Source organism: Candidatus Neomarinimicrobiota bacterium, assembly GCA_021734025.1.
In the GTDB taxonomy this organism is placed as follows: Bacteria; Fidelibacterota; JAANXI01; order JAANXI01; family JAANXI01; genus JAANXI01.
The window spans coordinates 57,672-115,342 of the sequence record JAIPJS010000011.1; the positions used below are offsets into that span (position 1 = coordinate 57,672).

Below are 57,671 nucleotides of genomic sequence, written 5' to 3' on the forward strand. Positions count from 1 at the left end.
CCTTCGGGATAATCTTACTCTTACTCGGTTGTTGCCTAGAAAGGAGAAAGCAGGAGGGAGACGGGGAAAAACACGAAATACTGGTATAACAAAAACAACAGACAACCCACAGCGAACAAGCACCCGCTCAAGTGAGAACTACCAACACATTCGGTGTATTCTTTGCACACTTCACTATTGGCCATTCGCTGATGTGACCCGTATCTCACCAGATACGCTGTCCACCTTTCTCCTTTTTCCTTGCTCCTTTCATCGTTTTTCCGGTGCATTCCTGAAGAAATTCGTGTATGTTTCACTCTTCATTCAAGATGGCCTGATTGACTCCAGCATTCAAGATAGCCTGATTGACTCCAGCAATCGAAATTGAGGATTTTTATTATGGCAAATAAAAAGCAGATAAACAGTTGGTGCATGTACGACTGGGCGAACTCGGCCTTCGCCACCACGGTTATGGCCGGTTTTTTTCCTGTTTTTTTCAAAGAATATTGGAGCGCCGGTGCCAGCGTAAACGAAAGCACGGCGATGCTGGGATTGGCCAACTCCATGGCGTCGTTAATCGTGGCAGTACTGGCACCGATTCTCGGGGCTATCGCGGATCAGGGCTCCTGGAAAAAGCGGTTTCTGATCACCTTCGCCTATCTCGGTGTATTGATGACGGCCGGATTATTCTTTGTCCATAAAGGGGACTGGGTGCTCGCATCGATTCTCTATGCTATAGGTATCCTGGGGTTTTCCGGAGCGAATATCTTTTACGATTCACTCCTGACCGATGTCTCCAATGATGACAACGTTGATTACGTCTCGGCAAAAGGTTTTTCGCTGGGATATCTTGGCGGTGGAGTGTTGTTCCTGGTAAATGTGTTAATGTATCTGAATCCCGGCTGGTTCGGGATCCCGGACGGAGCCACGGCCGTCCGACTTTCGTTTTTGACCGTAGCCGTCTGGTGGGGCCTGTTCACCATCCCACTGATTAAATGGGTACCCGAAGTCAAACGCGAGCTTCCCGGCGATATCAATTTCGTTGTGGCCGGATTTCGGCAGTTCGGGAATACCTTCGCTAAAATTCGCCATATGAAGGTGCTCTTTACCTTTCTGATTGCCTACTGGCTCTACATTGACGGTGTGGATACCGTCATCCGCATGGCCGTGGACTACGGAATGTCCATTGGATTCGAGGCGTCGTCGCTCATTGTGGCGTTGCTCATTACCCAATTCGTCGGTTTCCCGGCGGCGCTGGCATTCGGGCATCTCGGGAAGCGCTGGGACGTGAAGAAATCTATCTACATTGCTATCGGGGTTTACCTGGCCGTAACTCTGTATGCCACAATGATGAACCGCACTATTGAGTTTTACATTTTGGCAGTAGTGATTGGATTAGTGCAGGGCGGCATCCAGGCGCTGAGCCGTTCCTATTACTCCCGGCTGATACCAAAAAACCAGAGTGGCGAATTTTACGGCTTTTATAACATGCTCGGCAAATTTGCGGCCATTGTGGGCCCGGTACTCATTGGCGGGGTTGGACTGCTGGCCAGAAATCTCCTGGGATTCTCGGAAAACCTGGCCTCCCGGGTCGGTATCGGTTCAATCGTGATCCTGTTTATCGCCGGCTGGATTTTACTCTCCATTGTTGATGAAGAAGAGGGCCGCAGAGAAGCCCGCATTCTCACCGAGGCCGGAATTATCACGGATGACGATTAATTGATGACTTCCGATGAATTTATCCTCATACAGTTCCCAGCTTGACGACGGGGATTTTCAGGCTGTATACTTATAGCGTTGTGGAGATATCATTGGAAATATGGCAGGAGACGCCGTGAGCAAATTGAAGAGACTTTCACTCCACGTGTTCACATTATCTTTGGTGCTAGGGGGATTACTAACGCTCGCTGGATGTGATGGCACGGCAAGTACCAATTCGCTGGAGCCGCTTCCGTATCCCAACCAGCGACCAGATTATGCAGTACAAACTTTTTTTCTGGACAGTGACAGCATGGCTTCATTGCAGCCGGAACTGGTGCTCCAGTTTCGGGGGAGTGATACTCAGGGACGCTACATCATGGAAATGGAGATCCATATTGATATCGAGAACCAAACATCCACCGATTATACCTTTGCTCCGGGCAGGGCGACGATTTACAGTTTTTATTCCGATCCCAGCATTGCTACGGTCGGATTGTCTCCAATTGGAACGACGACGTTGGAGCATACTGTGGACGGAAATTCCTTTGCCACGCTGAAGTATACCAACGATCCCATCGATGGTGACATCATCTACAATTATCAGGATGCCGAATTCTTTGCTGTTTTTTCCATCGAAATCAACGGGAACGAGGAAATCTTTACCACACAAGTAACGCAGCCAAGTGGATAACCATTACCTGGTTACGGAAATATCCCCTCGCTAAAGGTGGTGGGACGAGCGAAATCCCCGGAGAAGGAAAACGCCATACCGAAGTGCGGTTCGTTCTGACCGTATTGGTTCTGAATCAGCCAGAAGCCGCCCTGAATCCGTTCAAAGAGAGTAAAACCCAGCATTCCCCCCAGTAAAATACCGTCATCAAACATCGGATTAAGCACCTGTGATGTACTAAAAAAATGAGTGTATCCAGTCCGGATCACCCCTCTGATCGTAAGCGGAATCCGGGAAAGTCCGTAGCGGAGTTCCGTCTCAATGCCTCCCCGAAGATTACTCGGATTGCCCCCGGTCCGCAGGCCACCTTCCCCAAATGCATTGAAATGGTAAAATCGGGCACTCTTTAGTCTGTAATCATATTTTCCATAGGCTGTAAGCCCCACTATCTCGTTGCCGAGGTATGGAAGGTCGACCGCCCCGTACCCAAACAGGTTATGGTAGCCGTTCTGTATACTTGCCCCGCCGAATTTGCCTCTGTACATCATGCCGGCGCCATATTGCAAGGTACTTTTTTCGAATCGCTCTTCCGTGGAAAGTCTGATTGTGAGCAAATCCGTCCGGTAATTCCGATCAATGTTGGTTAGAATATTGAGGTAGCTGTCCAGCAGCCACCACCGTCCCTTGTATTTCACAGCCGCCTGACCCCAGAAACTGGCGGTCACATAATCATCATCACCGTCTTCGAGATAAAACTGGCGTAGCACATCAACCGATAAAAAATTATCGTTCCAATACCCGGCCGAAAACTGAAACGCGGACGATGGCTCACCATCCTGCAAGTCTACTGCGGATAAGGAGTCCGAACCACATATACCCTGAATGGGCATCCAGAGCAAAATAACAGCCAGCACCATTCGGGAGAGGGGAAAACGGTTTTTTACCTGCAATTTCACCGAAATGTTATTCAAGGTGAGTAAGTTTCCCGATACTGAGATAAATAATTACTTTGGGTGATAAGTTCATGGTCACGAGTATTATAGCAATATTTTTAACCCAATTGCGCCGGTTTTATTCTCATTGTCCGGGGAGAAGGTGTCCCTGATTACGTAAGTATAATAAATCCCAGCGAACTTGTCTTTCCCACGCCGGAACAGGTTAACCGTCAACGTCCACCGCTGCTCATAGGTATCGTCGGTTTTGCGCCAGAGATGTTGCCCAAGGTTCACGAATGCCGCCCAGTCGTTAAACATTCCGATATGGTATCGGAGATTACTGAATAGTTCGGAGTGAAAATTGTGGCTACGGCCCGTATTTGCCGTGCCCGCCGGTGGGACGTATTTTCCAACGTTGACCTGGCCATCCCAGGCGTTTATGAACCGGTTCCCCGGCTCAAGATATTTTTTCCGGAGATGGATATGGGAGGAGCCCTTACTCCCGATGCCAATTTGATAACTGTTCCACCAGATGGAGCCGCGGGTAAAGCCCGGATATTCAATTTCCGGACGATCAATAGTATGAAGGCATTCGTGTTGATACCGGCCACGAATCTGCCAGTTTCCGAACTCGTACCGAAAGCCCGGAGAAAGCATATACCGTATCCGGTCCAGGCGAATGCGTTCGGTTGAAGATGTCCCGAGAATCGTGGAATTTCCCAGGAGATAATTAAACCGGAATCCGCGCCATTCCAGGATATCCACAAACGCCATATAGTCTGAGCGATAGGTCGGCGTAATCCCCTGTGAAGCAACCGTACCATGAAGATACGGCGCAATACTCATATAACCGTGGGTCTGCACCAGAACCTCGCTGTGTGCATGCGAGGCAATACCCTGCAGTGCAAGCCACCAGAGAAGAGCAATCACTGGAATCTGTCGTTTTAATGTTTCCGATATCATTGGACTATATAATGCAATTTATCCATTTCCGGAGAATGTCTGGCGACAGGTCAAAAGACAATCCTGATACCCAGCGCGCCGAATTTATCTTCATTATCCGGTACGAAGGTATCAGATATGACGTAGGTATAGAACAGCCCGGCGCCGCTGGCTGCACCCCGGTACAGACAGTTCATGGTGACGGTGACCTTGTGCTCACCACTGACGGTCCCGGTAAACCACCGGTGTCCGTAGAGTGTGGCGTAGAACGCCCAATTCCTGATAATGCCAACGTGATACCGGAGGTTTCCATAGATTTCATAGCGGTATGGATGCCGGCGCGCCGACCAAATTGTTCCGGGCGCATCAATAAATTTGCCGGCATTTATCTGTCCATCCCAGAGATTCAGAATCCCGGAGTCCATCCGGAAATATCGCTCCCGCAGATGTAACTGTGTCGATCCCCGAGATCCAAATCCAATCATGGCACTGTTCCACCAGTAGATCTTTTTCGGATCCACGCCACTAACCTTGTTGATGCTCTCCCGCTTCACCGAGGTTTTCACAAACCATCGTTCGCCCTGATACCGGAGTTCCGGTGCAAGATAGTACCGGAGTCGATCCAGGCTGAGTTGGGAGAACGAGTCGGGTGGCCGGTGCATCAGTGTCTCATTGCCTGTCGTTCCTGACAGATAGATCCTGTCCCAGCGATAGAAATTCACTTGGGCTTTGAAGTCCGCCCTATATCCGGGTAAGAGATCCGTTGCCGGAAACTGCCCGTGTATATACGGGGCGACCGTCACGTAGCCCCGTGTTGACATTAAAAATTCGGCACGTATGCCTGAAGGCAATAATAACACAAACAGAGCCGCACAGAGATATGGTTTAAAGGATCGCATGGGCAATATTTTTCCAGGTCCCCGGAAGAAAAATAAAGGTAGACGTAACGAAATCGACGCGCAACTCTTTACTGATGGAGTGCAGGAAAAATTGTGTATGGCTCTGTCTCAGGAGGTGCTATTTGATTGTTGTGACAGTCCGGAGCGGTTCTTCGAATTGCTCCGGCGGAGACTGGAGAAGTCTGAACAATTACTATCCAACCGTCCCTTGGGGATCCCGTTGAGACAGTAAGTCCAATATCCAATGTCGAAGTGCCCAACCTCCCTGCCCGAATTGAAGAATGCAAAATGAAGAAGGAAGAAATATAAAACCGGACTCCGGAAAAGAAGAAACGGGTGTAGGGGTATTGTGGTATAAGGGTATAAGGAAAAAGGAGAAGGGAGAAAGGGTGGGTGACGATAGCCCAGGGTATCCCGGAGGGATCGGGTTGGGGAAGGAATTCCAATTTGTCGCAGCGAACCAATATCGAAGTATGCAAACTGCGAAGGACAGGAGAGGATAGACTCCGGACACTAGACACCTATAACACGATTTTAACCCGAACACTTGAACACACGAACACTTTAACACTGGAGAGGTGATGAAAGGAGGGGAAAAAGTGCCGAGGGCGGGATTCGAACCCGCACGTCCTTGCGAACACTAGACCCTGAACCTAGCGCGTCTGCCAGTTCCGCCACCTCGGCAAATAAATTGTGACTGCCCGTCGACTATCAAAAGTAATGTCGTAGTCGCCAGTAGCTCAAGACTTGTAACAGTCCCGACTGGTCGGGGCGCCACCTCGGCTGATCTCTCAAAGAGCGATGAAAATATACAATGCCCACCGGGGAAGTCCAATATTAAATATTGAATTTAGCAGGGCCGCCCGATAAATTCTTATTCTTTGTAAACAAGGGGAATGTATGGCTGAAGACAACATAAAGATTATTTCGAGAAATCGGAAAGCCCGGCACGATTACACTATCCACGAGACGTACGAGGCCGGCATCGCACTCCGCGGAAGCGAGGTGAAATCGCTGCGGGATGGGAAAGCGAGTCTGTCCGAAGCGTACGCCCGGGTGATTGATGGTGAAGTGTTCCTGATCGGCTCCTATATCAAGCCGTATAAGCATACCGGAGAGCACGATCGCCCGGATCCCCGGCGGGACCGGAAACTGTTGCTCCACAAGCGGGAAATCCGGCAGCTGAAAAAGCAGACCGATATCCGTGGCAATACTATTGTCCCGCTCTCCATGTACTTTCGGGACGGATATGCCAAGGTGGAAATAGGCATCGGTACCGGAAAGCGGAAATTTGACAAGCGACAGGATATGAAGGAACGGGATGCCCGGCGCGAGATGGATCGGGCCATGAAGAAATACAACTAAGGAGATGGAAATTTTGACTGCAGACAGGCAATTTCCCAGCGTGGAAGAACAGATGGAACTGTACCGGCGGGGCGCCGTCAGTATCATCCCGGAAGAGGAACTGGAAGAAAAAATAAAGGACTCCATAAAGACAAATACGCCGCTGAAGGTGAAACTCGGCCTGGATCCAAGCCGCCCGGACATTCATCTGGGACATACGGTTGTTTTGCGGAAATTACGCCAGTTTCAGGACTGCGGACACCAGGTTATTCTCGTTGTCGGTGATTTTACGGCCACTATCGGGGATCCCAGCGGACGTAATAAAACGCGTCCGCCGATGACGTTGGAGGAGACCCGCGTTAATGGTCGGACGTATTTTGAACAGGCCTCCAGAATCATTGACCCGGACAAAACCAGAATTGTGTATAATTCCGAGTGGCTGGAGGAGATGTCCTTCCGGGACGTCATCGAGCTGGCCAGTAATTACACGGTTGCACGGATGCTGGAGCGGGACGATTTCGAAAAACGATACAAGGCCGGCGAGCCGATCAGTGTACATGAATTTCTTTACCCGCTCGCACAGGCGATGGACTCGGTGGAACTGGACGCGGATATTGAACTCGGTGGTACGGATCAAACCTTCAACCTTCTGGTAGGGCGCACTATCCAAATAGCATACGGTCAGGAAGCCCAGGCTATCCTGACGACGCCGCTCCTGGAGGGGACTGATGGCGTGGAAAAAATGAGCAAGTCGCTGGACAACTATATCGCCCTTGAAGATCCACCTGAAGAGATCTTTGGAAAGACCATGTCTATCCCGGACAATCTAATCTACAAATATTTTGAACTGTTGACGGATATTCCCGGGGACGAATTGGAATCTATTAAAGAACAACTGGACACCGGCTCTGTCAATCCGATGAACCTGAAGCGCCGGCTTGGGCGGGAACTGGTTGCATTGTATTACGATAGAGAAAAGGGTGTGGAAGCCGAGAAGCAGTTCGACCTGGTACACAAAAAGAAGGAAGTCCCGGATGATATTCCGGAGTTTACGCCGGAGACGGACGAGGACGGCAAAGCGTGGATCGTCCATCTCATCACTGGGGCGGACCTTGCGGATTCCAACTCCCAGGCGCGGCGGCTCATCAAACAGGGCGGTGTGCGCATCGATGGAGAACAGGTGGAAGACTTCGGCCTGAATATTGAGATCACGGATGAATTTGTCCTCCAGGTCGGCAAACGGCGATTTGTAAAAATCGTACCTCCGGAGGAATAATAATGACTTTATATTTTCGGAAAGCGGGGGTTGTATGTGCGGTGTTTCTGATTGCAGCCTCGGTGATAGTCGGAGCCGACAAGCCCAAATCGGTCATCCTGGTAATTAGTGATGGGACAGGTGTCTCGCAGATTACTTCGTTGCGATATGCCGAGGAGGATTTTCAGTTTTCACGGTTTTCGGTGGTTGGACTGTTTACAACGCACGCTAACGATAAATTGATTACAGACTCGGCTGCCGGCGGGACAGCCTTTGCTACAGGACAGAAAACCAACAACGGAATGGTGGCGATGCTCCCGGATGGCACCCGGATTCAGACTGTGCTCGAACTCGTAGAGAAGCAGGGCAAAGCCACGGGATTGGTTGCTACCAGCCAGATTACGCATGCGACGCCCGCCACGTTCAGCGCCCATGTGGAAGATCGTGACAATGAAATGGAGATTGCCCGGCAACAGGCAGTCGCCGGAATCGAAGTGATGCTTGGTGGCGGCCAGCAGTTTTTTGCAGAAAATGATTCCGGGGACCTCACCAAACAAATGCAAGAGGACGGTTACCGGTACATCAGTACGAAGCAGACGCTAGAATCGGTCAATACACAGTCCACCGAAAAACTCATTGGGCTTTTCGCAAAGAAGGGAATGCCGACTGCCTCAAAGCGTGATATCTCATTAGCACAGATGACACAAACCGCCACAGAAATTCTCGACAATGACGAGGACGGTTTTTTTCTTATGGTGGAGGCCTCTCAGGTAGACTGGGCTGGACACGACAATGACGGTCCGGAAGTCGTCGCCGAAATGCAGGATATGAACAGCGCGCTGAAATGGATGCTGGATTACCGTGAATCCCATCCGGACGTGCTTGTGCTTTGGGTATCGGATCACGAGACTGGCGGTATGGCGATAGGCTATGGCGTTTCAGGGCATGAAAGAGAAGGTGTTAATGTCGACTACGGTCCGACGGCTCAGAAGGGACGCATGGAATTTGGCTGGACATCTGATGGTCATACCGGTCAGATGATCCCGGCATTTGCGATTGGTCCGGGCGCTGAACATTTCAGCGGCGTGTATGACAATACCGATATCGGAAAGCGGCTATTTAAACTGTTAAGATCCGACTGAGAACACAGCGAAAGTATCCACTGGCTAATTTTGCTCCTGCCGATATACCGCTAAAAATACCCCAATAAGTACGAGTACTCCGCCGTAGAAAGTATTTACATGCACCTGTTCACCGAGGATAAACCACGCCAGTGTCGAGGACATAATCGGCTCGCCAAGGATGGCCAGAGCCACGATGACTGCAGGGACATAGCGAAGCGCATAGTTGAATGAGGTGTGACCGATAATCTGCGGGACGATGGCCAGCAGGAGGAACATACTCCATGTGGTGAGCGAATACCCTGTCCACGGCAATCCGGCAGTCAGAGACATTCCCACAAGTACGATTGCTGCAATCCCGTAGGCGATATATGAGTAAGTGGTGGCCGAGATTGTCTGACGTACATTTCGCCCTGTCAACAGATAGATGGCAGCGAAAAAGGCGCCTGAGAGTGCCAGGGCATCGCCGGTAAAGCTTGCCTGTACGCCGGTGAGTTCTCCCAGGCTCATAATCACGATGCCTGCGAAGCTGACGATTATTCCGATGACCACCAGCGGCTTGACCTTTTCTTTCAGAAAAACCCAACCCAGTACGGAAACGAATAATGGATTAGTCGATACCAGGATAACGCTGCGCGCTACCGAGGTAAATTTCAGTGAGGCGATCCATGTCGCAAAATGCAATGCAAGAAAAACGCCGGATAAGATATTCCATTTCAGAGAGGATCGGGTGAATCGGCCAGCTTGCTTTTTAAGGCGGGACGCGGCATATGGTGTCATTATTAATGTAGCGAGGGCCAGCCGGTAGGCCGCAATGATCAGCGCCGGGGCGTCGTCTGCGATTTTAATGAAAATGGCTGCGAACGACGCGGCGATAATTCCGATGCCGATAATGAGGTAGTACATGCTTTTGTCTGCTTAGTGGTGGATAAATTTGTAATCGGAATATACAATAATTCAGGAGAGTTGAGATATGGATTTCCTTGCGGGGGCTCACATTTCCGAATTAACGATTTGGAATCAGGGCCGCGCTTTCTAAATTCATACTATGTCAAATTAACACCACCCGGTTATAACCATTAAAAAATCAGATTGAACGAAAGGATGAATCCCGTATGAGTATTCGTGTCGGATTAAATGGATTCGGACGAGTGGGCCGTTCCATTTTGCGTGCCGCTAAACAGACTAACGCTGAATTGAATTTCGTTGGTATCAATGACCTCTGTAATACGCAAAGTCTGGCTACCGTCTTGAAATACGATTCGGTTCATGGTGTATATCCCGGGGAAATTTCGGTGGAGGACGATATCCTGACCGTAGATAACGATCATATAAAAATCCTTTCAGAAGAAGATCCTTCCAAACTTCCCTGGGGAGATCTTGATGTGGATGTGGTCATTGAAGCGACGGGCGTGTTTCGCCAGCGGAAGCAATTGGAGCAGCATCTTGACGCCGGTGCATCGCAAGTTGTACTGACGGTTCCTGCCAAAGATGAAATTGACGCCACTGTTGTGATGGGAGTCAACGATAACAAACTCACCGGCGAAGAAAAAATTATCTCCAATGCCTCCTGCACTACGAACTGCGCCGCAATTCTCGCAAAGGTAGTGAACGATGCATTTGGGATCAGTCACGGATATTTAATTACGGTACATGCCTATACCATGGATCAAAGGCTGCTCGACTATCCGCATCGCGATATGCGCAGGGCGCGGTCTGCCGCACTGTCGATTATTCCAACCTCAACCGGTGCCGCGAAATCCGTGGGTAAGGTTATTCCGGAGCTGGACGGAAAACTCGATGGCATGGCATATCGCGTACCAATCCCCGATGGTTCTATCGTAGATCTTTCTCTGGAGTTGGAGCAGGGGGTGACCAAGGAAGAAGTGGACAAAGCATTTCTGGAAGCCTCGGCAACTAAACTCAAGGGGTATCTCCAGTACAACGAAGAACCGCTAGTTTCAGTGGATATTATCGGAAATCGCTTCTCAGCGATTTATGACGCACCGCTCACAAGTGTCCTTCGGGATGACTTTATAAAGATTTCGGGATGGTACGACAACGAATCCGGCTATGCGATGCGGGTGGTGGATTTAACACAGAAAGTGGTTCAGCTCCGGAAGAATCGCTGACAGCGCAGAACTCACACTGCCTTAAGTCTTGACGACGGGCGTCCTACTGGGCGTCCGTTTTTTTGTTTGAATGGGACATTGGTCTCCCAACAACCAAAACACAGTAACACTAAAACACTGAAGCCCGGTTTTAAACCTGAACACCTGCCCCGAAGGGATCCCTTTGGGAAACACTTTAACACTCGAACACTTTCATTCGGCCGTTCATGACTCGACCGCATCTGACAGTTTCATAATCAGATCCACGTAATACCAGGAGTGATTGTACCTCCACACCGCTTTGCGTTTTTTGTTCTCCGTAATTCGTCCACGCCAGCCGTTTCTATACAGATAATGCGCGACCGAGTTAATCGCATCCGCCGGTTGAGTAATATCGATCTGTCCGTCTCCATCGCCGTCAACGGCATATGCTCTGAAAGAGGACGGTAAAAATTGCGGCATCCCGAATGCCCCGGCCCAGGAACCCCGGAGATCCAAAATGTCAACGTTATGGGACCGGTTTATATCCAGCAACGATTTCAATTCGTCGTATGCCCAGGATGATTTCGACTCAGCCCGTCTGCGAAGGTAGGCTATTTTCTCTCCTCTTTCGTTTTCAGACAGGTGCGCCAGTTCCGATTCCATTTCATCAACTAATGCATTGATGTTCCAGTCTTCACCGGCCAGCGCCATAGAACTGAAGACATACACCACCGGATGGGTTCCGGCGGATTGCCCAAACCGGGATTCCACATATAAAATGGCGGAAATGACTCCCGGATCAACGGCATATTGTTCGTCAACTGATTCAAAGATTTCCTGATGTTGCGCTCTGAACTCCCGGATCGACCGAATGGCGCGATCATTATACATTTTTTCATAAGGATCTGAGCGCTCGCGATGTTTTAGATGTACTTTAGTGACCCGCTCATAAAAGACGTCATTCCCGGGAGAATACAGTTGTCTGAGTGTCGAATCGTCATATCCATCTTTGGAGAGCCGTTCTACCAACGATGCATAAACGCCGGCATCCGGGAGCTGCATGTTGGAGGGCATGGTGGGGGCAGTTGTACGTCCCGGTCTGTACAGAACGATCGCAAACAGTATAATGACACCTAGAGTTATGTATAAGACTGGACGAAATTTTCTGTCCATATGAAGTTCCCCTGATTTGGAGCAATTTATCCGAAATAAACCCAGCAGGATATGATCCGGATTACAACTTTGAAATGTTTTAATATGTGTTGTTGATTAGTTGGTAAAATACTATCATGTTTAGAGGCGAATTACAAGAGAATAATCACAATAATGCCATATATCGAATTGCCACATTATCGGTTGCATTACCAGCAATATGGGAGCGGGCCCGCTCTTGTATTCCTCCACGGCCTGACTTTTGACAGTCGGATGTGGCAGGCTCAGTACGATGTATTTCGTGATGAAAATTTGGTGCTCGGACTGGATTTTCGGGGACACGGATATTCCGACGCACCCGAGGAGCCGTATACCTTGGATACCTACATTGGTGACGTTTCCGCACTGTTGAACGCCCTGCACCTTCCCAATGCTATCCTGGTGGGACTGTCGTTGGGTGGAGCGGTGGCGCTGGAATTTGCAGCCAGGTATCCGCAACGGGTCAGCGGTTTAGCACTGGCATCACCGGCCCTGGCTGGCTACGAATGGTCCCGAGCATGGAAGGAAACAATGAATCGGATTCAGCAGGCGGGAAATTTACGGACGCTCCGGCAAAACCTGCGACAATACTGGCTGAATGATCCCATGTTCGCCAAAGTCCGGACCATGAGGGAACATGCCGCACTTCTCAGAAAGATGGCGACTTCCTTCTCTGGAATGCCGTTGCTGCATGGTAATATGCAGATTAAATCCAGAGATAACGTCAGCGACCGGCTCCGAAAAATCAGGTGCCCGGTCAGCGTAGTGACGGGACAGGGGGACCGCAGTGATTTTCGAAGTATCGCCAAAACCCTTGCATCAAAATTAGAACGTGTAGAGTGGCACCAGTTGGATGATGCAGGGCATATGGTTAACATGGAAAAATCGCAGCATTTTAATTCGTTGCTGCGCCAATTCCTCTACCGGGTGGATGCCGGCGGATTTTGAGTGCTTACGCCTGAGCTGTGTGTTTGAGTATTTGTGATTCTGGTAAGTCGGATACATTTCTTCTCAGTAGTCAAAGGCAAGGGATGGTTTAATAGGGATCAATACCATGGAAACTACCCATTTCGAAATCCAGTTTTATGGCGGAAAGATCACTGCACATCACTGGTTGTATGTTCCCAAAGCACTCCTATCGATTGACGAACCGCTCTCCGTCGATAATTTACATATGACGGCACGTCTATATTTTGCCTATGTGGATCACGTTTTCTCCGGCCTCGTACGAAGTATTTATAATCCGCCGGATGCTGTGCTGAAGAGTACGATAGGCGGGAAAAATTTGCTTTGGTTCTCTGGAATCTGGAGCTCTGCGAACGGCAATGAGTCCCATATTACCATGCAAATTCAAAACGGCGGGCTGGTACATCCCAATCATTACAATCAGGGAAGACTTCAGTTTAAATATCTTATGGAAACCAGGGGTGGCACCGGTTACCTGGGCTTCCATTTTATTCTGACCGATTACGTCAGCAGAATACGGGGAGAGGGCCATCATCCCTCAATCATCAGACAAACACTATTTCGGATGACTGAAAATGCCATCTACAGGTATATTGCCGTCAGTTTTACCCGCCGCCTTACGAAATTATTGCAGGGCGAAGAGACCACGATGAAAAAGATGTTTGGTATTTCAGACAAGGATCTCAGTCTTTGGGTGGCGACCGATCAGATTCCTGAGCAACAAACCCTCGTCCCGCTCTCTGACTAGAATTTTTCTCTTTCTCATATCGTTCCATTTCCAATACCGAAAATTCCAGTTGGGCAATCGTTCAGCTATTATTACATTCGCCGCACTAAGAACAAATCTGAGTTAAAAAAAGGGGAAATATGGCACATTTGGAATCAATAACGAGTAGTACACCGGAGATCACGACCGGGGAATGGTCGCTATTATGCCTCGGAATTTTTGATGATAAAGAATTGTCAGATTATCAACTGCAGTATAACGAGGCATTTGGTGACCAGATTCAGATGCTGCTTGAGCAGGAGGATTTTCAGGGAGAGTTCGGTCAGACCGAAATGCTGCATTTCGATGGGCAAAGTCCGGTCAGCCGTGTATTACTACTGGGATTAGGTACCAGAGAGGCCTACACCCTGGACAAGGTGCGGCAGGCCGGCGGGCATGCGGTGCGGGAAGCGCAGAAGCGCCGGATCAAGGATTTTGCCGTCGAATTGTTCGGCTTGCAAAAATTAGAGGTATCCGAATCGGAGGTAGCGCAGGCATTAACCGAGGGCCTCATACTCGGCTCCTATCAATTTACGGAATATAAAACCCGGGACACGGATAAGATATTCATTGCAAAGAAAGCAACAATTCTGGCAGATGGCGACGTTGACGATGCGATTACCACCGGGAGTGCTGTCGCCCGGGCCACGGCTTTCGTGCGTGATATCGCACTGCATCCAAGCAATGTTATGACGCCTTCGCGTCTGTCGGAAGAGGCCGAACAAATCGCAAAGATCGGCGGATTTAAGTATCGGGTGTATGACCGGAACGAATTCGAGCAGATGGGGATGGGCGCATTTGCCGGCGTGGCCAAAGGTGCAGATGAACCACCGAAACTGATTGTACTGGAATACTATGGTGGAGAAAATGGAGAACCACCTGTTGCATTTGTGGGAAAAGGTATCACATTTGATACCGGAGGAATTTCAATCAAGCCGTCCAAGTCTATGTACAATATGAAGTTCGACATGTGTGGTGGCGCAGCTGTCCTGGGAATTATGTATGCGATTGCTGAGCTCAAACCGGCAACAAATGTCATCGGAATTGTGGCTGCGACGGAAAATATGCCCGATGGACGTGCCTACAAACCGGGGGATATCCTGAAGGCTTATAACGGTAAAACGATTGAAGTCCTGAATACGGACGCAGAAGGTCGATTGGCACTTGCCGATGCACTGGCGTATGCGGAAAAGGAGTTCGAACCAAAATATATGGTCAACTTTGCAACGCTGACTGGCGCTGCTGTTGTGGCATTGGGACATCACGCCTCCGCATTGATGGGCAATAACGATGAGCTTATCAACGGAATTATCGATGCTGGGGAATATACCGGGGAACGGTGCTGGCAGCTGCCATTGTGGGAAGAGTATTCCCAACACATGAAAAGTGACGTAGCTGATGTGAAAAATCTCGGGAGCCAGGGCGCAGGCTCTATCACTGCTGGTGCATTTCTGAAGGAATTTGTCGGCGAAACCCCGTGGGCTCACCTGGATATCGCCGGTACGGCATGGTGGAAAGAGGACCGTCCGTACATACCCAAAGGGGCATCCGGGGTCGGTGTCCGACTGATGGTACGGTGGTTGACGGAGACATTGAAGAGCTAGAGGATTCATTTGGCAGAGAATGCGTTTGCAATAAAATTGAGAAGGATGTCAAACTGACTCAGCCTATTGCTGATGAGGAACCGGTTTGGTCGGAGGGCGCTTTTGTATTCCTTGTTGTATGGGCTCTAACCCACTTTCCGAAAAAACATGTGGATGAATGGTTGTCTGGGCGGGATTTTGCCTAATGACAAAGTCAAAGCAGGAACCTCAGATGTAAAGCCGGGGAGCTCAATTTAACGGTATGAGGTGTCGGTTTTGTTTCTGAGCACCAGGATGTCAGTTCACTGCACCAGACCGACCCATCAATCGTCTTCCTCCATTACCTCATCCACAGTGCGGTTCTGGTTGTCAATTCCGGTATTGGAGACCAGAGTAAACGCGTATAAAAAGATGATGAACAGACCGGCACCCATCCAGGTTAACGATTCGCCGCTGCCCAGCACCATCAGAGTACACGCGAGCAAGCCAATGAGGATAGTTAGCAGCAGAAGTGGCTGGTTAACTGAACTGGACAGATCCAGTTCGTCCCAGTGCTCTTCCGGGAGGAAAATATTGTGTTCTTCCAGATCTTCGTAGGACATGGTCTACTCTCCTTGTGACGCATTTTCTGAGGAATCTTCCGGGTGTCCCATCTCTTCCAGCTCCCGGAAGAATTGGAAGAAATCCTGCATCTCGAATTTGAAATCCGGCTGTTTCGGCCGGACGAAGACTACCGGACATCGGGATCGTTCCGCCAGCCGGGTCGGAGTGCGTCCGAACACTTTCCGCCGGAACAGTTCGTCCTGGCTGGTGCCGAGCACAATCCGATCGTACTGTTCAGAGTGTTGGATAATTGTTTGCTCCGGTTCCGAATTATCAATGAACTGAAATGAGAAGCGGGAGGAATCTGCGATAAGCGCCTCCTGGCTGCCCTCTTTCTCCCGGGCAAACCGGAACACCTGTTTCCGGAATTCTTGTCGTTCCTCTTCGTTCAGACTTTCTCTGGAAACGTGCAACACATCGATGACGGTATCAGCCTTTTCCTCCACCAGCAGGGAGGCGACCGCAAGTCCCAGGGGCGCCGTTTTCGGATTCGCCACCGGAACCAGAACCCTTTTTATCTCTTCATCACCGTCATGCTGCATCACAATGGCATGGGTATTGGATTCCTTCATCACCATGTCAATGTTGGATCCGATGACGGTTTTCTCCCTGTGGACTGTTCCTTTCCAGCCCATGATCAGATAGTCGGTGTTTTTATCCTGAGCCGTAAAAATGATAGCCGCTGCCGGTTTATGTCCCACCCGGATTTGGGTGCTGACGGGCAGGTCATATTGTTCGGCGTACTTTCGGGCGCTGTCCAGGATTGGGCGGGCATCTTCAACAAATCTGTTTGCGGCTCTGGGTGGGAGCTGTGATGGTACGGTAACCACATGCAGGAGAAGGATTTGACTATCTGAGTGACGGGCGATCCGGGCTCCGAGGTCGATATGGGTTTTGGCTGTTTCGGGATCCGCCACAGGAATGAGGACAGTTTTCTGCTTGGTTTCAATCGGTTTTTCTTCCGCCAGGACCGGCGTGGCTGCCTTTTCCCGCTCCCTGCCTTTGGCATACATCCTGTACAGACCAAAACCGACCGCCAGCCAGATCAACACGTAGAACCACGCTTCCGGATAGTGATCAAACATAAACAGGGCGAGGGCGAATTTGGTTACGATGCCGATAATGGGGACTATAGGATAAAACGGCATCAGGTAGCCGTACGCCAGCTTGTCGCCGTATTTTTTCCGGATGGTGATCACCGCGATGTTCACCTGGAGGAAGAGCAGCAGAAACATGATATCAGCCGCAGCCGCTACCGTCGTAATCGGAACGAACAATACCATAAAGATGATCAACGCTGCGGTAAATAACAGCGCGTAGTGGGGCGTCCGGCGATCCGGATGAATCGCGGCAAACAGATCCGGCAGGTTTTTGTCCCGTCCCATGGCGAATGAAACCCGCGTGGAGGAGAAGGTGGTGGCATTCAGGGCTGACATGGTCGACAATACGCCTCCCGCCAATATCAACACAGCGCCGTAGGGCACGAACTGGGCGGCAGCCCGGGCAAGCCCGAGTTCCCCCACGTGCCGGAGGATCTTCCAGTTGGCAACCTGGGCGGAAATATCTCCGGGAATATGCGCATCTATGGCTTCCAATGCCTGGATAAGGAGCTCTGACTGCGAAGCCCCCACCAATACAAAGGCGACCACCATATAGATTGGCACCACGATAGCCAGGGACCAGAATACCGCCTTGGGGATGTTTTTCCTCGGCTCGACCACCTCTTCGCCAGCCTGAACGATGATTTCGTAGCCTTCGAACGCGATGAATGTGAGTCCCATGGCGGAGAGGATCCCCATCCAGCCGGTCTCATCCGGAATGAACGGCTGCAGCTGGGAGGTGCCCATACCGCCGCCTGTTCCAAAGGAGAACCACCAATCCGGGAAAAACATAAACTTCAGTCCGAAAAAGCAGAAAATTGCGATGACCAAAACCTTGGACACCGTCACAATATTGCCCGCCATCCCGGTTTCGCTGGCGCCCCGGAAATTGATATAGGCAAAGATGGCTGCGATGCCTGTACCGAACAGTTTCTTGCCCATGGTCAGGTCAATCCCGTACTGGAGCAGCGGGGCATCCAGGATGCGCAATAATTCGAAGATGAACGCCCCGAATCCCAGCGCATACAGTGCCCCGGCGACCGCGTGGGCAAACCAGCTCATCCAGCCGGCAAGGAAGGCGTTGGCGCCGGGCAGTCCTTCCTTTATCCAGAGATATCCACCGCCGGCTTCCGGAATAGCTGACCCGAGTTCAGCGTAGACCATAGCCGTAAATATGGTGACGATCCCGTTCAGGGCGAAGCTCAGGATCAGCGCCGGACCGGCGACTCCGGCGGCTTCTCCGGTTAACACAAAAATCCCGGCGCCAATCATGGCACCGACGCCGATCATGGTGATGTCAAAAAGACTCAAGTCACGATTTAACTGAACCGCTTCCGACTGTGAAGACTGTTGATTCATCTAGCTACCACCTCTTACCATTCGAATTCACCAAAAAATTATAAATGAATATTGAGCGAATATCTATAATAAATCGTTGAAAGTTTGTATTCCTGTTTGTGCTGTATTTTGTCAAATCATTCATGCCATAGTTGATAGTTTTGATGAAATCATACATAGATTCCTTGTCCTGCAAAGTCAGGGGAATATCGTATACGGGAGTGTATTCGGGCAGAGTCAGTTTACTATGCTGAAATCGATAAAGCAGGTCGTCTTCCTCGAGAATCGTCAGTTCGATTTCCATTATCGTTTCCCGCTTCATTCTGGTGTGTCCACATCGCGGGATGATTTGACTAAGGACGGGACATCCCGGGATAGTTTCACAATACCGATCAGGATGACCAAAAATTCCAATCTCCCCAGAAACATCCCGACCATCTCGGTATAGAGAACGCCGGGTGGGGCTTGTGGCCCGGTAATACCGACCGAAAGCCCGACGGTTCCCTGGGCTGAGGCGTACTCGAATAGGGACTCCATGAACCCGTACCCGTGTGCCATCAACACCGTCGCCCCGACTCCGATCGCAACCAGATAGAGAAAAGCATATCCTCCGACACGGACCTGGAGGTTCTTTGACACCTGGATTTCATTATCTCCTTCCCAGACAGAATTGAATTCCACGGCTGAGCGCGGCAGCAACTCGCGACGTATTGCCCAATAGATAGACTTGAACAAAAGATATATCCGAAATTGTTTGATTCCGCCGGCAGTGGAGCCGGTTCCACCCCCGATGAACATGAGTACAATAGTGAGAAACATCCCAACTGCATTCCATCCCTGATAACTAGTGGATGTAAATCCGGTGGTAGTCAATGCAGTAACAGTTTCGAACACCGCGACCCGAATCTCTTTCCCGAGGCTGGGATATATTCCCTGCACAGTGAGAAAAAAGAGCAAAGGTATGACGAGCAGAAGCAGGCACGTGAAGAAGCGGAGTTCTCCATTCTTTGAGACTGCCCGAATTTTGCCACGCAGGATCAGCCAGGCAACCAGAAAATTCAGATTTCCGAGAATCATCAAGGGGAGAGAGACGGCTTCGACCGCGATGGAATTCCAATGGCCAATGCTGGCGCCTTTCGTTGAAAATCCTCCCGTCGATACAGCCGCAAGAGAGTGATTTACGGCGTCGAAGAATCCAAGTCCCGCCAGAGAATATCCGAGAATGCCAATGACGATATATCCGACATACAGAATCAAAACCACCTTTGCTGAGGCTTTGACATTTGGTACAAGCTGTTGTCGTCCTTCAGCCCGCCCAAGAGAAGGACCGATAGGACCGGTGACGGATGCCAGCATCAGGATTGCCAGCCCTGCTCCTCCTCCCACTTGCATAATGCTTCGCCAGAGGAGGAAAATATGGAGCGTGCTTTGTTCATCCACCACAGTCAGTCCGGTAGTCGTCCATCCGCTTACCGCCTCAAACAGGGCAAGTGTCCATGACATATCCGCCCCGAGGTAGAATGGCCATGCAGAGAAGATAAATAAGGCTATCCAGCTGAGCAGGACGGACACCCGCGCTTCTTCCAGCGTCAGATCGGTACCGGGAGGCGGCTTGAAAAAGAACCACAGGAGCAGCCCGATACCAAGGAGGCTGCCAGCCGGAACCAGGAATGCAAAAGCCAACTCTTTCTCTGCCGGCCATGCGAATAACACACTCAGTGGTAGAAGTAAAAATAGACTGCTTATCATCATGATAAGCCCGATATACCCCAGGATTACTCCATACCGGCTCCTGAGATACGAATCTCCTGTCACGGATTTTCCCGGATTACGATGCATCGCCGGTCAGCACTTTCAAGGCTTCGCTCTGGGAATCTGGCAGAGCAATAACGATCAATCGATCCCCGCTCCGGAGCACGGTTTGTCCGCGCGGTATCAGTTGCTCCTCCTCCCGCAGGATAAATCCGATGATGACATTTTCAGGTAACGAAAGTTCATGTAAGGTTTTTCCAACTGCCGGGGCAGTCGCCGGAAGGATCACTTCCGAGATATTCACTTTGCCGCCTCCAACCGGGATAATACTTGTCATCTCCTCAAGGACGGTTCGCTGTTCGATCAGTTTGGTCACCACTTTCGTTACGGCGAAAGCATCAATGCCCAGCTGTTGAAATATCTCTTCATTATCCGGATCCTGCACAACCGCCAGTGTTCGGGGGACGTGAAACCGCAATGCTGCAAGCTGGCAGGTAATTAAATTTTCATAATCATACGGGGACACTGCAAGAACGGCATCCGCCTGACGTATTCCCGCCTCTTCCAGGATTGACGGAGTGGTAAAATCCCCATGGAGGGTCAGTACTTTCATTTGTTGCGCAATCTTATCGCACTCCTCTTTCCTGTCGTTTATGACGGTAACCGAATGGCCTTTATTAATGAAGGTACGAGTGAGGAAATACAACGTGCTGCCATTCCCACTGAGAATGATCTTCATAACGCCTTTTCCTACTTTCTGGTATTTGCTTCCTGGATTGCCGACAGAAACTCTTCACCTGCCAGGATCGTCGGGGAAATGGTTTCAATTTCCTGAGTATGGTAAATTTCTTCCCGTTCCGGATCGAAGACCCGGGCTACCACCTTGGGAACGGAGAAAATGCGGCTGGCAATTTGGGCCACCGTGAGATTAATCGTATCATCCCGTGTGGTGACAAACACAACGTCGGCCTGGTCAAGTTTCGCTTTTTTCAGTACCGCCAGCTCTGTTGTATTCCCTTCAATCCGGAATCCGCTAAAGCCGGTCGCCAGTTTTTCAAACGCACGTTTCTCAGTATCCACCACGACCACACTGTGTCCGGCTTTGCTCGTCCGGTTGGCTAATAAAGAGCCCAACCGGCCACAACCGATTACCACAATATATTTTTCCCCATTTTCAGCCGGTTTCTTTAACCATTCCGATGGTTTGGTTCGGAGTTTTGCCATACTCAGACTCCCATGTTCAGTTGCCCGGATGACACGTTACTACTGAGTCGATCCAGGTTTTTAGATGCCGGTGTAAATGACTGGTCAACTCCCAACGCTGCCCGATATAATTTTTTTGCCTCCTCGTTCAGATGCCGGTATTCCAGCAGCACGCCCAGAACATTATAAGCATTTGGTTTGTCCGGAAGAGCGATAAGAGCCTGCTTTATTAAACGCTCCGCCTTGTCCAGCTGGTGGGATTTTAGCAAAGAAGCCGCTTCCCGAAGATTATCCATGTATTGCTCCTTCGTCCAGGGTTCCGACTCTTTGCCCCGTAATGCCTGCTGGACCGCTTCCCGGATTTCCGTTGGACTGAAGGGTTTTTGAAGAAAGTCCACAGCGCCCAGATTTAATGCCTCCACCGCAGTATCAATAGAACCGAAGGCAGAGATCATAACCACTGGTATGTCCAATTGCTCTTGGCGAAGTCGGCGCAAGACTTCCAGTCCATCCGGCTTCGGAATTTTGAGATCCAGCAAGACCGCCTGGAAATCCCCGGCTTCGACTTTTTTTAGGGCTTCTTCCCCGGATGCTGCGGTGTCAGTTTCCACACCGAGTGATTCCAGAGCCCGGGTAACTGTCAAACGGATATTGGGCTCGTCATCTACAATTAATAATTTTTGTTTAGCCATTATATTTACTCCTTATGCTCATTAATCAGAAGCGGGCGGGGAGTCGGGGGCAGCAGGTATCCCACTGACTTTCCTGTGTTATATCCCGGTTGAATCTGGATTCCAGTAAACGGATGGATATCAAAGCCCAGGCTGTTGGGGGACAGAATGCGATTGGAATTGCGATCATAATGTCTTGAACAGGTTTTTATTGAAAGTCGTCAATGTTCGATGAGTCCACAATATCCGGAGAGAACCGTTTCTCGCAATTACGGCAGTAATGGACGTTTTTCATTCGCAGTGACGCAATCAGGAATCCCGCCCCAGCCAGAAAGATCACTCCGGCAATGATTAATTCCGCTATGGGGTGTACCAGAATAGTTCCGAACCAAAAGACCAGTCCAGCGAGGACGAAGAGTACTACACTTACTTGTGCATATCGCGTTTTGATGTTATAGGTGTCGTATTCATTGCAATTCGGACATTTGTGTTTTGACATATGAGTATTCCTTCTTATTTCGTTTCATCCCGGGAGGATGAGCTGTGTGCTTCTGCCACCACCGGCAGGGTAAAAGTGAACGTACTGCCTTCTCCGGGGTCGGATTCCACCCAGATCGTCCCGCCGTGCGCCCGAACGATTTCTTTACAGATAGCGAGCCCCAGTCCGCTCCCGCCACCGTGATTGTCCTCCTGCACCTGCACAAACCGATCAAAGATTTTGCTTTGATATTCCTCCGGGATTCCGGCGCCGTCATCGGCCACGGAGATGTAGACATGCTCGTGTGTGTGCTGCGCAGATAAGGTAATTTGGCCACCGGATTTAACGTAACGGATCGCGTTGGAAATGAGGTTGGTAATCACCCAGGTGATTTTATTGCTGTCGGCTTTGACCTCCGGCAGGTCGTCCGGAATCTCCTCGGTGAACCGGATCGATTTCTCGTCGAATTGATTGGCGAAGACCGATCGGATGCGTTCGGTAATGAGCGACGCCGGAGTCCGTTCGAACGTCATCTGAATCCGCCCGGTCTCGATCTTTGATAGTTCCAGCAGGTCGTTCACCAGTGATTTGAGCCGGCGGATTTCTGTATGGGCGGTCTCCAGCATGTCGGCATCCTTTTCGCTGAGTGTCTCATCCAGATGCTCCCGCAGAATTGCGATGCTCATGCCGATACTGGTGAGCGGCGTCCGCAGTTCATGGGAGGCCGCCATCACGAACTCACTCTTGAGCTGATCCAGTTGTTTCAGGCGGGTCACGTCCCGCAGATGGAGGATCATCCCTTCCAACCCTGAGGTGTGACCAGTAAACGGTGTAATAGTATAGGCGTAAAACTTGTCCTCCTGCAATCCGCCCAGGGTCGTAATCCGTTCTTCGTCTGAAATCTCCAGTGGATCTCCTTCATCAATTGTGGTCTGCAAATGGTCCAGCAATGTCTCATCCTGTATGAGCTGTTCCATCGGGATCGGCGGGCTCCCGGCTGTCCAGGATCGCCGGAAGAGTTCGGCCGCCGCGGGATTGAAATTCACCACTTTCCCGGCGGAGTTAATCAGAATGATTCCGTCTTCGATGCTGGTGAGAATGGCTTCGTTCTTTTGTTTCTCCCGCATGATCTGATCGATATTCAGCTGCTCATAGGACTGTAACTGGGTTGCCATCCGATTGAATTCCTCGGCCAGCTGCCCCAATTCATCTTCCGTGTCCACCGGGATCGTGACATCGTAATCGCCCTGTGCGATCTGCTGGGATGCCGTGGCCAATGTCTGCAAAGGGTTCGTAATTTTGCGGGCAACGAGAACACTTAATACTATACTCAACACCAATCCAATAAGCCCCACGGCGATGGTGGATACAATAGCTGCATGTGCCACGGATTTTGCCTGGTCACTCGCAGTATACATCGCCTCCTGGTTGAGATCCCGGAGTCGTTCGATGTTCTCCTGCAACTGCCACACAAGGGGCTGGATATTGTCACTATAGTACGACGCGGGATCTGAGGTGCCCCGGTCGAGGCCGGTCCAGTACGATGTCGTTGCACTCCGGAAGGCGGTATACAGCGAATCGAGATCGTGGAGCGTCCCGGTCTCTTCCGGAATAGTGATGTTATTATCCGCCCGGCTCTGCCATTGGAGAAATCGTGATTCGTTCGTTTGAAACATGTCCCGGGACGAGGTAGCCCCGGTTTTGGTCAATGCGTGGAGCAGTGCACTATCCTGGCGTTCCAGGGCATTCCGCATGCTTTCTGCGGCGAGGATACTCTGGTAATTCTCCTCCAGAATTGCAGAACTCGCCTGTCCCAGACGCACCAGATGCACAATGCCCCAACAGATTACCAGGGTCATTAGTACCAGGCCGATTCCCTGACTGACCAGTATTTTATTTCGAACGCGCATGAGTCATTTCCTTTCCATCGGGTAAATTATGCAAGTGTTATACCAGAACACAAAATCGCATGAAATCAGGGCCCAGGGGATTCTGGATATCTTCCAATCATGCATAATGTCGATTTGTCGGAGATTCGTTCGTGCATTGTGCACGATGGTTTAAATACAAAGGTAAAAGAAAAGGAGGAACTAAATCCCGTATTGCTTCCGCCGCCGATAGAGCGTGCTGGCATCGATACCCAGAATATCCGCGGCCTCCTGGAGAGAGCTGGTCTGGGCAAGGACCCGGCGGATATGGAGTTCTTCCAGCTCCTCAAGCGTTACGGTGTCTCCGATGTCGGGCTCGGATTGTGACGGCTGGATACGATCCGGCAGATCATCTGGCGTGATGTTGTCCGTTTTACTCAGGATCACCGCCCGCTCGATGGTGTTCCGTAATTCGCGAACATTGCCGGGCCAGTCGTACTCCTGGAAGATATCGACGGTCTCATCAGGTAAACGGAGTGACGGCTTATGGTTCGTCCTGGCAAAGAAGTCCAGGAAGGCGTTGGCCAGCACCGGGATGTCATCGGGACGTTCCCGGAGCGGCGGCAGGTGGATGTCAATCACGTTGAGTCGATAAAACAGGTCTTCCCGAAAACGTCCGTCTTCTGCCGCCTGTTGGAGATCGGTATTTGTTGCCGCGATAATGCGAACATGCGCTTCGCGGGATTGGTGCTCCCCGACCCGCTCATACGTGCGTTCCTGGAGGAAACGCAAGAGTTTGGGCTGCACGTCAAGTGGCATGTCTCCGATCTCATCCAGGAAGAGGGTGCCGCCCTCTGTCGCGGCAATCCGCCCCGGATTATCCTGAATAGCCCCGGTGAACGCTCCTTTCACATGGCCGAAGAGTTCGCTCTCCAGAAGTTCTTTCGGGATGGTCGGACAGGAGACCACGCCAAACGGCCCGGATTGATATCCGCTCCATTCGTGGATAGCCCGGGCGAGCATGGTCTTGCCGGTGCCGCTTTCGCCGGTCAGTAGAATCACTGCTTCCGAGGATGCGGCTTCTCTGGCCGTCTCCACCGCTTGTTGCATGGCCGGGCTGGCGCTCTCCAGGTGAAGGTCCGGTTCCAGGTGCTCCACCCGATCCTGCAAAGAAGACACCTGGAGTTCCAGGGAGCGCATTTCACCCATGCGCCGTGTGACCATCCGGACTTCCTCCGGTTCGAACGGCTTGGGAATGTAATCCGCAGCGCCACGGCGTATCGCTTCGACGGCATTTTCGATGGAGGCGTAGGCGGTAATCACCACGATTTTGCTCCATGGGGATTGGGATCGGAACTCCGGAATTAAGTCGAGGCCGTCGGTGTCCGGGAGGCGTAAATCCAGCAGAATCAGGTCAAACGCCCGGCGCTGTACTTCCGCGCGCGCATCAGATCCGTTACTGACGGAGCGTACGGTATGTCCTTCATCTTCCAGGCAGATGGTCAGCGTCTTCCGAATCGGAAGTTCGTCGTCGACCACGAGGACCTGAAGTGGGGTGGGTTTTGTTGTATCCTTTGCCATGTGTCAGATCTTATGTTAGCCTGCTCACCGTTCCAACAACGCTTCCGGAAATCCCGGATCTCGTGCTAACTCTTGAGCGGCCATTGCTATTCGTTCCCCTCTGTTATCAATAATTACCGGCAACTAATTTGGAGAATAAATCAACGGGATTAAAGGGGTTTTTACGATATAAGTGCAACCCGGTTTTGCTCATATCGGGTGATCACTGGAACTCAGGGCAATTAAGTTTAATAGGGATACTTTTACTCCGAGTCGTACTCTAAGTATTGAACTGTGATATCTGTCATTTCTGGCGTCTTCCGGTAAGCATCACAACCAGACCAAGAATAAAACCGACCAGAAAGGTGAGAAATAGCAGGAGCGCCCGGGGAAGGGTGAGGGTGAAAAATAGAATCCGGGTCTCCACAGCCGCCGTGTTTTGGAGGACGACAATCAAGACCAACACTGCGACCACCAGGGTCGTAATAATTTTCCAGGTTTTCATAAAATAACTCCGTTAAATTGCATTTCGTGTATTATTCAGTTTCAAGCCGCATTTTGAGGTACAGCGTACACCTGCACGAATTCGTATCCTTCCCGGTGAAGGGTGTCTTTGCCACGCAGGATCATGTCAGTACGCAGCTGGAATTGATCTTTGGGATCAACCGGGTATGCCTTTAGTTGAAACTGTGTGCCCCAGGGATGTTCTTCGGCGACGACGATCACCGGCATTTGAACATTGGTATAGACGCTGGTGAGCCCGACATTCCGCAGGATACTGCGAATTCGACCCGGATCTCTGTACGATCGCAAATAAAAATCCGCAACACACATCAGGTTTTGCGTTCCGTTATTGGCGTTGTGGACCAGTTGGTTCCAGATTTTGGCGTGAGGGACAACGACGGTGGTATCATCCGGGGTGACTATTTCGATAGCCCGCATTCCAATGTTGGTGACCTCACCGTAGGTGTCATCCACAGTGATCCAGTCGCCGAGCCGATAGGGCATTTCATACAGGGAGACAATCCCGGCGATGAGGCTGCTGACGTAATCCTTAAAGGCGAATCCCAGGGCGATACCAATCGCACCGAGGAGCGCCACCAGGTTTTCGAATGTTGGCTCGATGATCCGAACGATAATCAGCGCGCCGGCAGCCAGAATAAGAAGCAGCCGCAGCATCGGAACCGTAGCCAGGGTGTAATAACGCGGCTTGCCGGAGAATTTGTTTGCCAGTTTCGGGATGAATTTCTGGAACAGCACGATGAGAATCCACGTGCCAGCAAGGATTTCAACTATCTGCAGGATGTTCTGAAAATTGAGATTTTGTATCACGTCCATCAGACGGCTCCTGTTTTAAAATTGGTCCGTGAGATAGCTTTTACTTGCGATAAATTCCCGTACGGCAGGATACCCCACGCCTGTCACCTGCCATTGGTCTTGTTCCTCACTCACGATCAACTCCTGACGCAGCAGACTGAGCGTCCGGAAAATCCGGTCTGCATCAAACGGGAGTAATTCGATTAGTAATTCATTGGAAAGTCCATGGTGTAACAAAAGAGTATGCAGCACAAAAAGTGTCACCGGGTTCCCCGGTTCAGGGACGCCAGGTTTCATAAATTGCGCCCAGGGTGCGATCCAGACTCCACCGTGGCGTTGCCTGTTTTGATCTGCCTGTTCTTCGTCCGCCACATCCTCTTCCGGTAGCGACTGGAATGCCGTCTTCAGCAGGTGCCAGGATACGCCGGGAATCCCCCGGCTGTGGGCTGCCAAATGTGCCAGAAAATCACTGGATTCAAATCCGTTGTCTTCCTGCTGCTCCGGTGCGAGAACGTATTTGCCCGTACCGTACTCCCGAATCCAGGGGATGTGTATTTGCTCCCGGTCGATATTGCTGATAACCCAGTCCTCAATCCGGTCCGCTCCAAAGGATTGCAGGCACAACACACGGGAGTGCTCTCGCTCCAGCACCTCCCTGAAATACGCCCAGGCCCAGCTGTCGCATCCTACAAGACACCGCTTGTTCCTCTGGTCAAGCGCTGAAAACAGTCGGCGGATTAAGTTGAGTCCGTGTGCGTGGCGCAGAAACCAGTGTTCCAGAGATGGAATAACGCACGGCTCCGATTGTTCGAGCACAGGTCGAAGCGCCTCGTCATCTCCGGAAAGAATCTGATCCACCGATGGAGCGTTCACAACCGGCCAACCGACAAGCGGGGCGAAGTCAGTGAGAATGTCAGAGACGCCGCTGTCGGGCGGACCGACAAGAAAAACAATCTGATTTGCCGGTTCCGCTGCATCGAGCCATGTTTCGATTGTGGCTCGAAGTGCGACAGCAGGATCCTGCCATTCCAGCGTGGGCAATATGGCCTGGACCCGTTCCGGCGGCAAATTCCGGAGTTCTTCTTTTTCTTCCAGCAGCGGAGATGTCTGTTTACCGGAGGGCCAGAACTTTTGGAAGGTCGCAATGATTCGATCTTTTGCCGAGGTATAGCCGATGGGTGCAGAGGGAACGGTGTATTCGCCTGCCTCAACAAAAGTCCACAGGGCGTTTTGAGGTTCTGCAGATGATGGAGAATTCATGCTATCCCAGGCTCCGTTTATGTCTTAATCTTTACCGAGAAGTTGTGTGGCATCATATCCCGCCTGAATTAGATCCGGTACCTGCCCGGTATCCGTCATATTAAATGCCGAAAGGTCCGGCGATATCACCAGGTCAGCATCTTCGAGCTGTATCCGCGTAACATTCCGGGTGGAGATATTATAAGCGTTCACCAGAATATCGATAATATTATCGGGGGAATCCAGTCCCTGGGAAGAGAGTAAGTCCACTCCAATAATCGAATCTACCGCCATCGATTTTAATGGAGAAACCGGGACATTTTCTACAATACCGCCGTCAACAAGGAGATGGTCCTGGTGCTCGACCGGAGTATAGATCCCCGGCAGACAGGTGCTCGCCATGACCGCCATAGCCACATCGCCGGAATCGAGGACGACTTTTTCTCCGGTGCGGATATCCGCGGCTATCATCGCCAGCGGGATGTCAGCCTCCTGAAAATCCACCTCGCCAATGACCTCATCCAGGAGATCGCCCATCTTATCATTGGACAGGAGCCCATACCGGGACAGGGAGACCTGTGAGATATTCAGCCAGTCCAGGTCCAGGGCGATCTCTTCGATCTCCGGAAGTGATAAACCGAAGGCATACATGGCAGCGATGAACGCGCCGATACTTGTTCCGGTGATTGCGGCTGGCTTAATACCCTGCTCATCCAGTGCCTGGAGTACGCCGACATGAGCCGCCCCAAGGACAGCCCCGCCGCCGAGCGCCAGACCGATATTCGAACCCAATTTTTCGTTTTGCATGATTCTGACCTTGAATAAAAAAACCGTGTGAATGGTAGCCGGATTTTATCTCCGGTCGTATTTATCCCGCCTATCCGTCGTCCCATTCTCCCTGAAACGATAAAATCCCCGGAACAGCTGGCCCCAGGGATTACAACGGCAGCGGAGGTGGAGGGATTCGAACCCCCAAGGGCGTGAGCCCGGCGGTTTTCAAGACCGCTGCCTTACCAGTTAGGACTACACCTCCATCGGGAGCAAAATATATTCGATTTTGCAATTGAATCCAACGGGGAATTTACCAGACGCCGACACGCTTCAGGTGATTCCGCAGCCACATATTCCCAGCGGCGGTTTTAAGGTAGTATTCCCGTTGCGCGGCTTCGGATTTAGTGGCATATGTTTCGGTGTAGATGATACGGAACGGCCGGTAGGCCTTCGTCGACCGGACTTTTCCCTTATTATGATCCCGAAACCGATCCGGCAGGTCACCGGTGTGACCAATATAATGAAAAGTTCGGTGGAGACTCTTTAAAACGTACACTTTATACATAAGTTTTGAAAACCTGTTGACCACACATTGATAAAAACTCGCTTACTTAATCGAAGGGGACCGTCCTGTCCGGCACTTTGACAGCACAGAGTACTTCAGGGCGTGAGCCCGGCGGTTTTTTCCTTAGGGATCCCTGCGGGGCAGCCCGGGGTGCGTAGTCCAAGACAATTTTTACAGTTAATTTCTGAAGATTTACTACACATATAAATACAAAACCCCGGCCTCCGCTGGAGCAGGAGACCGGGGCTCATCCTGGGAGGGATGGAGGTGCGGGGCCTATCGGAGCAGCACCATCTTTTTCATCTGTACAAAATCTTCAGTCTCCAGGCGGTAGAAATACATGCCACTTGCCACGCGGGTTCCACTCTGATTTGTACCGTTCCAGACAACCTGATAGGTTCCGGCCTGTTGTGAGGTATTAACCAGCGTTTTTACTCGCTGTCCCAGGCTGTTATAAACAGTTACCCGGACATCAGTCTGTGTCGGAATCGTGTACTGTATCTGGGTTTCCGGGTTGAACGGGTTGGGATAGTTCTGTGACAGGGCATATCCCGCAGGTACATTCTTGCCGGGTTCACCTGACACGCTTGTAGCAGAGGAACTTCCCCGGACAACCAGACTACTGAAATGCGCCACACTGGAGAATATTCGGTTCCGGCTGCTGTCAACAGTCGTGTATTCAATGCCGGTGCTGTCAAATACGATGCTGTCATTTGACGTGGTCGCGAAATACAGTCCCAGTGTTGTGGGGTCGATATTTAGATGTCTCAGTAATCCCCGTTTGAACGGCAAACCAACTATCAGCGGTGTTTCAAAATAGTAGGGCTCGGATACCTTATCATTGACCATTACTTGGAAGTCAACACCGGTGACAATGGAATGATGTTGGAAAGTGAGGCTGTCACCGGTTACATGAGCGAATCCGGGGAGACTAATATGTATCCGGACGTCCTCTGAAAGGGAACCGTGCGGGAAGTAAACCCCGCCGCCATTCAGGACATTCATCGGATGTGGCATGCCGCCCATTACCCAGACTTCACCCTCGACGAGCGTCTGCATCACGCTGTATCCCTGTGGATTCGGCGAATCTCTGGTAATAGTAATGGAATTCTGAACTCCCGTTGTATCTGCTGTGGAGTCGCTGCTTACTACGAAAGCACTTCCGGTGTACGAGCCGACTGTTGCGTCCACCAGTGCAAAGCCTGTGGTATCCAGCGTCAATTCCCCGGTTGAGCTCAGCGTGCCGAGCGGAACGCCTCGCATAGACCAGGTCGCAGTCGTGTCTACCAGACTATCCGGCGTGACAAAGTATTTTGCGCTAAACTGGATGGTTGAGCCGACCTGAGCCACGGTATCGGACGGTATCACCACAACACGATTTCCTTCGCCGGGCCCTTCAGGTTCGTCCTTTTCAATTTCGAATTCAGCGAAACCTTCCAGCGTATCCAGTTGTGCAGAGATAGTTCCTTTACCATACGCAGTGGCGGTAAACCATCCATTTGCGGAAATCGTTCCCAGCGAATCAGGAGAAACCGTCCAGGATGAGACCGTCGTATCCGTCATGGTTTCGCTGGAATCAACGTAGTATGCCTGGAGTTGGATTGAATCTCCAAGCGAAATCTCAAATTCGTGCGGTTCAATAACCAATGCCGGCAGTGAATAAGAAGGCTCCTCCACCTCAAATTCCACAGAATCCTGCAGATCACCCAGTGACGCGTAAATGTAGCCTTTACCTTCCGCTTCAGCCTGAAACAGACCAGTAGAAGAAATTGTACCGAGACTGTCCGGAACCATGGACCAGGAAGCGCTGGTATCCGTAGATACGTCATTGGAGTCAATAAATACTGCCTGGAGCTGGATTGATTCTCCGGTCGCTATCTCAACCTCTTTCGGCTGGATCTCCAGTCGTGATAAATTTTCCTGTGCGTGTAATTCGATTCCCATCAGGAAAACAAATCCAATGATTAAGAACGTCGTAAATTTTCTAACAGTTTTCATGTAACCCTCCATCTTGTAATGAATATGATGAACATTAATTTTTTCTCCCCTTCGATCACCAGAAGTATAACAGGTCTCCATCTGTATTTAATTGATTTTACTCACATCATACCTGATAACAGGCCGGGAACCTCTGCCTGCAAATTGAAGTCAGGATTAGTATTACGGAAAACTGGAAAACAAATAGCCGGCGGTTATACGGGTAATTACCTATAAATAATCAATATACGAGTATTGGCAGAAATGGGTTTTTCTCGGTGCCAAGTTCCGAATATTTTCTTTGTAGTAAAATTACTACATAAAAATAGTACATAATACGACAGAGAATTCAGTTCTGAGTTCATACTTTTTTATTCCCGCAATGGTGAATGGTGGGATTCCCGCTCGGACGACACCTTGAGACCGCCGATATTTTTGGGAGCGCTACCGTTATAGTATATATCTGCTGATTACCGGAATAAAGATGGGGCCTTTTTAGAGGAATAATGTGACTATTCTCACAAATAAATAGGACTAATTTAGTCATATTTAAAATAGCTCAGGCGGAAGGAGCAATAATGAGTTTCGGACATGCCAAAGTTTCGAAATCAGTCTCACCTCCGCAGAACGATATTTTTGATGCAGAGCATCCCGACAAGGTACTTTCTGCGTTCCTCCACACACTGCTCGATTCTGCTGAAGACGCGATAATCACTACAAATCCACAGGGAAAGATCTCGAGCTGGAATATCAGCGCAGAACGGCTTTACGGATATGAGTCATCCCAGGCGATTGGCGAGCACATTTCCCTCATCTTCCCGGGTGAGGATCGGGAGGAGCTGGAGCAATTGCTCTCCGATTTGGAACAAGGATACCGCAAGGAGCCATTTATTGCGGCCAGAGTCCGGAAGAACGGTACGGAAATCGAAGTCTCAGTCACAGTTTCACCGCTATTTGACCGGGACGGACAATACTGGGGAGCACTGTTTATACAGCGAGACGTGACGAAACGCCGCCAGCGGGACAAGGAACGCCGCCGGCTTGCATCGATTGTTGAAAATGCCGATGACGCGATCATCGGAAAAACCCTGGACGGAACTATTACAGCCTGGAATCACGGGGCAGAGCGGATGTACGGTTTTACCAGTGAAGAAGCAATTGGCCAGCCCATATCAATCATTATCCCGGATGATCGCAGCCACGAGTTAGAAAACATTATGGCCAAGCTTCGCCGGGGTGAGCATATTGAAACGTATGAGACAATTCGGGAGAATAAACGCGGAGAGAAATTGCATGTCTCTTTACGGATATCTCCAATCCGTGGTTCAGAGGGAAAAATCACCGGTGCCTCTGCAGTTGCCAGAGATATCACTGCCAGAATTCAGGCCGAAAAGGAGCGCGATCGAGCGTTACAGGAAGAACGGACAACACGAAGTGAAGCCCAGAAGCGCGAGGAGCATCTGGCATTTTTGGTGGAAGCCAGCGAAGTCCTGGCCTCTTCATTAGAATATGGGACCACCCTCGAAAATGTTGCGAAACTGGCGGTGAAGCAGTTTGCGGATTGGTGTACTATCGATCTGTTGGAAGAGGACGAGGTGCGACGGGTTGCTGTGGAGCATATAAAACCTGAGAAGAAAAAATTGGCCAGGGAGTTACAGCGAAAATATCCGCCCATGAGAAGTAATTCTTCGTTATTTGGCCAGGTGGTTGCCAGCGGCGAACCGGTACTGATCCAGACTATTAGCGAATCAGTATTGCAAGAAAACGTTACCAATGAGGAGTACCTGGAAATCCTCCGGGAATTGGGATTGGAATCGGCGATGGTGGTTCCGCTTTCTGTCAGAGGTTCTGTCATTGGAGTGATCTCCTTGATAAGTGAAAATCCGGGAAGCCGGTTCTCTAAACAGGATCTGAGTTTGGCACAGGAATTGGCGCGGCATGCTGCGCTGGCTGTTCAGGAAGCGAGACATGTAAACCGTCTGAAGGCGTTGAACCAGCAGCTGGAGGTGAGGGTACAGGAGCGGACTGAAGCATTGGAAAAAGCAAACCGAGAGCTGGAATCCTTCTCCTATTCCGTTTCTCATGATTTGCGGGCACCGCTTCGGGCCATCAAGGGATTCGGTCGGATTCTCCTAGAAGAATATCACCACACACTCCCTGAGGATGGGCAACGTTATCTGAACCTTATCGACCAAAATATAAGTGAAATGGGACACCTGATTGACGATCTTCTCACCTACTCCCGGATATCCAGGCGGCCAACGGATAAAAGACTGATCAATATGCAGGAGTTGGTTTCGACGGTACTCGATAGTCTGTCAAATCAATGGGATCTCGACAGGTACCAAATCGATCTGAGATCCTTGCCGGAGGCCCGAGGCGACTATAAAATGTTAACTCACATTTGGCAGAATTTACTTTCGAATGCGGTGAAGTATTCGAAAAAGGAAGAGCAGCCGGTTGTCCAAATCTCCGGAAGTATCGCAAAGGATGGCATCCGATACTCGGTTAGTGACAACGGGGTTGGGTTTAACATGAAATATGGGGAGAAAATGTTTGAAGTGTTCCAGCGGCTCCACCGGCCGGAAGATTACGAAGGGACCGGCGTTGGGCTAGCGATTGCCAAACAAATTATTGAATCGCATGGGGGGACAATCTGGGCGGAAGCCAAATCGCACGAGGGGGCGATATTTTCTTTCGAACTGCCCCGGGAAGGACAAAATGATGCAGAATAAATCGGTGGAAATTTTGCTGGTGGAAGATAATCCGAACGATGTAGAACTGACCCTGCATGCTTTGAAGAAGCATAACATTGCCAATAAGATTGAAGTCGTTCGGGACGGGGAAGAAGCGCTGGTTTTTCTGTTTGGGGAGGACACACAACAAGAACTGCCCCGGTTGATTTTACTCGATCTGAAATTACCGAAAATCGACGGATTACAGGTGCTAAAGCGAGTTAAAGAATCCCCTAAAACCAAAAAAATCCCGGTGGTAATGCTTACTTCTTCTCGTGAGGATAAGGATGTGGTGGAGAGCTATGAATACGGAGTGAACAGCTATATCACCAAGCCGGTGGATTTTGAGCAATTCAACGAGGCTATAGAACAAATTGGATATTACTGGCTGCTGCTGAACGAGATTCCGGGGACATAAATCAGATGCACACTAAACACTATTTGTTCACTACGGAAGATAGATGAGGGAGACGGGGATGAACAATAAAATCAAAATATTGGTAATGGAAGATAACCCATCCGATGCAGCCTTAATGATTGAAGTCATTAAGCGGGAAGGATTCGATCCGGAATGGCAGCGAGTCATCACCAAACAAGAATTTCTGGAATCGCTGGATCAATCCATAGACGTTATCCTGGCAGACCACACGTTACCACAGTTCGATGCAATCCAGGCGCTCACATTACTGAATGAAAGAAAAGGTGAAATACCATTTATCATTGTCAGCGGAACAATTAGTGAGGAGGCTGCCATCGAAGGTCTTCGCCTTGGTGCAACCGATTATGTGCTCAAAGATCGGTTAGCCAGGCTCGGTCCATCCGTGCGGGACGCCATCGAGCGTCACCAATTACAGGTGGAGAAGCATAAAGCGGAATCCGAACTCCGACAAAGCGAACAGAAGTTCCGGCTGCTGGCAAATAACGCCCAGGATATTATTTACCGGCTCACTATGAAGCCCAAGCCGATGATGGATTATATCAGTCCTGCTGTGGAGCACCTTACCGGTTACGCCCAGGATGAATTTTATCGTGACCCGGATCTGATATTTGATAACGTGCATCCGGATGATTATCTGGCGCTGGAAGATCGCCTCTTCAAATCGCAGAATTTCGGCGATCCGCTTCGGATTAGATGGATCAGGAAGGACGGTGATGTCCTGTGGATGGATCATCGGAGTACCGAAATTACGGATGACTCCGGCGAAATGATTGCCCTGGAGGGGATCGCCAGAGATATTACGGATCTTATGGAAATGCAAAAATCTGTGGAACGGTCCGAACAGTTGTTCCGTGGCATCTTTGAAAATATGCAGGAGGGATTCTATCGTACCTCTCCGGAAGGAAAGATTCTACTGGTGAATCCGCAGTTTGCGAGGATTTTAGGATACGAGAAGCCTGATGAATTGGAAGGAAAAGTGTTAGATAAGTTATGCCATTTTGAAAAATATCCCAGAGATGAGTTCCGAAGAATGGTAGAGGACCAGGGAAAAATAATAAATTATCAGACCACCTGGATTCATAAGGACGGACATCTGATAACAATTCGGGAAAACGCGCACGTCGTCCGGAATGAGGCTGGCGATGTCCAATATTACGAAGGTACTATCGAAGACTATACAGAGCAGAAAGCGCTGGAAGAACAGTTGATCCAATCCCAGAAGGTGGAGTCGTTAGGCCAAGTCGCTGGCGGCATTGCTCATGATTTCAACAATGTGCTGGCCAGCCTGAGCGGATCAATACAAATGCTGGATACGCTCACAAGTCAGGGCAGTGATCTCCGGAAATATATTGAGATGGCGAGCAGCAGTATTGATCAGGCAGAATCTATTACGAACCGGCTTTTAACGTTTACGCGGACAGAAGAACCGGATCCGGAACCGGTCGCGTTGGTGCAATTTCTGCGCGGCATGTACGATATCCTTTCCCATACACTGCCGAAAACTGTTGAGGTTAATATTGAAGAGTATGAGGGCAATGACCTGGCGCTCATCGAGAAAAACGAATTGCAGCAGGTGGTTATGAATTTGTGTATTAATGCCTCCCACGCGATGCCGGATGGGGGGAATATTACTATGAATCTGTACAGACCAACTGAAGAGGAGGTGCGACGGCATAAATCTCCGGCAGATTCTGATCCATTCATTTGTCTGAGTATCTCTGATACTGGTGTGGGAATTGATGAAGATGTGATCGACCGGATCTTTGAGCCATTTTTCACCACGAAATCCCAGGGAGAGGGGACCGGCCTTGGTTTGGCAGTGTCGCATCAGATAATCATTAAGCATGACGGCTGGATTGATGTCGAGAGTACAGCCGGAGAGGGCACAATATTCACCATTGGCCTCCCGATGGCATCAAGCAAGCCAAAGGATGAACCGGAAATTGAGGATGTGCAGGCGTATGAAGGTTCCGGAGAACATATCCTGATCATCGATGATGAGGACCAGATTTGTAATCTACTCACTGATTTCTTGTCTTCACATGGGTATGAAGTATCCACCGCTTCCACCGGTAAATCGGGTTTGCAGAAGTATCAGGAGAACACAGATGTCTATGATTTAATCCTGACCGATCTGGGGCTTCCGGAAATCAGCGGTATCGAATTGACCAAAGAAATTAAGTCTGCTCGCCCTGAGGCAAAAATTGTTGCGACAACCGGTTATCTGGAAACGGACGAGATAAAGAAAATCAGAGATAAAGGCTTTGTTACTATCATCCAGAAGCCATTCGAACTCATCAATGTGATTCAGACTGTGTATAAGGCACTCCATCAATAATTTTTTTCGGCTTGTACCTTTTCTGTGTATCTATATAGCAGATAACTACACCACAAGTAATTTTTTGACCTGTGTAAATCCCACAAGTTGGCTGGTCTGACAATTACTGGTTGCCGGATTGGAACGCCTGCGGCGGAGGGTATCATTATTTATGAAGGTATACATGATCACCAACAGCTGGCATACAAGAAGGGTATTTCCAGAGAATCCGTGTCCCGGATACTCAACGAATGGAAGAAAAACAGAAATCTCCGGGAAGATGGAAAGACCTTTATTATTGACGATTATGAACAGTTCCTGACAAAAGTCATTTAACTGCTTTTTCCAGGAAGATATCTGACAGTTTTTCCAGCATTTTTCATCCGTTAGTACAGTACTTCACCACGATATAATATTTGCTACAAGACCGTACAAAGAATTACCATAACCTTCTGTAAATATTAGACTTGATACTAATCACAACTGGTGTGTTAGTGTGAGAATGATCAATGAGGCGTTAGAGCCTGACCGATACCCTTGTAATGAATTCGAAAGAAAAGAACAAATCCCGATTTGAATTAGAAGGGGCGCAGTTAAACAATGAAAGAAGGAGGATCGTACAATGAACTTTGCTACCGATCAATCCTATTTCAATAAGATCAAAACCACGCTTGTTGCCGTAGTTGTGATGATGGGGCTGGTTATGCTACCGTCACAGAACTTCGGTCAAACAACAACTGAATTCGAGGCGCGGCTGTCCGGACATAGCGAAGTGCCGTCTGTCGCTACTCAGGGACACGGGATGATTTCCGCTACCCTGGACGGTGATAGTCTGTACGTCAGCGGTTCATTCGCTGATCTGGAAAGCGACTACGACGTAAGCGCGGGCGCGTCTTCTGAATTATACATCGGTGCCGCGGGAATGCAGGGCAATTCTGCATTTACCTTAACGGCTGATGTCAATGCCGATATGCGAAGTGGAACCTTCGCCGAATCCGAGAACCGGTTTGAACTGACCTCAGAGCAGAAGGCGGCCCTTCAGGCGCGTGAACTGTACGTAAATATCAAGACGGAAGGTCACGCGGAAGGCGAAATTCGTGGTCAGTTACTGGATGCCGGCGCGGATGCTCACTACGAGGCCGTTCTGAGCGCTGGCAGCGAGACACATAAATCGGAAAGCCGGGCTGAAGGTCGCGTAGTTGCTGAACTACACGGCGACAGCCTGATTGTCAGTGGTGGATTTGCCGATCTTGAAGGCGAGTACAACGCTACCCTCTATGAAAACGCGAAAATCCATTTTGGCAATGCCGGCAAAAATGGTGATGCCACCATCGAATTAACGGCGCAGACGGAAGCAGACGCCAAAGCCGGTGTGTTCGCCAGCAGCGAAAATCGCTTTGAACTCACTGCGGACGAAAAGTCCGCGCTGCAGGATCAGGCGCTATATGTGAACATTACCAGCTCAGCTGATTCCGATGGCGAAATTCGCGGACAGATCATACCGCGTGCGGATGCCTATTTTCAGGCGAAGCTGTCAGGCTCTGCCCAGGCGCCGTCCGTCAAAACGGACGCCTCAGGTCAGGTCGTCGCAGTGTTACGCGGTGACAGCCTGATTGTCAGCGGAACCTATGCGAATCTCTCCAGCGAGCTCAATACCGACGCCGGTGGTGGAGCCCACCTGCATCTCGGATCTGCCGGAACGAACGGCGGCGTGGATATCGCACTGAACGCTGAATCCAGTGCCGACATGAAGGCCGGTACCTTCATGGCAGCCGAAAACCGGTTCGAACTGACCGCCGATCAGAAAGCGTCGCTGTTCACCAGGGAATACTATGTCAACGTGCACAGCAACAACTATGCATCCGGCGAAATCCGTGGTCAGTTGTTGCCGAAATCGCAGATGTATTTCCATGGATCGCTGTCCAGCCGGAATAAAATTGATCCGGATACAAGCGCCGGAGTTGGCGACGTCGTGGCCGAACTTCGCGGGAATACGATCACCGTAACCGGTTCCTTCTATGATGTGGAAGGCGAATTCAACGTTGAATCGAGCGGAGAAGCGCGCCTGGAAGCAGGCTCCACAGCTGAAGATGGTGAAATCGTGACCACACTGAACGCCATGGCCAGGTCCGAGACGGAAGTCCATGCCGGAGTCATCGTGGAGGAATCCAATACGTTCACTATCTCATCCGATACTGTGGAGATGCTGATTGACGGCGATCTCTTCGTTTCGGTCGCAACGTCCGCCTATACGGAAGGCGAACTTCGCGCTCAGCTGCTGTTACAGCCGAACCATGCTCCGGATTCTTCCGATATGACCGCGCCGGCCGATAGCGCGCTGATCACGTTTGAGGGCGAAGCTTCAAGCGAATTCTCGACCTCATGGGAAGTCGCAAGCGATCCGGACGGACACGAAGTGCAGTATATTTTCCAGATGTCCACGGACGCAGACTTCTCTGCTGACGCACTGATTATCAACGAGAATGTCGGTACCAGCCTGACGTTCACGACAGACTACAGTGCAATGGTGAGCATGCTTGACTCCATCGGAGTCGAAAGCGGGAGTTCCACCATGCTGTATACCCGGGTCGTGACCTCCGACGGCAGCGAAAGGACGGAAGGTGAATCTTCCGCCATGGAAGCCGAACGAGGAACGGTCACCGACATAAATAACGAGGATAAACTGCCAGAATCGTATACGCTGCAGGATAACTATCCGAATCCGTTCAACCCGACCACGACTATCGCGTATACGCTTCCGGAACAGAGCCATGTGACACTGACCATCTACAATGCAGTCGGTCAGGAAATTGCCACACTGGTCAACTCGGAACAGTCGGCCGGTCAGCATCGCGTGGAATGGCGCGCGACTGATCAGCTGGACGAACAGCTGAGTAGCGGTGTTTATTTCTACCAGATTCAGGCGGGTACTTTTAACAAGACCAAGAAGATGGTGCTGATGAAGTAATCACGATTCACTTCCGAATCGGAAACGCCCTGTGCCTTGCTGGCGCAGGGCGTTTTTTATAGGCAGAAAATATTTTAAAGCAATATCCACTTTTTTATTTGACAACCGCCAAAACATAACATATTATATAAAAAGGTAACATGTTATATGAGGAGGGATAATGAGCGAAAGAGAACAACAGGTGGGTACGGCATTCGGTTACGTATTTATTCTGGCCCAGCGATGGCAAAATCTCGGCGACGAATTCTTGGGACGGTGGGGATTAACAACGAAGCAATGGCTGCTTTTGGCAACCATGGAACATTTTCCAGGAGGGCCGCCAACCCTTGGAGAGGCCTCAGAAGCTTACGGTTCATCCTATCAGAATGTGAGACGGATCGCTTCGGATCTGGAGATGGCCGGTTTCATCAAGTTGAAAAATGACCCGGAGGATAAGCGGACACTTCGGTTACATCTGACGGACAAGAATCGGGCATTCTGGGCCGAAAGAGATTCGGAAGCCCAGGCCTTTGTGAATCACTTGTTTGGGAGTCTAACAGACGAGGAAGTGGGGCAGTTGGCTCGAATTATTCCAAAATTGTCCGAACATGCCGGGGAGATTGGCCAGGAATTGAAGGAAGGAAAAATTTAAATCTATGCAATGGGTAAAATTGAACGTACTGGGAGGTTTGGATATGGTCAAATCTATTGTAACAGGAGCAGCTATGATGTTTTTATCAATGGGCGCAGCAGCTATTTTTACCGGAGTACACGGTGCTCAACCATCCGGAGCCGAGAAGGTACTCGTGAAAGGCGAAAATGTGGAAAGCGCAACGATAGTAACTAAGCACGATTTGGCAGATCTTCCGGCGCCAGTCCAGCGCTGGCTCACTTCGGCTGGGATTGTCGGTAAACCGGCTATCAAAACCGTTCGATTGAAGCAGGAAGGGTTTTTTCGCCGGGAGCCGAAAGGCAAATGGATGCCGTTTACCGCAGAACAGTATTATTCCACCGAGCCGCCGTCTTTTCTCTGGAAAGCGAAAATCAAGGCAGCGCCGCTGTTTACCATGTCCGTACGGGACAGCTATCAAAACGGTCACGGCGGCATGCAGGTGAAATTGTTTTCGCTGATTCCCGTAGGAAGTTCGGAGGGGCCGGAACTGGATCAGGGAACGTTGTTGCGTTATCTGAACGAGACGATGTGGTTTCCATCGGCCGCGCTGAGCGATTATATCACCTGGGAAGCAATAGACGGTACTTCGGCGCGTGCGACAATGGAGTATCAGGGCGTAAAAGCATCAGCTGTATTTTATATCAATAAGTCCGGGGACGTGACCAACATGACCGCAGATCGATACTACAGCGAACCGGATGGCGGGTTTCGACTGGAGCCGTGGTCCACTCCCATCACTGGTTATAAAGAATTTCACGGAATCCGGATACCGGCTGAGGGAACCGGCGTCTGGAATCTGGAAGAGGGCGACTTTTCGTATATCCGACTGAAAATTGTAGATATAGATTATAATATTACTGAGCCATATTAAGGAATAAACATGTACGGATACCACATAGCGACTTTACACTTTCTCAGCTGATAAGTAGACTTAATGACAATGGTGCAAATAATCGGATGGAGTCACTGTGGATCAGGAAAAGATTGACAGGTATTACGAAAAATTCGATAATTCGGTAAAACAGTGGGACGAAAACGTAGAAAAGTACCGGGAGAAATACAGCCTGCTTAAAGTTCTGCCCATCAAAACGGCGATAAGAATTGTAAAAGCCGGTCCGGTGACCCTCCATTTATTGATAAGCCTGCTGAACCACGAGCAGGTTTCCAAGAAGACCAAACGCCGGGTCTCAGCGACTATCGCATACTTCATTCTCCCGTTTGACGTGATACCCGAAGCGATTGTCGGCCCGGTCGGGTACGTGGATGACATTGTCGTGGCACTGACACTGATTGACAGTCTGTTGAACGGAGACAACGAAGAGGAAAAGCAGATTATAACGGAATTGTGGCGCGGCACTTCCGAAGAGCTCACCGCCCTGAGAGGTATTATCAAGGGCATCGATGTGGTCCGCTATATCGGAAAATATCTGCAAAAGATTATGCCGTCGAGTTGATTGCTTATTATCAGTCATCCCTGGGAGACTTTGGAATATAGATTCCTCTTATATCCTACCACCACTCTAGTGGTGGGACCCGGATTTGTCTTTACCAAAAAGTCCCGGGGGACGACTGATAAATACGAAGAATAAAATTTCACCATATGAAATAAATCAAATCACGCAGGAACAGACTGTTCTTTGGATACCGGAATTTCTAACTCTCTGGCGTACTCTTCCAAAATTGTATACATCTGGTCCGTCTCGTCGCTGGTGTTAATCGCATGCCGGATGTTCGAAGCATTCGGCATCCCCTTAAGGTACCAGCCGATATTCTTCTTCATCAGCATAGCAGCAAGGGTCGAATCCTTTTCCTCTTCCTTCAGGTGAATGTGCCGCAGGCAGAGATTTAGACGATCTTCGTACGTCGGTTCAGGCAGCAGCTCACCTGTTTCCAGATAGTGGTGTGTACGGTGGAGAATCCACGGATTGCCCAACGCGCCCCGGGCGATCATTACGCCGTCACATCCGGTTTCGTCAATCATCTCCTGCGCGTCTTCGGGCTTCATGATATCACCATTACCGATGACTGGAATATCAACGGCTTCCTTCGTATCTGCAATCACCGAATTATCGGACGGTTTCTCGTAGCGGATCTGTGTCGTACGTCCATGGACAGCCACTGCCTGTATTCCCACCGATTCCATTAGTTGAGCATATTCCGGAGCGACAATCTCTTTCGCGGACCAGCCGCTTCGCATTTTTACCGTGACGGGCAGATTCACCGCGTTTACCACCTTTTCACAGACTTCACCGACTTTTTTCTGGTCCTTCAGAATGGCCGAACCGGCGCCTTTTTTGGTGACCTTGGGGACCGGGCAGCCAAAGTTCAGATCAATAAGATCCGGCTGGAGCGTCTCCTCCAGGAACGCCGCGCTCTCGGCCAGAATATCGGCATCGTCGCCGAAAATTTGAATCCCAATGGGGCGTTCCCGCTCCTCAAAATGGAGCATCTCCAGTGTCCGCTCGTTCTCCCGGATGATCCCATTGGAGCTAACAAACTCGGTATAAACAAGTCCTGCGCTGTGCTCCCGGCAGATTACCCGGTAGATATGGTCTGTTACGCCAGCCATGGGCGCCAGCAGTACGCGACTTGGTATTTGAAGTGATCCAATTTGCATAGAATTAAAAATAGCCTATGAACCTGCGAAATACAAAAGACAACTGACGCTTTCATCTCTGTATTGTAGCAAATATTGTTATAGTCCGTGTCACTCACAACTTTTTACTTAATAAAAAGCGCCTCATGTCGATAATAGTTACATATTGCTTATAGAGACTCCGGGGGTTAATTTTGCAACGTTTTACATGAGACTCACCAAGGTAGATAATTCATTATGATAAAATTGCGTAATCTGTTTGTTGACGTAGCACACAAATGTCCTGAATATGTCCGGAACCTATGAATAAAATCGTAGACCATGCAGAATTGCATAGTTCATTTAAACACGATGAGCAATCGTTGATGTTTTGCCTCAATTATGACGCCCCAATTGACCTGGATCAGTCTGTAGATCAAATAGTGGACCAGGTGTTAACGTCTGGGGAACTCTGTAAGACAAACGGGGCAATGGAAAGTTGGGTCGATGAATCGGGATATACTTATTCATCGGAAGAATTCGATTGGCAAAACTTTTTTAATTCGGACAGAGAATGTGAAGAAGCAATTCGGACACTTATCCGGTCGGATTTTCAATACAGGGATGTAGTCCCGTTTAATTCAACCAAGCCTAATGAGAAGGGGCAGGCACTCGTAATTCTGCATGGGATTGTTGAAAATGACCGCCTGATGCGCCTAATGGGGCGGGTCGAAATTCTGCCGGGTTCCACGACCATATCCAGGAACCAGTCCGCCTTTCAGACCCTTATCGAGCATATACCGGATTTAATTTACTTCAAAGATCAGAAGCATCAATTTGTCCTGGTTAACCGGGAAAAGGCCGAAGAGGTCAATCAGAAACCCTATGAGTTAACAGGCAAGACCGATGCCGACTATTTTCCACCGCATATAGCAAAAGAGTGTATTGCTGATGACCAACAGGTACTGGAGACCGGTGAGCCGATCGTTGGCAAAGAGGAGTATATCATCAGTCCGGATGGTCAGGGTAGGTGGCGCTCAACCACAAAAATCCCGTGGCGGGACCATACCGGGGCAATTATCGGGACTATGGGGATTTCCAGGGATATTTCGGATCTGAAGCAGATGAACCAGGTCTATAATGCCATGTACAAAATCTCGGAAGCCGTGCATTATGCACAAACACTGGATGACTTGTACGAGACCATTCATGAGATTTTGCAGGAACTCCTGCCGGCTAAAAATATGTATATCGCTATTTATAACGAAGAAGCCGATACCATCCGATTTCCGTATTATAAGGATGAAAACGATTATAGTCCTCCAAAGGAGCGGGAATCAGGCAATGGTCTTACTGAGTACGTAATCCGAACCGGTAAGCCTTTTATTGCGTCTGAACAGAACCTGGATGAACTGAGAGAACATGGCGAAATCGAGTTGACCGGCCCGCCATCAAATGACTGGCTCGGCGTCCCGCTGAAAACAACCCGTGGTATTCTCGGCGTTATTACTATTCAGACCTATCAGGAAAATGATGCCGCATACAGCCAACAGGACGCCGAAATGCTCGGATTTGTTTCGGAGCTGATCGCCCAGGCCATCCAGCGAAAGAAGGCTGAACGACAGCTCTCTAAAGAACAGGAGCAGTTGGCGGTCACGCTGAAGTCTATCGGAGACGGCGTTATTACCACAGATCTGGAGGGACGGGTTTTACTCCTGAATAAAATGGCATCCAAGTTATCCGGTTGGCCGGAAGAGGAAGCCAAAGGACGTCCGCTTGATGAAATATTTAACGTAGTACATAATAACACGGGAGAACGAGTTCTGCCGGACATTTTCGAGGTGATTCGGTCGCAGGAATTATATTTGCTGCCGCCTGAGTCGGTTTTAATCCGAAAAAATGGGGAACGGTTACACATTGCGGACAGTATCGCACCGCTCCGGGACGATCAGAGCAACATCATCGGAGCGGTCATTGTGTTTCGGGATATCACAAAACAGCGTAAGCTCGAAGAGGAGCTTCTGCGAACCCGAAAATTAGAATCGGTCGGAGTGTTAGCTGGCGGTATTGCGCACGATTTCAATAATATTCTGTCAAGCATTCTTGGAAATATTTCTCTGGCAAGGATGGCGCTTCAGGGGTCGGAAGACAAAGTGGAGACGCTCTTGCGGAATGCTGAAGAGGGTTCCAAACGTGCTTCTCAATTTACGAAACAACTGCTAACGTTTGCAAAGGGCGGAGCTCCGGTAAAGGAAACGGCTGATCTGAAGGCGCTGATAGAGGAAACAACCGAGTTTACCCTCCGAGGCTCCAACGTCCGTCCAATGCTCATTTTGGATCCTGATTTGCGTCCGGCAAGTGTGGATACCGGACAAATTGGACAGGTTATCCAGAACTTGATTATCAATGCAAATCAAGCGATGCCGGAGGGGGGTACGCTAATTATAAAAGCCCAAAATAAAGATCTGGACAATAGTAACCTCCAGGCCGGACTGGACCCGGGCCAGTATATTCTAATTGAAATTGTTGACGAAGGGATTGGGATAGCGGAAAAACACCTGCCCAAAATTTTTGATCCGTACTTTTCCACTAAGAATGACGGCTCCGGGCTGGGGCTGGCAACCAGTTATACAATCATCCAGAAGCATAATGGCCTGCTCAATGCAATCTCTGAACAGGGAGTGGGGACTACAATGCAGGTTTATTTACCGGCCAACGGCAATCACCAGACCCTCGAAAGAGGCAGGAGTTATAGCAACGAATCCGGTATTGCCTTTAAAGGACAGGGTCGGATCCTTGTAATGGACGACGATGAAAATGTATTAAATATGATTAACGGAATGCTGCTCCACGTTGGATTTGATGTGGAGACATGTGCCGACGGAAAAGAAGCAATCAGGTTATATGAAGAAGCCCTGCAGAATAACACGCCGTACGATGCCGTATTGCTTGATTTGACGATACCCGGCGGAATGGGCGGTAAGGAAACCATTGAACATTTAAAGTCCGTCGATCCAACCGTAACAGCCATTGTCTCCAGCGGATATTCCACCGATTCCATCATGTCAGATTTTGCACAATACGGATTCAAAGGGAAGGTTGCCAAACCGTATAGCATGGACGAATTAGTCGAGACAATGCAGCGGGTACTGGGGGAAGAATAGTGATGTAATTTTTGTAAAGTCATGAGTCATTGGCCATTTTTTCTCTCGTCAGTCCCCCAATTTTTTTGCTTTGTGTCATTCCCTTTGAATAATGCCGATTAAGAGTAAGAGTATCCCATAATGAGCTCTCTGGAGAGAACAAGATTAAGAAACTGCGCGAACTTAAACACTATAACACCTGAACACATTAACACTTTAGTTACTGGCGACCACATACTGCTTGCATTTCGATTACAATCCTCTAAATTTTAACGAATTTTGAATCTAAGGAAGGACGGAGCAAATAATGGCGCAAGTATGTGAAGTATGCGGGAAAGGCCCGAAAGTCGGGAATAATGTGAGCCACGCAAATAACAGGTCCAAACGTCGCTTTATGCCAAATCTGCAGCGGATCAGAGTGGACGTGGATGGCACACATAAACGTATGAAGGTTTGTACAAGTTGCATCAAACAGGGCAAGGTAAAGAAGGCAATTAGCCATACCCATAAGATGTCTGGTTAGATATTTCACAGATTAGAAAAAAAAGCCCCGGCCAGTCGGTCGGGGCTTTTTTTGTTTCCCATAATGTGAACAAGACAAGATGAGGCGAACGGATCCCCCCTAAAAGGTTGCGAGAGCAATCCTTTCCCTCAATTTAAGGACTCCGTTGTTTCCGAAGAAACGCCTGGTGATCATGTTACTTCATCTGTTTTCGGATGAAGGCTGGTACTTCGAGATCATCGTCGAAATGCAGCGTTTCCTGTTCTTTTTGTTCTTTCTGTTCTTTCTTGGACTGACCGTTAGATCCCCCGTTTTTCTTGGACTGTTCCCGTTCAAATTGTTTCCGCTGATACGTTGGCAGCTCAAGATCGTTGGTCTTGCGGTCCGTCTCCGGTTTTCTCTGCTCTTCCCGGTTAAATCGCGAAAAGTCATGCCGTTCCTTGTTGAATCCGGTTGCAATCACCGTCACGTTAATCTCATCTTCCATATCCGGATCGATAACGGCTCCGAAGATGATGTTGGCGTCCTCACCGGCTTCCTCGTAGATAATAGACGTCGCTTCGTCTACTTCCATTAGCGCCATATCATCGCCTCCGGTAATATTTACCAGCACCCCCTGGGCGCCTGTGATCTTTACATCGTCGAGTAGTGGGCTGGAAATAGCCTGCTGGGCTGCCAGTGCCGCACGCTCCTCGCCGGTTGCGATTCCGGTGCCCATAATAGCATCGCCCATGTCCATCATCACAGTCCGGACATCGGCGAAGTCTAGATTGATGAGCCCCGGCGTATTGATCAGGCTGGAGATCCCCTTGGTAGACTGCATCAGGATGCTGTCCGCCAGCTGAAAGGCGTCCGTAATGGACGTCTTTTTATCAGCGATAGCCAGAAGCCGCTGGTTTGGGATGACGATCAGTGTATCTACGTTCATCTTGAGCTCTTCTATGCCGGATTCGGCGCGCTTGGTCCGCTTGGGACCTTCGAAGATAAACGGCTTCGTTACGATACCGATGGTCAGAGCACCTAGCTCCTTGGCAATTTCAGCCACGATAGGCGCTGCCCCGGTACCGGTACCGCCGCCCATACCCGCAGCAACAAAAACCATATCTGCGCCGGACAGGGATCCGGCCACCGCGTCGCGATCCTCTTCAATCGCCCGGCGTCCGACCTCCATGTTCGCACCGGCACCCAGTCCTTTGGTCAGGTTTTTCCCGATCTGAATCTTGGTTTGAGCGTTATTGTTATCCAGTGCCTGGGCATCCGTGTTCACGGCAATAAATTCCACACCCTGGAGATTTGCGCTAATCATCCTGTTCAGCGCGTTGCCGCCGGCACCGCCGACACCAACCACTTTCATCACTGCCTTTTGATCTATGTAGTCATCAAATTCAAATAACATAGAGTCCTCCTTTACTGGTTCTTTGTCTTGTCCACATCTTGTGGTGATTAGTTTTTAAAAGAATTCGTTAAACCATTCCCGCATCCGTTCCACAATGCGATTAAAGACTTTGTTCTCGTCCCCCTGGAACGACATGGGAGACCGATGGTGTTCAAATCCGTATTTCACAAGCCCAATACCCGTGGCATAGATGGGAGTTTTTTCTTTTTCCATGAGTTTGCCATGGACATCGACGCCGCCCAGTTTCACCGGCGCGTCGAAAATCTCCTCAGCCAGATCCACCAGTCCGCCGAGCATCGCTCCGCCACCGGTTAAAACCACACCAGCTGAGAGATGGGGCCAACATTCCGCCTTGTGAATTTCCTGCATGGCCATTTTTAGCATTTCTTCCATGCGTGGCTCAATGTATTCCGCCAGGATCTCCTGGTTAATCTCCTTGTTGCCACGTCCGCCAATTCCGGGGACTTCAAAAATGTCATCATTAGAGGCTACCGAGATTTTGGCGCATCCGTGATCAATTTTAATCTGTTCGGCCTCGTGCATCGGTGTGCGAAGCATATGGGCTAAATCCTTGGTGACGTTTTCCCCGCCAAGACCGATAACACCGGTGTGCTGGACGCCCCCTTCGAAGAAGACCGCTACATCGGTGGTTCCGCCACCGATATCTATGATTGCCACACCTAAGTCCTTTTCATCATCATCAAGTACAGCGTACGAGGAAGCAAGCGGTTCTAACACCAGGTCCTGCACGTTCAGGCCCGCACCCTTGATGCAATTCACAATATTCTTGGCCGAGGCAATTGCACCGGTGACAATATGTACCCGCGCTTCCAGCCGCTGACCGCTCATGCCGATGGGATCCTTAATGCCCGGTTGATCATCTACGATGTATTCCTGGGGGAGCACGTGGAGTATTTCCCTGTCCATGGGAAGGGAGATGCCCTTAGCCCAGTCCAGGACGCGCTGGATGTCATGCTCAGTGATCTGGTTATTCTCGCCAACGCGCCGTTTGCCAGCTTTGGAAATAGCAATGACACCCGTACTATTGATACTGCGAATATGGTCGCCCGCTATACCGACATAGACATTCTCAATGCCGACGCCAGCCATCATTTCCGCCTCTTCTACCGCTTTTTCGATAGACTCGATAGTCTGCTCCAGGTTGACGACCACCCCCTTTCGGAGACCCTTGCTGGGATGCTGACCGATGCCGATTATGTTAAAGTCTTCGCCATCCTCATCCGGCTCAGCAACCATCACACAAATCTTGGTCGTGCCGATGTCAACCCCACAGACGATTTCCTTATTTTGCGATTTCTTAACCATATCTAAATCCCTACCTAACCTCTGATAATTTTCGCCAAGAGTATCACGCTTATTACATCTTAGCGTATTGAGAATTGCATATTACGTATGGTAATTTTCATGAGTCGATTACGCAGTACGCAATACGTAGCATTCAATCACGTGCGCTCCCGGACGATAATCTGTTTCTGGTAACGCAGATCAATATATTCGTAGTCAGCCCAGGTCCGCTTTTCGCCAACCGTCTCCCAAAATGTCTCTAGCAGATGGACCTTGTTTTCCAATTCGCCCATTCCAAGATACACCCGGGTGGCGCTTTCTGCTGTATAGAGCGTATAACCCTGTTGCTCATTAGAAATCAATTCCGAGATCTCCGGATATAACCGCGGATATTCCCGCCGGATATCGGTCAATACTTCAACCATATGCTTAACCTTCGGATTCTCAGTGAATTCACCGGTCTTTACTGTGTCTTCCGGAGTAAAACCCGAGAGAATCGGGATTTCCAGTCCCATACCCGCCGGCGGCATCGGCATAACGTATCCGAACTGGTCAACACAGGAGAATTCCCCGTGATTGATATAGGCAATCGGTTTGCGCTCGTGGATTTCTATGAACAGGGAGCGGGGAAACTGCCGGCTTGCCTGGGCGGTCAACACAAAAGGATTTTTTGCAATCTCCCGCTGAATGGAATCCAGGGGCAGTTCAAACAGAGAAGTGCCGAAGTCGATATCCGTATATTCCAGCACCTGCTCGTTTGGGATTAATGAAGTGCCACTTACTACAACTTTTTCCAGGGCAAACAGGTCAATCGCCTTCGCGTATTTGAATACGCCAAAGCCTAATCCACTAATGAGTGCACTCATCAGGACAATGCTTCCGGTTTTGATAATATATTTTTTTAGATTTTCCATGCTGCCTTCAAAATTATCAGGGTAGGGGAGCCTCCGAATAAGTTAGTCCTTTGCCTCGTACGCCGGATTCGCCCTTCGGAGGCTTCCCGGTCCCCTGAATGGGTTATTTAACCGTTATGTGTTTTGTAATACTCCAAAATTTTTCCATTGAATTTTGTAATGTCGCCAGCTCCGAGGGTAATCACGATATCACCCGGCAGCAAAGATTCACCCACCTTACGGGGGAGATCTTCTTTATCCTCGATATAGTGAACCTGTTTATGTCCGTAACCCCGGGCTGCATCCGCTACTACCTGACCGGTTACGTTCGGGATCGGTTCTTCCCTGGAGGGGTAAATATCAGTCACAAACAGAACATCCGAGTGCAAAAACGCCTTCCCGAAATCGTCCTTAAAATCTCTGGTCCGGGTGTACAGGTGCGGCTGGAATACCGCCACAACCCGTCGCTGCCAGCCTTTTTTCGCGGCTTCCAGCGTTGCCAGGACTTCCGTGGGATGGTGTGCGTAATCGTCCACGAACAGGATATCGTCATGCTGTCCCCGGAATTCAAAGCGGCGGTTTACCGTCTCATACGATTCCAATCCCTTTTTGATGGATTCAAAATCAATCCCGAGTTCTAGCCCCAATGCGATAGTGGCTATGGCATTCTTAATATTGTGTTCGCCCGGAACGTTCAGCGCAACTGTACCCAATGATTTATCTTCTACAATGACCTCGAATTCAGAAATTCGCTCATTGAGGTTCACGTTGGTTGCCCGGACATCCGCCTGGGGCGAAAATCCGTAGGTTATAACCCGGCGGGTAAGATCCGGGATGATATCCTGTACGGACGGCTCATCCAGGCAGGCGATCACTACGCCGTAAAAGGGCACTTTGTTCGCAAACTGGATAAAGGCGCCTTTCAAATCGTCCAGGTCACTGTAGGTATCGAGATGCTCCTTCTCGATATTCGTGATGATGGCGATTGTCGGCATCAGGCTCAGAAAGGTCCGGTCAAATTCGTCTGCTTCGGCTACGACGTAATCGCCTTGGCCGAGCAGGGCGTTGCTCTTGAGATTTTTGATAATCCCGCCGATAATAAGTGTCGGATCGAACCCGCCGGCCGTCATCATATTTCCCACCATAGAAGTAGTGGTGGTTTTGCCGTGAGTGCCGGCAATGGCAATGCTGTACATCTTAAGTTTCAGGAGCTCGCCCAGCATCTCCGCACGGCGGATAATGGGGATCTTCCGGTCTTTCGCTGACTGAATTTCCGAATTGTCCAGCGTCACTGCAGAGGAATAGACTACAACATCACTCTCATCCACGTTGTCCGGATGATGTCCCTCAAATACAGTGGCACCTTTTTCCTCAAGGTGGCGGGTAGTCTCCGTCAGACGGAGGTCCGAACCGGTCACCTCAAAGTTCAGATTCAACAGCAGCTCGGCGATACCGCTCATACCGATGCCGCCAATCCCGATAAAGTGTATTTTCTTGAATTTTCTAAACATCTAATTCATATCCTGCCAATGCATAAATTGACTCTACAATTTTTTCAGTCGCCTGCGGTCTGGCGTGTGCTATCGCTTTTTCAGCCATAGTCGTTCGGGTGTCATCTTCCTCCAGTAATCGCTGGATTGTCTGTTCCAGTACCCCGGACGCCAATTCGTCCTGCTCAATGACTTCGGCCGCACCGTTGTTTGCAAAGTCCATGGCATTGTAGTATTGATGATTGGCCGCAGCTGTCGGCAGCGGGATTAGTATCGCCGGTTTGCCGACGATTGCGAGTTCCGACAATGTTAACGCTCCGGCTCTGGCAACGATGATATCACTGGCGGAATAGGCCATGCCCATTTCGTAAATAAATCCCCGTACCTGGACCCTCCCGTCGGTCGTCCCGTAATCAATATACGGCTCCAGGTTGCCTTCGCCGCACTGCCAGAGTAGTGAAAGCCGCTCTCTGGAGTGATACCAGCGGATGTTTTTAGCCAGGTGCCTGTTAATCGGTTCGGCGCCCTGACTCCCGCCCATCACGAATAGTAACGAGCGATCGGCGGGAAAGCCCAGGTGCTGTTTGGCAACGTCTGATGCAATTGTCTGATTCATATCATTTACCGGGTTTCCGATGAGTTTTGTCTTTTTTTTTTACCCAGCCTGTCTGCAGCCTCCTGATACGCCACATGAATTTCGTCAGCACGTTTGGCCAGCAGTCTGGTAGTCACGCCCGGATAACTATTCTGCTCCTGAATGAGCGTCGGGATATCCATCTTTGAGGCGGCATACAGGGGAGGTCCGCTGACATATCCGCCGGTTCCGACCACCACATCCGGGCTGAATCGCTCCAAAATGGCCCGAGAGCGGACATAGCTGGTAATCAGCTTGCCAAAGAAGGTTAAATTCCGCTTTATCATGGTTTTCAACCCACCCCGGTGAAAGCCCTGGACATCTATGGAATAAAACTGCTCCCGACCGGAGAGCATGCGACCTTCCAACCCGTCACGGTTACCGATGAAGGCAATGTGTGGCTCCGGCATATTATGGTTTTGCGCATACACGCGAATGCCTTCCGCCAGACGAATGGCGGGATAGAGATGCCCGCCGGTACCACCGCCTGCAAAGACTACGCGAATTGCTCGATCCGTGGTTACCATACCGGCGGTACCTCCTTTCGTTTGCGCTGACTCGAGATATTCAGGATGACGCCAATAGCCGCCATTCCCGTCACCAGTTGCGACCCGCCATAGCTCATGAAGGGCAAAGGGAGTCCTGTCGTCGGCAGTAAGCCGGTCACCACACCGGCATGGATTGCCGCATAAATGAAGATCGCCGCGCTTAAGCCAGCCGCCAGGTACATCCCAAACAGATCCTTGGCCTGACGAGCAATCCGCAGTGACTGGAGAAAGAACAGCAGGAACAAAAAGAGCACAGCGACGGCACCAATGAATCCGAGCTCTTCTCCAATGATGGCAAAGATGAAATCCGTGTGTGGCTCTGGCAGAAACAAGTTCTTTTCGTAACTGTCGCCGAGTCCCATTCCGAATAAACCGCCATTGCCCAGGCTGATCAGCGATTGTTGAATCTGATATCCGGAGTCAGAAAGATTCGACCCGGGATTCAGAAAGGTGATGACGCGCTCTAATTTGTATGACGAGGTGAGCACCACAGCGGTACCCATCATGCCGAAGACGCCCACAATTGACGCAAGATGCCAGATTTTCGCCCGGCCAAGAAATAGCAGGAACAACGAGATGGCTGCAACCGTCGCTGCCGTGCTGAAATCCGGCTGAATTGCGATGAGCCCGATACACAGAGCGATCATAATAATTGCCGGAGCTAACCCGTGTTTGAACTCACGTATCAGGTCACCCTGACGGCTCAAATACGCAGCCAGGTAGATGATAATAGCGAATTTGGCCACGTCTGACGTCTGAAGGCTGAAAAATCCCAGCGGAAGCCAGCGGGCCGGAGATTCGATGTTGTTTGACCAGTAATAGCCCAGGGTCACAAGTAGGAGCAGAATGCTGCCAACGTAAATGAGCGGCGAATATTTCTGGAATTTGTGATAATCGAATCGCATCATCAAAAACATGGCAATCATGCCGAGCAGTAGTCGCATGGCGTGGCGTCGGAGAAAGAATCCGGCGTTGCCGTATTTCTCCGCCGCTATCGTGGAACTGGAACTGTACAGCATGACCGTACCGATCCCGATTAGCAGGAAGACCACGATAAAGATCATGCGATCGTATGTCTCGGCCTCTTTACGCATCAGTTCAGTGCCTCAACCAGCTGTTTAAAATGTTCTCCGCGTTTTTCATAATTCTCGTATTGGTCAAAACTCGCGCATGCCGGCGACAGCAACACCACATCGCCTGGTTCAGCTATTTCCTGAATCGCCCCCATGGCTGTTTCCAGATTGTCGGAGGTTACAACATCGACGGCAGGGGAGAGGGCTCCCTGAATAGTGGTTCGAGCCTTGCCGATAGCCACTGTCTGCTTCACGTGTTTCCGTATGCTCGGAATCAGTTGGGGGAAGTCGCCGTTCTTGTCGTAGCCGCCAAGGATTAAAATCACAGGCTCCTCGAAACTCTCGATGGCGAACTTGACCGCGTCTACATTTGTCGCCTTGGAATCATTATAGTAGGAGACATCGTTGACCTGTTTCACAAATTCCAAACGATGCACGATTCCAGAGAAGGTACGGAGCACCTGGCGAAAGTGGCGAAGTATCTCTTCCGATGAATCCGGCGATATGAACGGCTCCACGGCATTCAGCCCGGCCAGGATATTGGCCAGATTATGCGGTCCGCGAAGCGCGCAGTCCGTGTATTCGATTACCTTCGCAGTACTATACCGAATCGATGTGCCATCCCAGTGGAAGGCAGCATCGGATTTGCCGGGCACGGTGGAAAAGCCGATTTTCGCTGCATCGGTCTCAAAGTGTTCAAGTTCAGGATCGTCCAGGTTATAGATAATCGTGTCATGCTCGGTCTGATTGCGCGTAATATTCAGTTTTGCAGACCGATATGCCGCGAATGAGTCGTACCGATCCAGATGATCCGGCGTGACGTTTAAAATCACCGCCACATCCGGAGCGAGGGTAGGCGTTCTTTCCAGTTGAAAGCTACTCATTTCGACGACGAAGATTTTTTTTTTGATGATTCCGATTCCTCTAACAATTCGTTGGCAAACGGATTGCCGATATTTCCACATAACGCCGGATTCAAATCATTGATATCCAAAAATTTGGAAATCAGCGTAGAGGTGGTGGTCTTTCCATTCGATCCGGTGACGGCTATCACGGGTGAATCCACAAACCAGGAAGCCAATTCCACCTCGGATATCATTGGGATCTCCAATTTTTGCAGTTCCTGTACCACCAGCGCCGACTCCGGTATACCCGGAGAGATTATTACGAGGTCCGCGTCATACACTCGTTCGGAGTGACTGCCCAGTTCATACTCGATACCGGCCTTTGCCAGCTCTTTGATACATTTTTCCGATAATGCATCCTCATCCATGTCGGAGATAAATACCTTTGCGCCCCATTGTTTCAAAAGGCGCGCTGCAGCCATTCCAGTGCGTTGTGCGCCCAGGACGGTTACCTGACTTCGGGCCAGAGAATGTATCTTTTCTTGTAAAGTCATGGCCTCACCGGATCTTAAATGTCGTTAATGATAACAACGCCAGCAGAATTCCAATGATCCAAAAGCGAACCACCACCTGGTTTTCCTTCCATCCCCGCAGTTCGAAATGATGATGTAACGGAGCCATTCTGAACAGGCGTTTTCCGGTGCCGGTTCTGCGTTTAGTCCATCGGAAGTATCCGGTTTGGAGTATCACAGATAGCGCCTCTGCGACAAAAATTCCGCCGATGATGACCAGCAAAAGCTCCTTGCGAACAAGGACCGCAATAGTCCCGAGAGCCGCCCCACCGGCCAGGGCGCCGGTATCGCCCATAAAGACCATCGCCGGATTAGCGTTAAACCAGAGAAACCCAAGCAGTGCTCCCATCAGGGCAGCGCAATACACCGTGAGCTCGCCGATCCCCGGCAGATAAATGATATTCAGATAGTCGCTGAAATCGACACGACCGGAGAGATAGGCAATCACCGCAAAGGCCAGTACACTAATCGCCAGCAACCCCGAAGCCAACCCGTCCAGGCCGTCGGTTAAATTTACTGCATTTGAAGTCCCCGCTATAACCATTGCCACAATCGGGATGTATAATACACCGAAGTCGATCTCCAGATTTTTGAAGAACGGCACTGTAGAGACCGTGTTAAACTCGGCAAACGCCGGTTCCAGATAGATCCACGTGCCGATGACGATTCCCAGGCCGAATTGGCCCAGTAGCTTATATTTTGCCACCAGTCCATCCGGATATTTTTTTACCACTTTTAAGTAATCATCCAAAAATCCGATAAGCCCCATCCAGATGGTTGCGATAAAGATCAGAGTAATATATGTGTTCGTAAGATTCGCGAACAGCAGGGTGGGAATGATAGTGGCCGCCAGAATAATGATACCACCCATGGTCGGCGTTCCATGCTTCTCGTAATGGGTTTCCGGGCCCTCTTTACGGATTTCTTCGCCGATTTTGTAATGGTGCAGTTTCCGGATAATCCACGGGCCGAGAATGAAGGCAATGAAGAGGGCGGTGATAGCGGCAGCACCTGCCCGGAACGTGATATACTGGAAAATATTCAGCCCGGAGATATAATCACGTAATGGATAGAGAAGATGATAAAGCATCAGAGCGCCCCCACCACTTTTTCAAGGTGAATTCCATGGGACGCCTTTACCAGGATAATGTCACCGGTGTGGACAATCCCGCGGATAGAATTCATACATTCTACGTAATCATCAAAATGATATGTTTCTGCAGTAGACGTTGTCTGTACACCTTTGATAATATTTCTTGCCAGTTCTCCCACCCCGATGACGATGTCAATCCGGTGTTCTCCCAGGTATTCGCCGATATCCCGGTGTTTCCGTTCACGCGTGCTGTTGAGTTCCAGCATATCACCCAGGATAGCAATCCGTCTGCTGCCCGCCGGCATTTTTGCCAGAATATCAATAGCCTCACGCATGGAGGCTGGGTTCGCGTTATAGGTATCATCAATTACCGTATAATTCTGTTTTTCAACGATCTTTACGCGGCCTGGGACACCGTGGAACGATTCCAGGCGGTCTTGTATGACTTCTCCCGGCACACCATAGGTGTCTGCTATTGTAACGGCCGCCAGTGCATTTGAAATCTGAAACACACCGGGCACACCAAGCCGGACTTTCCCGATACCGTTAATTTGACAGTGCACCCGGCTGTATGGATCAATTGACGTAATCTGTGCAGTTTTTT

General features: G+C 50.0%; 52 protein-coding genes and 2 tRNA genes (1 of these 54 only partly in view). 19 read left to right on the top strand and 35 right to left on the bottom strand.

The genetic code is table 11. The features are described 5' to 3' along the window. The first annotated feature begins 375 nt into the window (after window positions 1-375). On the top strand, window positions 376-1,698 hold the full coding sequence (locus K9N57_12100) for an MFS transporter (protein MCF7804927.1): 1,323 nt from the start codon (window positions 376-378) through the stop codon (window positions 1,696-1,698). A gap of 115 nt (window positions 1,699-1,813) precedes the next feature. Continuing rightward, the gene (locus tag K9N57_12105; GenBank protein ID MCF7804928.1) at window positions 1,814-2,371 is read left to right on the top strand and encodes a hypothetical protein; all 558 of its coding nucleotides are present in this window, start codon (window positions 1,814-1,816) and stop codon (window positions 2,369-2,371) included. Window positions 2,372-2,382: 11 nt separating this feature from the next. Here the strand turns inward: K9N57_12105 and K9N57_12110 are convergent, their stop codons facing one another. From K9N57_12110 to K9N57_12125, 4 genes are all read right to left on the bottom strand, one after another. Further along, window positions 2,383-3,321, bottom strand: coding sequence for a hypothetical protein (locus K9N57_12110; protein MCF7804929.1), 939 nt, complete (start codon window positions 3,319-3,321; stop codon window positions 2,383-2,385). Between the two features lie 66 nt (window positions 3,322-3,387). Beyond that, entirely contained in the window at window positions 3,388-4,248 is an 861-nt protein-coding gene (locus tag K9N57_12115) for a hypothetical protein (protein MCF7804930.1), read from the bottom strand. Window positions 4,249-4,298: 50 nt separating this feature from the next. Then, entirely contained in the window at window positions 4,299-5,048 is a 750-nt protein-coding gene (locus K9N57_12120; protein ID MCF7804931.1) for a hypothetical protein, read from the bottom strand. A gap of 678 nt (window positions 5,049-5,726) precedes the next feature. Beyond that, window positions 5,727-5,810, bottom strand: a tRNA-Leu gene (locus K9N57_12125). 216 nt (window positions 5,811-6,026) lie between these two features. Here K9N57_12125 and smpB point away from each other — a divergent pair. Genes smpB through K9N57_12140 form a run of 3 tightly spaced genes read left to right on the top strand, consistent with a single transcriptional unit; the run spans window position 6,027 to window position 8,867 of the window. Further along, window positions 6,027-6,491, top strand: coding sequence for an SsrA-binding protein SmpB (gene smpB / locus K9N57_12130; GenBank protein ID MCF7804932.1), 465 nt, complete (start codon window positions 6,027-6,029; stop codon window positions 6,489-6,491). A gap of 4 nt (window positions 6,492-6,495) precedes the next feature. Continuing rightward, window positions 6,496-7,746, top strand: a complete 1,251-nt coding sequence (tyrS, locus tag K9N57_12135; GenBank protein ID MCF7804933.1) for a tyrosine--tRNA ligase — start codon at window positions 6,496-6,498, stop codon at window positions 7,744-7,746. 2 nt (window positions 7,747-7,748) lie between these two features. Continuing rightward, a complete protein-coding gene (locus K9N57_12140; GenBank protein MCF7804934.1) occupies window positions 7,749-8,867 on the top strand; it encodes an alkaline phosphatase in 1,119 nt (372 codons plus the stop codon). 24 nt (window positions 8,868-8,891) lie between these two features. Here the strand turns inward: K9N57_12140 and K9N57_12145 are convergent, their stop codons facing one another. Next, window positions 8,892-9,752 carry a DMT family transporter gene (locus K9N57_12145; protein ID MCF7804935.1) on the bottom strand — a complete coding sequence of 287 codons (861 nt, stop codon included), beginning with the start codon at window positions 9,750-9,752 and terminating at the stop codon, window positions 8,892-8,894. 209 nt (window positions 9,753-9,961) lie between these two features. Between K9N57_12145 and gap the strand changes: the two genes are divergently transcribed. Beyond that, on the top strand, window positions 9,962-10,978 hold the full coding sequence (gap, locus tag K9N57_12150) for a type I glyceraldehyde-3-phosphate dehydrogenase (GenBank protein MCF7804936.1): 1,017 nt from the start codon (window positions 9,962-9,964) through the stop codon (window positions 10,976-10,978). 204 nt (window positions 10,979-11,182) lie between these two features. Here gap and K9N57_12155 read toward each other — a convergent pair whose 3' ends face one another. Then, complete coding sequence (locus K9N57_12155; protein ID MCF7804937.1) at window positions 11,183-12,112, bottom strand: lytic murein transglycosylase; 930 nt, start codon at window positions 12,110-12,112, stop codon at window positions 11,183-11,185. A 153-nt stretch (window positions 12,113-12,265) separates the two neighbouring features. Between K9N57_12155 and K9N57_12160 the strand changes: the two genes are divergently transcribed. From K9N57_12160 to K9N57_12170, 3 genes are all read left to right on the top strand, one after another. Further along, window positions 12,266-13,078, top strand: coding sequence for an alpha/beta hydrolase (locus K9N57_12160; protein MCF7804938.1), 813 nt, complete (start codon window positions 12,266-12,268; stop codon window positions 13,076-13,078). Between the two features lie 106 nt (window positions 13,079-13,184). Next, window positions 13,185-13,844, top strand: a complete 660-nt coding sequence (locus tag K9N57_12165) for a hypothetical protein (GenBank protein MCF7804939.1) — start codon at window positions 13,185-13,187, stop codon at window positions 13,842-13,844. 119 nt (window positions 13,845-13,963) lie between these two features. Continuing rightward, entirely contained in the window at window positions 13,964-15,466 is a 1,503-nt protein-coding gene (locus K9N57_12170) for a leucyl aminopeptidase (protein MCF7804940.1), read from the top strand. Between the two features lie 302 nt (window positions 15,467-15,768). On the opposite strand, the gene K9N57_12175 is transcribed toward K9N57_12170, so the two are convergent. From K9N57_12175 to K9N57_12255, 17 genes are all read right to left on the bottom strand, one after another. Next, a complete protein-coding gene (locus K9N57_12175; protein ID MCF7804941.1) occupies window positions 15,769-16,047 on the bottom strand; it encodes a hypothetical protein in 279 nt (92 codons plus the stop codon). A gap of 3 nt (window positions 16,048-16,050) precedes the next feature. Further along, on the bottom strand, window positions 16,051-18,507 hold the full coding sequence (locus K9N57_12180; GenBank protein MCF7804942.1) for an amino acid permease: 2,457 nt from the start codon (window positions 18,505-18,507) through the stop codon (window positions 16,051-16,053). A 4-nt stretch (window positions 18,508-18,511) separates the two neighbouring features. Next, a complete protein-coding gene (locus tag K9N57_12185) occupies window positions 18,512-18,790 on the bottom strand; it encodes a hypothetical protein (protein ID MCF7804943.1) in 279 nt (92 codons plus the stop codon). Between the two features lie 14 nt (window positions 18,791-18,804). Further along, a complete protein-coding gene (locus K9N57_12190) occupies window positions 18,805-20,301 on the bottom strand; it encodes a TrkH family potassium uptake protein (GenBank protein MCF7804944.1) in 1,497 nt (498 codons plus the stop codon). A 13-nt stretch (window positions 20,302-20,314) separates the two neighbouring features. Beyond that, window positions 20,315-20,977, bottom strand: a complete 663-nt coding sequence (locus K9N57_12195) for a TrkA family potassium uptake protein (GenBank protein MCF7804945.1) — start codon at window positions 20,975-20,977, stop codon at window positions 20,315-20,317. Window positions 20,978-20,988: 11 nt separating this feature from the next. Continuing rightward, window positions 20,989-21,462 carry a TrkA family potassium uptake protein gene (locus tag K9N57_12200; GenBank protein ID MCF7804946.1) on the bottom strand — a complete coding sequence of 158 codons (474 nt, stop codon included), beginning with the start codon at window positions 21,460-21,462 and terminating at the stop codon, window positions 20,989-20,991. A gap of 2 nt (window positions 21,463-21,464) precedes the next feature. Beyond that, on the bottom strand, window positions 21,465-22,133 hold the full coding sequence (locus K9N57_12205) for a response regulator (GenBank protein ID MCF7804947.1): 669 nt from the start codon (window positions 22,131-22,133) through the stop codon (window positions 21,465-21,467). Between the two features lie 187 nt (window positions 22,134-22,320). Beyond that, window positions 22,321-22,611 carry a hypothetical protein gene (locus tag K9N57_12210; protein MCF7804948.1) on the bottom strand — a complete coding sequence of 97 codons (291 nt, stop codon included), beginning with the start codon at window positions 22,609-22,611 and terminating at the stop codon, window positions 22,321-22,323. Window positions 22,612-22,625: 14 nt separating this feature from the next. Beyond that, complete coding sequence (locus tag K9N57_12215) at window positions 22,626-24,500, bottom strand: cell wall metabolism sensor histidine kinase WalK (protein ID MCF7804949.1); 1,875 nt, start codon at window positions 24,498-24,500, stop codon at window positions 22,626-22,628. 180 nt (window positions 24,501-24,680) lie between these two features. After that, window positions 24,681-26,039 carry a sigma-54 dependent transcriptional regulator gene (locus K9N57_12220; GenBank protein ID MCF7804950.1) on the bottom strand — a complete coding sequence of 453 codons (1,359 nt, stop codon included), beginning with the start codon at window positions 26,037-26,039 and terminating at the stop codon, window positions 24,681-24,683. A 283-nt stretch (window positions 26,040-26,322) separates the two neighbouring features. Then, window positions 26,323-26,523 (bottom strand): LapA family protein, encoded by a 201-nt coding sequence (locus K9N57_12225; GenBank protein MCF7804951.1) that lies wholly within the window; start codon window positions 26,521-26,523, stop codon window positions 26,323-26,325. A 41-nt stretch (window positions 26,524-26,564) separates the two neighbouring features. Continuing rightward, on the bottom strand, window positions 26,565-27,356 hold the full coding sequence (locus tag K9N57_12230; GenBank protein MCF7804952.1) for a mechanosensitive ion channel family protein: 792 nt from the start codon (window positions 27,354-27,356) through the stop codon (window positions 26,565-26,567). 15 nt (window positions 27,357-27,371) lie between these two features. Next, window positions 27,372-28,595, bottom strand: a complete 1,224-nt coding sequence (locus K9N57_12235; GenBank protein MCF7804953.1) for a hypothetical protein — start codon at window positions 28,593-28,595, stop codon at window positions 27,372-27,374. Window positions 28,596-28,619: 24 nt separating this feature from the next. Further along, window positions 28,620-29,381, bottom strand: coding sequence for a patatin-like phospholipase family protein (locus K9N57_12240; protein MCF7804954.1), 762 nt, complete (start codon window positions 29,379-29,381; stop codon window positions 28,620-28,622). A gap of 142 nt (window positions 29,382-29,523) precedes the next feature. Further along, window positions 29,524-29,607, bottom strand: a tRNA-Ser gene (locus K9N57_12245). 48 nt (window positions 29,608-29,655) lie between these two features. After that, window positions 29,656-29,910: a GIY-YIG nuclease family protein gene (locus K9N57_12250; GenBank protein ID MCF7804955.1), complete on the bottom strand. Its 255-nt coding sequence runs from the start codon at window positions 29,908-29,910 to the stop codon at window positions 29,656-29,658. Window positions 29,911-30,186: 276 nt separating this feature from the next. Continuing rightward, complete coding sequence (locus K9N57_12255) at window positions 30,187-31,908, bottom strand: Ig-like domain-containing protein (protein MCF7804956.1); 1,722 nt, start codon at window positions 31,906-31,908, stop codon at window positions 30,187-30,189. A 557-nt stretch (window positions 31,909-32,465) separates the two neighbouring features. Between K9N57_12255 and K9N57_12260 the strand changes: the two genes are divergently transcribed. The 8 genes from K9N57_12260 (at window position 32,466) to K9N57_12295 (ending at window position 42,452) form a co-directional block, all read left to right on the top strand. After that, window positions 32,466-34,622: a PAS domain S-box protein gene (locus K9N57_12260; protein ID MCF7804957.1), complete on the top strand. Its 2,157-nt coding sequence runs from the start codon at window positions 32,466-32,468 to the stop codon at window positions 34,620-34,622. Further along, entirely contained in the window at window positions 34,609-35,040 is a 432-nt protein-coding gene (locus K9N57_12265) for a response regulator (protein ID MCF7804958.1), read from the top strand. The genes K9N57_12260 and K9N57_12265 overlap by 14 nt, the downstream gene beginning before the upstream one ends. Before the next feature lie 58 nt (window positions 35,041-35,098). Then, entirely contained in the window at window positions 35,099-37,399 is a 2,301-nt protein-coding gene (locus tag K9N57_12270) for a response regulator (GenBank protein ID MCF7804959.1), read from the top strand. An 87-nt stretch (window positions 37,400-37,486) separates the two neighbouring features. Beyond that, complete coding sequence (locus tag K9N57_12275) at window positions 37,487-37,714, top strand: helix-turn-helix domain-containing protein (GenBank protein ID MCF7804960.1); 228 nt, start codon at window positions 37,487-37,489, stop codon at window positions 37,712-37,714. 286 nt (window positions 37,715-38,000) lie between these two features. Next, window positions 38,001-40,346, top strand: a complete 2,346-nt coding sequence (locus K9N57_12280; GenBank protein MCF7804961.1) for a CHRD domain-containing protein — start codon at window positions 38,001-38,003, stop codon at window positions 40,344-40,346. A gap of 160 nt (window positions 40,347-40,506) precedes the next feature. Further along, window positions 40,507-40,977, top strand: a complete 471-nt coding sequence (locus K9N57_12285; protein ID MCF7804962.1) for a MarR family transcriptional regulator — start codon at window positions 40,507-40,509, stop codon at window positions 40,975-40,977. 43 nt (window positions 40,978-41,020) lie between these two features. Next, window positions 41,021-41,869 carry a hypothetical protein gene (locus K9N57_12290; GenBank protein ID MCF7804963.1) on the top strand — a complete coding sequence of 283 codons (849 nt, stop codon included), beginning with the start codon at window positions 41,021-41,023 and terminating at the stop codon, window positions 41,867-41,869. 97 nt (window positions 41,870-41,966) lie between these two features. After that, the gene (locus tag K9N57_12295) at window positions 41,967-42,452 is read left to right on the top strand and encodes a DUF1232 domain-containing protein (protein MCF7804964.1); all 486 of its coding nucleotides are present in this window, start codon (window positions 41,967-41,969) and stop codon (window positions 42,450-42,452) included. Between the two features lie 161 nt (window positions 42,453-42,613). On the opposite strand, the gene dusB is transcribed toward K9N57_12295, so the two are convergent. Further along, window positions 42,614-43,615, bottom strand: coding sequence for a tRNA dihydrouridine synthase DusB (dusB, locus tag K9N57_12300; protein ID MCF7804965.1), 1,002 nt, complete (start codon window positions 43,613-43,615; stop codon window positions 42,614-42,616). Window positions 43,616-43,896: 281 nt separating this feature from the next. Here dusB and K9N57_12305 point away from each other — a divergent pair, with 281 nt between their 5' ends. Continuing rightward, on the top strand, window positions 43,897-46,737 hold the full coding sequence (locus K9N57_12305; protein ID MCF7804966.1) for a PAS domain-containing protein: 2,841 nt from the start codon (window positions 43,897-43,899) through the stop codon (window positions 46,735-46,737). Window positions 46,738-47,023: 286 nt separating this feature from the next. After that, the gene (gene rpmB / locus K9N57_12310; GenBank protein ID MCF7804967.1) at window positions 47,024-47,239 is read left to right on the top strand and encodes a 50S ribosomal protein L28; all 216 of its coding nucleotides are present in this window, start codon (window positions 47,024-47,026) and stop codon (window positions 47,237-47,239) included. Between the two features lie 175 nt (window positions 47,240-47,414). Here rpmB and ftsZ read toward each other — a convergent pair whose 3' ends face one another. The 11 genes from ftsZ to murF all read right to left on the bottom strand — a co-directional run. Then, the gene (gene ftsZ / locus K9N57_12315) at window positions 47,415-48,614 is read right to left on the bottom strand and encodes a cell division protein FtsZ (protein ID MCF7804968.1); all 1,200 of its coding nucleotides are present in this window, start codon (window positions 48,612-48,614) and stop codon (window positions 47,415-47,417) included. A 54-nt stretch (window positions 48,615-48,668) separates the two neighbouring features. After that, window positions 48,669-49,940, bottom strand: a complete 1,272-nt coding sequence (gene ftsA / locus K9N57_12320) for a cell division protein FtsA (GenBank protein MCF7804969.1) — start codon at window positions 49,938-49,940, stop codon at window positions 48,669-48,671. 137 nt (window positions 49,941-50,077) lie between these two features. Further along, window positions 50,078-50,833, bottom strand: a complete 756-nt coding sequence (locus K9N57_12325) for an FtsQ-type POTRA domain-containing protein (protein ID MCF7804970.1) — start codon at window positions 50,831-50,833, stop codon at window positions 50,078-50,080. A gap of 107 nt (window positions 50,834-50,940) precedes the next feature. Continuing rightward, entirely contained in the window at window positions 50,941-52,323 is a 1,383-nt protein-coding gene (murC, locus tag K9N57_12330; GenBank protein MCF7804971.1) for a UDP-N-acetylmuramate--L-alanine ligase, read from the bottom strand. Then, entirely contained in the window at window positions 52,316-52,918 is a 603-nt protein-coding gene (locus tag K9N57_12335; GenBank protein ID MCF7804972.1) for a hypothetical protein, read from the bottom strand. The genes murC and K9N57_12335 overlap by 8 nt, the downstream gene beginning before the upstream one ends. A 5-nt stretch (window positions 52,919-52,923) precedes the next feature. Beyond that, window positions 52,924-53,463 carry a glycosyltransferase gene (locus K9N57_12340; protein MCF7804973.1) on the bottom strand — a complete coding sequence of 180 codons (540 nt, stop codon included), beginning with the start codon at window positions 53,461-53,463 and terminating at the stop codon, window positions 52,924-52,926. Beyond that, window positions 53,457-54,578: a putative lipid II flippase FtsW gene (gene ftsW / locus K9N57_12345; GenBank protein ID MCF7804974.1), complete on the bottom strand. Its 1,122-nt coding sequence runs from the start codon at window positions 54,576-54,578 to the stop codon at window positions 53,457-53,459. Before ftsW ends, K9N57_12340 begins: the two co-directional genes overlap by 7 nt. Continuing rightward, entirely contained in the window at window positions 54,578-55,441 is an 864-nt protein-coding gene (murD, locus tag K9N57_12350; protein ID MCF7804975.1) for a UDP-N-acetylmuramoyl-L-alanine--D-glutamate ligase, read from the bottom strand. Before murD ends, ftsW begins: the two co-directional genes overlap by 1 nt. Then, complete coding sequence (locus tag K9N57_12355) at window positions 55,438-55,956, bottom strand: hypothetical protein (GenBank protein MCF7804976.1); 519 nt, start codon at window positions 55,954-55,956, stop codon at window positions 55,438-55,440. Before K9N57_12355 ends, murD begins: the two co-directional genes overlap by 4 nt. A 4-nt stretch (window positions 55,957-55,960) precedes the next feature. Continuing rightward, window positions 55,961-57,064 (bottom strand): phospho-N-acetylmuramoyl-pentapeptide-transferase, encoded by a 1,104-nt coding sequence (gene mraY, locus K9N57_12360; GenBank protein MCF7804977.1) that lies wholly within the window; start codon window positions 57,062-57,064, stop codon window positions 55,961-55,963. Then, on the bottom strand, window positions 57,064-57,671 hold the 3' end of the coding sequence (gene murF / locus K9N57_12365) for a UDP-N-acetylmuramoyl-tripeptide--D-alanyl-D-alanine ligase (protein ID MCF7804978.1). The gene runs 748 nt beyond the window's last position; the window shows 608 of its 1,356 coding nt (coding positions 749-1,356); its start codon lies off the right edge, out of view — the gene reads right to left on this strand; its stop codon occupies window positions 57,064-57,066. The genes mraY and murF overlap by 1 nt, the downstream gene beginning before the upstream one ends.

Excerpts from the sequence above, each read along its gene's own strand:
- K9N57_12240 (MCF7804954.1), bottom strand. The coding sequence starts at position 29,381 with ATGCAAAACGAAAAATTGGGTTCGAATATCGGTCTGGCGCTCGGCGGC.
- K9N57_12280 (MCF7804961.1), top strand. The coding sequence starts at position 38,001 with ATGAACTTTGCTACCGATCAATCCTATTTCAATAAGATCAAAACCACG.
- K9N57_12335 (MCF7804972.1), bottom strand. The coding sequence starts at position 52,918 with ATGAATCAGACAATTGCATCAGACGTTGCCAAACAGCACCTGGGCTTT.
- K9N57_12270 (MCF7804959.1), top strand. The coding sequence starts at position 35,099 with ATGAACAATAAAATCAAAATATTGGTAATGGAAGATAACCCATCCGAT.
- K9N57_12120 (MCF7804931.1), bottom strand. The coding sequence starts at position 5,048 with ATGTCAACACGGGGCTACGTGACGGTCGCCCCGTATATACACGGGCAG.
- K9N57_12285 (MCF7804962.1), top strand. The coding sequence starts at position 40,507 with ATGAGCGAAAGAGAACAACAGGTGGGTACGGCATTCGGTTACGTATTT.
- K9N57_12140 (MCF7804934.1), top strand. The coding sequence starts at position 7,749 with ATGACTTTATATTTTCGGAAAGCGGGGGTTGTATGTGCGGTGTTTCTG.
- K9N57_12145 (MCF7804935.1), bottom strand. The coding sequence starts at position 9,752 with ATGTACTACCTCATTATCGGCATCGGAATTATCGCCGCGTCGTTCGCA.
- K9N57_12255 (MCF7804956.1), bottom strand. The coding sequence starts at position 31,908 with ATGAAAACTGTTAGAAAATTTACGACGTTCTTAATCATTGGATTTGTT.
- K9N57_12220 (MCF7804950.1), bottom strand. The coding sequence starts at position 26,039 with ATGGCAAAGGATACAACAAAACCCACCCCACTTCAGGTCCTCGTGGTC.
- dusB (MCF7804965.1), bottom strand. The coding sequence starts at position 43,615 with ATGCAAATTGGATCACTTCAAATACCAAGTCGCGTACTGCTGGCGCCC.
- K9N57_12260 (MCF7804957.1), top strand. The coding sequence starts at position 32,466 with ATGAGTTTCGGACATGCCAAAGTTTCGAAATCAGTCTCACCTCCGCAG.
- murC (MCF7804971.1), bottom strand. The coding sequence starts at position 52,323 with ATGTTTAGAAAATTCAAGAAAATACACTTTATCGGGATTGGCGGCATC.
- K9N57_12155 (MCF7804937.1), bottom strand. The coding sequence starts at position 12,112 with ATGGACAGAAAATTTCGTCCAGTCTTATACATAACTCTAGGTGTCATT.
- K9N57_12290 (MCF7804963.1), top strand. The coding sequence starts at position 41,021 with ATGGTCAAATCTATTGTAACAGGAGCAGCTATGATGTTTTTATCAATG.
- K9N57_12235 (MCF7804953.1), bottom strand. The coding sequence starts at position 28,595 with ATGAATTCTCCATCATCTGCAGAACCTCAAAACGCCCTGTGGACTTTT.
- K9N57_12195 (MCF7804945.1), bottom strand. The coding sequence starts at position 20,977 with ATGAAGATCATTCTCAGTGGGAATGGCAGCACGTTGTATTTCCTCACT.
- K9N57_12210 (MCF7804948.1), bottom strand. The coding sequence starts at position 22,611 with ATGTCAAAACACAAATGTCCGAATTGCAATGAATACGACACCTATAAC.
- smpB (MCF7804932.1), top strand. The coding sequence starts at position 6,027 with ATGGCTGAAGACAACATAAAGATTATTTCGAGAAATCGGAAAGCCCGG.
- K9N57_12325 (MCF7804970.1), bottom strand. The coding sequence starts at position 50,833 with ATGGAAAATCTAAAAAAATATATTATCAAAACCGGAAGCATTGTCCTG.
- K9N57_12160 (MCF7804938.1), top strand. The coding sequence starts at position 12,266 with ATGCCATATATCGAATTGCCACATTATCGGTTGCATTACCAGCAATAT.
- mraY (MCF7804977.1), bottom strand. The coding sequence starts at position 57,064 with ATGCTTTATCATCTTCTCTATCCATTACGTGATTATATCTCCGGGCTG.
- rpmB (MCF7804967.1), top strand. The coding sequence starts at position 47,024 with ATGGCGCAAGTATGTGAAGTATGCGGGAAAGGCCCGAAAGTCGGGAAT.
- K9N57_12225 (MCF7804951.1), bottom strand. The coding sequence starts at position 26,523 with ATGAAAACCTGGAAAATTATTACGACCCTGGTGGTCGCAGTGTTGGTC.
- K9N57_12340 (MCF7804973.1), bottom strand. The coding sequence starts at position 53,463 with ATGGTAACCACGGATCGAGCAATTCGCGTAGTCTTTGCAGGCGGTGGT.
- K9N57_12230 (MCF7804952.1), bottom strand. The coding sequence starts at position 27,356 with ATGGACGTGATACAAAATCTCAATTTTCAGAACATCCTGCAGATAGTT.
- K9N57_12180 (MCF7804942.1), bottom strand. The coding sequence starts at position 18,507 with ATGAATCAACAGTCTTCACAGTCGGAAGCGGTTCAGTTAAATCGTGAC.
- K9N57_12170 (MCF7804940.1), top strand. The coding sequence starts at position 13,964 with ATGGCACATTTGGAATCAATAACGAGTAGTACACCGGAGATCACGACC.
- murD (MCF7804975.1), bottom strand. The coding sequence starts at position 55,441 with ATGAGTAGCTTTCAACTGGAAAGAACGCCTACCCTCGCTCCGGATGTG.
- K9N57_12115 (MCF7804930.1), bottom strand. The coding sequence starts at position 4,248 with ATGATATCGGAAACATTAAAACGACAGATTCCAGTGATTGCTCTTCTC.
- K9N57_12175 (MCF7804941.1), bottom strand. The coding sequence starts at position 16,047 with ATGTCCTACGAAGATCTGGAAGAACACAATATTTTCCTCCCGGAAGAG.
- ftsA (MCF7804969.1), bottom strand. The coding sequence starts at position 49,940 with ATGGTTAAGAAATCGCAAAATAAGGAAATCGTCTGTGGGGTTGACATC.
- K9N57_12355 (MCF7804976.1), bottom strand. The coding sequence starts at position 55,956 with ATGACTTTACAAGAAAAGATACATTCTCTGGCCCGAAGTCAGGTAACC.
- K9N57_12200 (MCF7804946.1), bottom strand. The coding sequence starts at position 21,462 with ATGGCAAAACTCCGAACCAAACCATCGGAATGGTTAAAGAAACCGGCT.
- K9N57_12165 (MCF7804939.1), top strand. The coding sequence starts at position 13,185 with ATGGAAACTACCCATTTCGAAATCCAGTTTTATGGCGGAAAGATCACT.
- K9N57_12205 (MCF7804947.1), bottom strand. The coding sequence starts at position 22,133 with ATGGCTAAACAAAAATTATTAATTGTAGATGACGAGCCCAATATCCGT.
- ftsW (MCF7804974.1), bottom strand. The coding sequence starts at position 54,578 with ATGCGTAAAGAGGCCGAGACATACGATCGCATGATCTTTATCGTGGTC.
- K9N57_12250 (MCF7804955.1), bottom strand. The coding sequence starts at position 29,910 with ATGTATAAAGTGTACGTTTTAAAGAGTCTCCACCGAACTTTTCATTAT.
- K9N57_12305 (MCF7804966.1), top strand. The coding sequence starts at position 43,897 with ATGAATAAAATCGTAGACCATGCAGAATTGCATAGTTCATTTAAACAC.
- gap (MCF7804936.1), top strand. The coding sequence starts at position 9,962 with ATGAGTATTCGTGTCGGATTAAATGGATTCGGACGAGTGGGCCGTTCC.
- tyrS (MCF7804933.1), top strand. The coding sequence starts at position 6,496 with ATGGAAATTTTGACTGCAGACAGGCAATTTCCCAGCGTGGAAGAACAG.
- K9N57_12265 (MCF7804958.1), top strand. The coding sequence starts at position 34,609 with ATGATGCAGAATAAATCGGTGGAAATTTTGCTGGTGGAAGATAATCCG.
- K9N57_12215 (MCF7804949.1), bottom strand. The coding sequence starts at position 24,500 with ATGCGCGTTCGAAATAAAATACTGGTCAGTCAGGGAATCGGCCTGGTA.
- ftsZ (MCF7804968.1), bottom strand. The coding sequence starts at position 48,614 with ATGTTATTTGAATTTGATGACTACATAGATCAAAAGGCAGTGATGAAA.
- K9N57_12185 (MCF7804943.1), bottom strand. The coding sequence starts at position 18,790 with ATGGAAATCGAACTGACGATTCTCGAGGAAGACGACCTGCTTTATCGA.